41 protein-coding genes and 1 tRNA gene (1 of these 42 running past the window's edge) are annotated in these 45,607 nt (G+C 39.5%); 19 read left to right on the top strand and 23 right to left on the bottom strand.

What is annotated here, in order from left to right:
- The 4 genes from DPG01_RS06190 to DPG01_RS06205 form a co-directional block, all read left to right on the top strand.
- Positions 1-859, top strand: the 3' portion of a protein-coding gene (locus tag DPG01_RS06190; RefSeq protein ID WP_086207985.1) for an FAD-binding protein. Its footprint begins 77 nt before the window's first position; only the last 859 of its 936 coding nucleotides appear in the window; its start codon lies off the left edge, out of view; its stop codon occupies positions 857-859.
- 305 nt (positions 860-1,164) lie between these two features.
- Positions 1,165-1,770 (top strand): hypothetical protein, encoded by a 606-nt coding sequence (locus DPG01_RS06195; protein WP_086208246.1) that lies wholly within the window; start codon positions 1,165-1,167, stop codon positions 1,768-1,770.
- Positions 1,771-2,075: 305 nt separating this feature from the next.
- On the top strand, positions 2,076-5,048 hold the full coding sequence (gyrA, locus tag DPG01_RS06200; protein ID WP_110974508.1) for a DNA gyrase subunit A: 2,973 nt from the start codon (positions 2,076-2,078) through the stop codon (positions 5,046-5,048).
- A 72-nt stretch (positions 5,049-5,120) separates the two neighbouring features.
- A complete protein-coding gene (locus tag DPG01_RS06205; RefSeq protein WP_086207983.1) occupies positions 5,121-5,564 on the top strand; it encodes a DUF3887 domain-containing protein in 444 nt (147 codons plus the stop codon).
- Positions 5,565-5,597: 33 nt separating this feature from the next.
- Here DPG01_RS06205 and DPG01_RS06210 read toward each other — a convergent pair whose 3' ends face one another.
- From DPG01_RS06210 to DPG01_RS06225, 4 genes are read right to left on the bottom strand one after another with little or no spacing between them, the layout of a single operon-like run.
- On the bottom strand, positions 5,598-6,686 hold the full coding sequence (locus tag DPG01_RS06210) for an ABC transporter permease (RefSeq protein WP_110974509.1): 1,089 nt from the start codon (positions 6,684-6,686) through the stop codon (positions 5,598-5,600).
- Positions 6,683-7,813, bottom strand: a complete 1,131-nt coding sequence (locus tag DPG01_RS06215) for an ABC transporter permease (RefSeq protein WP_110974510.1) — start codon at positions 7,811-7,813, stop codon at positions 6,683-6,685. The genes DPG01_RS06210 and DPG01_RS06215 overlap by 4 nt, the downstream gene beginning before the upstream one ends.
- The gene (locus tag DPG01_RS06220) at positions 7,813-8,964 is read right to left on the bottom strand and encodes an HlyD family secretion protein (RefSeq protein WP_110974511.1); all 1,152 of its coding nucleotides are present in this window, start codon (positions 8,962-8,964) and stop codon (positions 7,813-7,815) included. Before DPG01_RS06220 ends, DPG01_RS06215 begins: the two co-directional genes overlap by 1 nt.
- A gap of 21 nt (positions 8,965-8,985) precedes the next feature.
- Positions 8,986-10,416 (bottom strand): TolC family protein, encoded by a 1,431-nt coding sequence (locus DPG01_RS06225; protein WP_228156970.1) that lies wholly within the window; start codon positions 10,414-10,416, stop codon positions 8,986-8,988.
- Positions 10,417-10,844: 428 nt separating this feature from the next.
- On the opposite strand from DPG01_RS06225, the gene serC reads away from it, so the two are divergent.
- Complete coding sequence (gene serC / locus DPG01_RS06230; protein WP_110974513.1) at positions 10,845-11,924, top strand: 3-phosphoserine/phosphohydroxythreonine transaminase; 1,080 nt, start codon at positions 10,845-10,847, stop codon at positions 11,922-11,924.
- Between the two features lie 424 nt (positions 11,925-12,348).
- Here the strand turns inward: serC and DPG01_RS06235 are convergent, their stop codons facing one another.
- From DPG01_RS06235 to map, 7 genes are all read right to left on the bottom strand, one after another.
- A complete protein-coding gene (locus tag DPG01_RS06235) occupies positions 12,349-13,305 on the bottom strand; it encodes a TauD/TfdA dioxygenase family protein (protein ID WP_110974514.1) in 957 nt (318 codons plus the stop codon).
- Positions 13,306-13,464: 159 nt separating this feature from the next.
- Positions 13,465-13,599 carry a hypothetical protein gene (locus DPG01_RS19010; RefSeq protein WP_265735888.1) on the bottom strand — a complete coding sequence of 45 codons (135 nt, stop codon included), beginning with the start codon at positions 13,597-13,599 and terminating at the stop codon, positions 13,465-13,467.
- Positions 13,592-14,800 (bottom strand): MFS transporter, encoded by a 1,209-nt coding sequence (locus tag DPG01_RS06240; RefSeq protein ID WP_086207976.1) that lies wholly within the window; start codon positions 14,798-14,800, stop codon positions 13,592-13,594. Before DPG01_RS06240 ends, DPG01_RS19010 begins: the two co-directional genes overlap by 8 nt.
- A 330-nt stretch (positions 14,801-15,130) precedes the next feature.
- Positions 15,131-16,345: an alginate export family protein gene (locus DPG01_RS06245; protein ID WP_110974515.1), complete on the bottom strand. Its 1,215-nt coding sequence runs from the start codon at positions 16,343-16,345 to the stop codon at positions 15,131-15,133.
- Between the two features lie 87 nt (positions 16,346-16,432).
- Positions 16,433-17,782, bottom strand: a complete 1,350-nt coding sequence (locus DPG01_RS06250) for an MFS transporter (RefSeq protein ID WP_110974516.1) — start codon at positions 17,780-17,782, stop codon at positions 16,433-16,435.
- Between the two features lie 414 nt (positions 17,783-18,196).
- On the bottom strand, positions 18,197-19,255 hold the full coding sequence (locus DPG01_RS06255; RefSeq protein ID WP_110974517.1) for an OmpW/AlkL family protein: 1,059 nt from the start codon (positions 19,253-19,255) through the stop codon (positions 18,197-18,199).
- Positions 19,256-19,582: 327 nt separating this feature from the next.
- Complete coding sequence (gene map, locus DPG01_RS06260) at positions 19,583-20,410, bottom strand: type I methionyl aminopeptidase (protein WP_110974518.1); 828 nt, start codon at positions 20,408-20,410, stop codon at positions 19,583-19,585.
- Positions 20,411-20,617: 207 nt separating this feature from the next.
- Here map and rpsB point away from each other — a divergent pair, with 207 nt between their 5' ends.
- From rpsB to DPG01_RS06290, 6 genes are all read left to right on the top strand, one after another.
- Positions 20,618-21,364 (top strand): 30S ribosomal protein S2, encoded by a 747-nt coding sequence (gene rpsB, locus DPG01_RS06265; protein WP_086207971.1) that lies wholly within the window; start codon positions 20,618-20,620, stop codon positions 21,362-21,364.
- 142 nt (positions 21,365-21,506) lie between these two features.
- The gene (tsf, locus tag DPG01_RS06270) at positions 21,507-22,382 is read left to right on the top strand and encodes a translation elongation factor Ts (RefSeq protein ID WP_086207970.1); all 876 of its coding nucleotides are present in this window, start codon (positions 21,507-21,509) and stop codon (positions 22,380-22,382) included.
- Between the two features lie 77 nt (positions 22,383-22,459).
- Positions 22,460-22,954, top strand: coding sequence for a DUF3465 domain-containing protein (locus tag DPG01_RS06275; RefSeq protein WP_110974519.1), 495 nt, complete (start codon positions 22,460-22,462; stop codon positions 22,952-22,954).
- Between the two features lie 68 nt (positions 22,955-23,022).
- Positions 23,023-23,856 carry an AraC family transcriptional regulator gene (locus DPG01_RS06280; RefSeq protein ID WP_110974520.1) on the top strand — a complete coding sequence of 278 codons (834 nt, stop codon included), beginning with the start codon at positions 23,023-23,025 and terminating at the stop codon, positions 23,854-23,856.
- A gap of 81 nt (positions 23,857-23,937) precedes the next feature.
- Complete coding sequence (locus DPG01_RS06285) at positions 23,938-24,627, top strand: AzlC family ABC transporter permease (RefSeq protein ID WP_171327364.1); 690 nt, start codon at positions 23,938-23,940, stop codon at positions 24,625-24,627.
- 2 nt (positions 24,628-24,629) lie between these two features.
- Positions 24,630-24,947 (top strand): AzlD domain-containing protein, encoded by a 318-nt coding sequence (locus DPG01_RS06290; RefSeq protein ID WP_110974522.1) that lies wholly within the window; start codon positions 24,630-24,632, stop codon positions 24,945-24,947.
- A 644-nt stretch (positions 24,948-25,591) separates the two neighbouring features.
- On the opposite strand, the gene DPG01_RS06295 is transcribed toward DPG01_RS06290, so the two are convergent.
- The 6 genes from DPG01_RS06295 to DPG01_RS06320 form a co-directional block, all read right to left on the bottom strand.
- Positions 25,592-26,200, bottom strand: coding sequence for a septal ring lytic transglycosylase RlpA family protein (locus DPG01_RS06295; RefSeq protein WP_086207964.1), 609 nt, complete (start codon positions 26,198-26,200; stop codon positions 25,592-25,594).
- Between the two features lie 287 nt (positions 26,201-26,487).
- A complete protein-coding gene (mltB, locus tag DPG01_RS06300) occupies positions 26,488-27,489 on the bottom strand; it encodes a lytic murein transglycosylase B (RefSeq protein ID WP_086207963.1) in 1,002 nt (333 codons plus the stop codon).
- A 428-nt stretch (positions 27,490-27,917) separates the two neighbouring features.
- Entirely contained in the window at positions 27,918-28,568 is a 651-nt protein-coding gene (locus DPG01_RS06305) for a hypothetical protein (RefSeq protein ID WP_004695843.1), read from the bottom strand.
- 27 nt (positions 28,569-28,595) lie between these two features.
- Positions 28,596-29,408: an NADPH-dependent 7-cyano-7-deazaguanine reductase QueF gene (queF, locus tag DPG01_RS06310; protein ID WP_110974523.1), complete on the bottom strand. Its 813-nt coding sequence runs from the start codon at positions 29,406-29,408 to the stop codon at positions 28,596-28,598.
- Positions 29,408-30,181: an ABC transporter permease gene (locus tag DPG01_RS06315; protein WP_004982514.1), complete on the bottom strand. Its 774-nt coding sequence runs from the start codon at positions 30,179-30,181 to the stop codon at positions 29,408-29,410. Before DPG01_RS06315 ends, queF begins: the two co-directional genes overlap by 1 nt.
- Positions 30,178-31,113, bottom strand: coding sequence for an ABC transporter ATP-binding protein (locus DPG01_RS06320; protein WP_086207960.1), 936 nt, complete (start codon positions 31,111-31,113; stop codon positions 30,178-30,180). Before DPG01_RS06320 ends, DPG01_RS06315 begins: the two co-directional genes overlap by 4 nt.
- 178 nt (positions 31,114-31,291) lie before the next feature.
- Here DPG01_RS06320 and DPG01_RS06325 point away from each other — a divergent pair.
- A tRNA-Arg gene (locus DPG01_RS06325) sits at positions 31,292-31,367 on the top strand.
- 987 nt (positions 31,368-32,354) lie between these two features.
- Here the strand turns inward: DPG01_RS06325 and DPG01_RS06335 are convergent.
- Complete coding sequence (locus DPG01_RS06335) at positions 32,355-33,929, bottom strand: sensor domain-containing diguanylate cyclase (RefSeq protein ID WP_086207916.1); 1,575 nt, start codon at positions 33,927-33,929, stop codon at positions 32,355-32,357.
- A gap of 786 nt (positions 33,930-34,715) precedes the next feature.
- On the bottom strand, positions 34,716-35,267 hold the full coding sequence (locus tag DPG01_RS06345; protein ID WP_086207914.1) for a serine O-acetyltransferase: 552 nt from the start codon (positions 35,265-35,267) through the stop codon (positions 34,716-34,718).
- Positions 35,268-35,777: 510 nt separating this feature from the next.
- Here DPG01_RS06345 and DPG01_RS06350 point away from each other — a divergent pair.
- Positions 35,778-35,996, top strand: a complete 219-nt coding sequence (locus DPG01_RS06350) for a hypothetical protein (protein WP_086207913.1) — start codon at positions 35,778-35,780, stop codon at positions 35,994-35,996.
- A gap of 93 nt (positions 35,997-36,089) precedes the next feature.
- On the opposite strand, the gene DPG01_RS06355 is transcribed toward DPG01_RS06350, so the two are convergent.
- The 3 genes from DPG01_RS06355 to DPG01_RS06365 form a co-directional block, all read right to left on the bottom strand.
- Entirely contained in the window at positions 36,090-36,467 is a 378-nt protein-coding gene (locus DPG01_RS06355; protein WP_228146953.1) for a hypothetical protein, read from the bottom strand.
- A 198-nt stretch (positions 36,468-36,665) separates the two neighbouring features.
- Positions 36,666-37,298, bottom strand: coding sequence for a hypothetical protein (locus tag DPG01_RS06360; protein ID WP_110974524.1), 633 nt, complete (start codon positions 37,296-37,298; stop codon positions 36,666-36,668).
- A gap of 89 nt (positions 37,299-37,387) precedes the next feature.
- The gene (locus DPG01_RS06365) at positions 37,388-38,086 is read right to left on the bottom strand and encodes an exonuclease domain-containing protein (RefSeq protein ID WP_110974532.1); all 699 of its coding nucleotides are present in this window, start codon (positions 38,084-38,086) and stop codon (positions 37,388-37,390) included.
- A 461-nt stretch (positions 38,087-38,547) separates the two neighbouring features.
- Between DPG01_RS06365 and DPG01_RS06370 the strand changes: the two genes are divergently transcribed.
- From DPG01_RS06370 to rnk, 3 genes are all read left to right on the top strand, one after another.
- A complete protein-coding gene (locus DPG01_RS06370) occupies positions 38,548-39,807 on the top strand; it encodes an alpha/beta fold hydrolase (RefSeq protein ID WP_110974525.1) in 1,260 nt (419 codons plus the stop codon).
- A gap of 155 nt (positions 39,808-39,962) precedes the next feature.
- Entirely contained in the window at positions 39,963-41,216 is a 1,254-nt protein-coding gene (glyA, locus tag DPG01_RS06380) for a serine hydroxymethyltransferase (RefSeq protein WP_086207910.1), read from the top strand.
- 169 nt (positions 41,217-41,385) lie between these two features.
- The gene (rnk, locus tag DPG01_RS06385; protein ID WP_087526224.1) at positions 41,386-41,790 is read left to right on the top strand and encodes a nucleoside diphosphate kinase regulator; all 405 of its coding nucleotides are present in this window, start codon (positions 41,386-41,388) and stop codon (positions 41,788-41,790) included.
- Positions 41,791-41,797: 7 nt separating this feature from the next.
- Here rnk and DPG01_RS06390 read toward each other — a convergent pair whose 3' ends face one another.
- The gene (locus DPG01_RS06390; protein WP_110974526.1) at positions 41,798-42,487 is read right to left on the bottom strand and encodes a hypothetical protein; all 690 of its coding nucleotides are present in this window, start codon (positions 42,485-42,487) and stop codon (positions 41,798-41,800) included.
- 162 nt (positions 42,488-42,649) lie between these two features.
- Here DPG01_RS06390 and DPG01_RS06395 point away from each other — a divergent pair, with 162 nt between their 5' ends.
- Genes DPG01_RS06395 through DPG01_RS06405 form a run of 3 tightly spaced genes read left to right on the top strand, consistent with a single transcriptional unit; the run spans position 42,650 to position 45,551 of the window.
- The gene (locus DPG01_RS06395) at positions 42,650-43,438 is read left to right on the top strand and encodes a tellurium resistance protein (protein ID WP_086207907.1); all 789 of its coding nucleotides are present in this window, start codon (positions 42,650-42,652) and stop codon (positions 43,436-43,438) included.
- Positions 43,439-43,457: 19 nt separating this feature from the next.
- A complete protein-coding gene (locus DPG01_RS06400; protein WP_086207906.1) occupies positions 43,458-44,591 on the top strand; it encodes a toxic anion resistance protein in 1,134 nt (377 codons plus the stop codon).
- 33 nt (positions 44,592-44,624) lie between these two features.
- On the top strand, positions 44,625-45,551 hold the full coding sequence (locus DPG01_RS06405) for a hypothetical protein (protein WP_110974527.1): 927 nt from the start codon (positions 44,625-44,627) through the stop codon (positions 45,549-45,551).
- The last annotated feature ends 56 nt before the right edge of the window (positions 45,552-45,607 follow it).

The following is a 45,607-nucleotide window of genomic DNA, read 5'->3' on the forward strand; positions in this document are numbered from 1 at the left end:
AAAAATCGGTGGTGATATCACTGTATTAGTTGCAGGTTCTGGCGCACAAGCAGTTGCTGATGCTGCTGCAAAAGTTGCGGGTGTAAGTAAGGTATTACTTGCTGACAACGCAGTTTATGCAAACCAATTGGCTGAAAACGTTGCTGCTTTGGTTGCAGACATCGCGAAAGGCGGTTACAAACACGTATTGGCTGCATCAACTACAACAGGTAAGAATATTCTTCCACGTGTAGCTGCACTTCTTGACGTGAGCATGATCACAGACATCATCGCTGTTGAATCTGCAAACACGTTCAAACGTCCAATCTACGCAGGTAATGCGATTGCAACAGTTCAGTCTGATGAAGCAATCATTGTTGGTACTGTACGTGGTACAGCATTTGACCCTGTCGCTGCTGAAGGTGGTTCTGCTGCGGTTGAAGCTGTAAGTGATGCAAAAGATGCAGCTATCTCTAAGTTTGTTGCTGAAGAGATCGTGAAATCTGAACGCCCAGAATTAACTGCTGCGCGTATCGTGGTTTCAGGTGGTCGTGGTGTGGGTTCAGGTGAGAACTACCATACTGTTCTTGATCCATTGGCTGACAAATTGGGCGCTGCTCAAGGTGCGTCACGTGCTGCGGTTGACGCTGGTTTCGTTCCAAACGACATGCAAGTGGGTCAAACAGGTAAAATTGTTGCACCTGATCTGTATATCGCTGTAGGTATCTCTGGTGCGATTCAGCACTTGGCAGGTATGAAAGATTCTAAAGTGATCGTTGCGATCAACAAAGATGAAGAAGCACCAATCAATGCAGTAGCAGATTACTGGTTGGTAGGTGATTTGAATACCGTTGTTCCTGAGTTGGTTTCTAAAATCTAATCACGAATAACCGTTTCAAAAAAGTGCCCCTGTGTAGGCAGTTAAACTAAAATTTAACTGCATTCACAGGGGCATTTTCTATTTGTCATTTTATGGATTGAGTTGTATTTTTTCAGGTGAAAAGATCTGATGTCCCTCATTTAAGTTTGTCGTTTTAAACCATTGTATTTTGTAAAATGTGATCAAAATTAAGAATTCTTTAAGATTGGTGTGTTAGCTCATTTTTGTATTTGTGATATTATTTGCCATCTATTTTTAAGCTTAACTTATACAAAAACTCTTTTGTTAAGTTTGGGGTCACTGTTTTGCTCATTGATACTCGGGTGTCTTGGTCTGTTCTGATCATCACTCTTTTGTGTTTACTTTTTCCCTTTCTCGCAGACTTTCAGTTTCCACTCATTGGTGGTGCCGTTGTTCGTGCTGTAGAAAATATTCAGGCTATACTCTTGTTGACGTTTGCAGCAATTAGTTATTTCTATATGCAACCGATGAAACTGCCTGAGACTAAAAAATACTTTTGGCTATGGTCTGTGCTGTGGTGGTTACTTTTATTCGGTCGTAGTATTAGTTGGGGGCGTGATTACTTTCCAGACGTGCCTAAAATGTATTTTCGAGGTATCTCGATTATTCTAATCGGCTCTGTTGTGTTTATGTTGTTTGCAAAGCCGTTACGAAAAGAGATTGCGTTTAAAATGAAGCATGTGGCTATTCCAGCATGGGCTATGTTAATGACTCTAATGGGGCTAATTATTTCAGATGGGATTGAGCATAGTCGTATTTATGGTGGGATCTTCTTACATTATGTTGCTTATAAAGACCTCATGGAAGAGCTGTATGAGTTTCCTTTGATTATTGGTCTATTTATGATGGCTTTCAATATTATGCAGCAAGATAAGCAAGTATTAAAATAATAGCTTTTATCAACATGTATGATCTAAAGCCCTCAAAAATGAGGGCTTTTTTACTTTTTATATGATGCCAAAAGACAATAGAGGTAAGCGTGAAAATGAGATCCTATACATGTGTAAAAAATAACCCCTAAATTAAAGAAAATTAACGAGATTAACGACGACTAAGCGACACAAAAATCAGAGTATTTATGCTATAATTTACGGCTATATTTTAGTTTTTAGTTCAGTCTTTTGAATTAATAATTTTGCAAGTTTTACGACATATAAATGCAAGCGGCTTTACGTTTGTAGAATAAGGAGTATGCATGAGCGTATCGGAAATCAGACCGATTGCGATTGAGGATGAACTCAAGAACTCGTATCTTGACTATGCAATGAGCGTGATTGTTTCTCGTGCTTTGCCCGATGTTCGAGATGGTCTAAAGCCTGTTCATCGTCGTGTGCTTTATGCAATGCACGAATTGGGCAATGACTACAACAAAGCTTATAAAAAGTCTGCCCGTGTGGTTGGTGATGTAATCGGTAAATATCACCCGCATGGTGATTCTGCTGTGTATGAAACCATCGTTCGTATGGCTCAAGACTTTAGCTTGCGTTATCAATTAGTTGATGGTCAGGGGAACTTTGGTTCGGTCGATGGTGATAGCGCAGCTGCGATGCGTTATACCGAAGTGCGTATGCGGAAGTTGACTCATGAAATCTTGGCCGATCTTGAAAAAGATACGGTGGATTGGGAAGACAACTACGACGGTTCTGAGCGTATTCCTCAAGTCATGCCGACGCGTATTCCAAATTTATTAATTAATGGGACGACAGGTATTGCTGTGGGTATGGCGACCAATATGGCGCCACACAACATGACTGAAGTGGTGAACGCTTGTTTGGCTTATGCTGAAAACCCAAATATTTCAATCGAAGGGTTGATGGAATATATTTCGGGCCCAGATTTTCCTACAGGTGGCATTATTTACGGTAAAGCGGGTATTGTAGATGCTTACCGTACGGGTAAAGGTCGTTTGCACATTCGTGGTAAATACCATTTTGAGGAAGACCCAAAAACAGGTCGTACCACGATCGTGTTTACCGAGATTCCGTATCAAGTCAACAAAGCGAAAACCATTGAGCGTATTGCTGAACTGGTAAAAGAGAAAAAACTTGAAGGTATTTCAGAGCTACGTGACGAATCTGATAAAGAGGGTATGCGTATTGCCATTGACTTGAAGCGTGGTGAAAACGCTGAAGTTGTGGTGAATAATCTGTTCCAAAATACACAGCTTGAAAACTCATTCAGCATTAACATGGTCTGCCTAGATAATGGTCAGCCAAAGTTAATGAATTTGAAAGACATTGTTGCGGCATTTATTCGTCATCGCCAAGAAGTGGTGACACGTCGTACGATGTATGAGTTACGCAAAGCACGTGAACGTGGTCATATCTTAGAAGGTTTGACTGTTGCACTTGCAAATATTGATGCAATCATCGAAACCATCAAGACATCAGCAAATCCATCTGAAGCACGTGAGCGTTTGCAAGCAGGTGAATGGGCAGCAGGCAATGTAATTGCATTGCTTGAAAAAGCAGGTTCAGTTTCTGTACGTCCAGATGAAATTGAAGGTGAGGATCCAAGTCGTCCGTTTGGTTTGGACGGCCAGATTTATCGTTTGTCACCTGCACAAGTGGGTGCGATTCTTGAACTTCGTTTACACCGTTTAACTGGTTTAGAACAAGACAAGTTACAAGCTGAATATACTGAAATTTTAGGTCAGATTGCTGAACTTACAGCGATTCTCAATGACTTTAATTTATTGATGGGCGTGATTAAAGAAGAGTTAGCTTTAATTTTGCAACAATATGGCGATGCGCGTCGTACCGCAATTGTTGAGTCGCGTATTGACTTCTCTCGTGAAGATTTAATCCCTGAGGAACAAGTCGTATTGACTGTTTCTAAAACAGGTTATGCAAAAACTCAACCGCTGTCAGATTATGCTGCGCAGCGTCGTGGTGGTCGTGGTAAGTCTGCGACATCAATGAAGGAAGATGATTACATTCAACACCTGATTGTGACATCGAACCACGCAACTGTGCTGTGTTTCACCGATGTAGGTAAAGTTTACCGTCTGAAAGTGTTTGAGGTGCCACAAGCGTCACGTGGTTCAAAAGGTCGCCCAATGGTGAACTTACTTCCATTGGATGCAGATGAAACGATTACAGCGATTCTTCCTGTGATTGATGCACCGAAGAAATTTAAAGAGCGCTTAGCTGACTTTAAAAACTTTGTTCGTAGCAATGTGGCGACATTACGTGAAAACAGTGTTTTTGAAGCGCACTATGAAGCACTGAAAGCGTCATTTGATGAATTGGCAGAAGATGCGGATGAACTATCTGATGCACTGCGTAAGCAATTGAAAGAGTTAGGTGTTGAGCTTTCAACATCGGATTTGGACAATGAAACGTTGGTGGAATTTGCTGATCTAGCAGAGAAAATGCGTAAGAATTTCTTTGTATTTATGGCAACGGCATCTGGTACAGTAAAACGTGTTGAACTTGAACAGTTTAGTAATGTTCGTTCAAATGGTTTACGCGCAATTGAGCTCAATGAAGAAGATACTTTAATTGGTGTAGCTATTACCGATGGCGAGCAACAAATCATGTTGTTCTCGAACGAAGGTAAAGCTATCCGTTTTGCTGAAACTGATGTTCGTGCAATGGGGCGTTCTGCTAAAGGTGTCCGTGGTATGCGAGTGACCATTGGTTCTGCTCAAGCGGATGAAGTGGAAGAGTCTGATTCGGAAGAAGATGATTCAGATGCAAACTTTATTAGTCGTATTGTTTCATTAGTGGTTGTGCCTGAAACTGGAGAAGTTTTATGTGCTTCTGCCAATGGCTATGGTAAACGTACACCAGTAGATGATTTCCCAACCAAGAAACGTGGTGGTAAGGGCGTAATCGCCATTAAGACCTCTGAGCGTAATGGCGAGCTTGTGGGTGCAGTAGCGATTGATGAAACCAAAGAATTGATGCTGATTTCTGATGGTGGCACTTTAGTACGTACCCGTGCTTCTGAAGTTGCGCAGACTGGTCGTAACGCTCAAGGTGTTCGTCTCATTCGTTTAGGTGAAAATGAAACCTTGGTGGGTGTTGAGGCGATTGAAGCAGTTGAAGATGAAGAGGAAATTTTAGACGAGTCTTTAGATACTGTTGAAGAAACGGTGGCTGATGACACAAATCTAGAAGTACCTGAGAATTCAAGTGATTTGAATACACCAAATGAAGAATAAGTGAATGAAAATGAAAAGGGCGCTTCGGCGTCCTTTTTTATACAAACAATACAGCGATTGTTGGGAAAGATTATGAAGCTAAAATTATTGATACTAGGCTGTGCATTGGCTTTAACAGCTTGTGATAAATTGGGACAAAAAGCATTAGACTCAATTCCAAATCCGAGTCCTGTACAGGAAAAAGTGGCTCAAGACGCCTATCAAGCTTTTACTCGAGGTGATTTTCCACAGCTCTATACTTATTTTGAGCCAGAGTTACAGCGTGAATTTAAAACTCATGAAAAAGACATGCGTAAGTTCGCAAAAACCATTCCTAAACAAGCTATTACGACTCAAAAAATTGTATCGAAACACATTGAGAAATCCACAGCAAAACCGAGCTTATATGCTGTAACGTATGAATATGCTTATAGCAATAAAAACCTAGTTCAGTATGATGTTGGTTTTGACAAAGCAGGCGGAAGTACAAAAATTCGTAGTTTTGACGTGAAACTTTATGGGGCTTCAACGGATTAACAACTGAGACTAGAGTATTTGAGGCATCGGTGTTTAGCGGTGTCTTAGACGCCAATAGGCAAGACCTGAACATACCAGACCAAACACAAATAGGTATAGGAGTTTGGGGAGAACAAGAGCAGTTGGTACACCCATTTGGTTGAGTTGGATAAACATTTGAATCCCTTGGGTGGAAGGTAAAATGTGACCTAAATATTGTATCCATGTTGGCATTGCAGCATGTGGCCATGCTGTACCTGAGAGTAGAAATAGCGGAATAGACGTAAATACAATGACATGTCCTGCACGCTCAGGCATATCGAAAAATGTTGAAATCAACATGCCTAAAGCCACGATACAGCCTATAAAAATCGGTACAGCCAGTAGCATGCCGCTAAAATTCCCTCCATGTGGGTAGTCATTGATCCAGTAAACAAAACCGAATAGATATAAACAACCGAGCATACCAATGGTCAAAATGGCTGAAAAAATAGCAAAAAACTCAGTTGTCGTTGGTCGCCATTTTTGTTCGCGATATCCAGCCAATAACATGCCTAAACCAAGCACGATGGTTTGATGAATAATCAACGGGGCTATCGCTGGAAAAATATAGCTGCCGTAGCCCGACATGGTGTTAAACAGCGGTGTTTGATGAATAGAAATAGAGGGTGAGAAGTGCGCGATATTACCAAATTTTTCCACATGCTCGCGTACAGCATTTTCAATTGAGGTCGCGAGCCCTAATCCAATTTGCTTGGTTTTTAAAAAATTTGCTGCACTGAGATATAGTCCAATTCCACCGACTTCTCCATGCCGAAGACTATTGGAAAGATTCTCAGGTAAAAGCAAAATGCCATCGGCTTGCTGCTGTTTAATCATGTTCTCAGCTTCAAGGAAATTGCCTGTGACAGCTTTAACTTCAACATTTGGACTGAGCGAAACCTGTTGAATAATGTTATTCGTCACAATACTTTGCTCTTCATCCACAATTATAATGGGCAAAGCTTCTGCTTGTTGTGCTTTGTAGGCAGTCGGATAGAAAACACTATAAAAAATCACTGAGAGGATGAGTGTGGTTAGAATCGACTGATTGGCAATGATGTCTTTAAATGTCTTGAGGTAATAGTGCAAAAATAACTTCATGACGCTACTCCTTTGATCCGTTTTTTGAGCAGTAGGACAGAGGTCACAGCGTAAAAGACCACATAAAGGATCAGAATGAATAAAGGCAACAGTGATGAGCTGATTGGGCTACCAATGACCCATTGTTCGGTTTGTAGTTTGGCATAGGGTGTATAAGGGATAATATTGGCCCAGAATTTGGTAAACAGTGGCGCGTTATTTAAGGGGAGGGTCACTCCTGCAAAACTGAGTGATGAGCCTCCATAGACCGCAATTAAACCAAAGGTTTTAGATAAATTATTGGTGGCTAAAACAATGCTGCTACTGATTAAGGCATAGGCACTATAAAATAAAAGCTGTGCCAGCATGATCAACCAAAGTTGACCTGCAACAAACCAACCACGAATTTCGATTAACCAAAACATCCAAGCCCATGTCCAAAGACTAAAAATGAGTACATAGGTCAGGTTTTTAGAAAGAATAGCTGTAAAAGCCGATTGTTTGTTTAGCCAATTTTGTGCTGTCTGGAACTTAAATTCCTGACCAACTGAGAATGCGACACAGCAACAGAGTAGTAAATGCAAAATCGCAGGAATCATAAAGGGTTCTAAATAGAACTCATAACTCAAGTTTGGGTTATATAAGGTCGAAACTTTAACGTGGGGTGTCGGTATATCTAAGTAAGGAGTGATATTTTCTAAATAACTTTCACCAGCATAGTCTGCCATGGCTTCAACTGTGCTGACTAACATGGCTGATGAAATGGTGTTACCCACACTAAAGTAACTTTGGTTATAGGCAATGCTGATTTCAGCATCTTTAGCTTGCACAAAACGTTGTTCGGCACCATTGGGGATACTGACATAGCCCCAAATTTTGGTTTGGTTCAGTAACTTTTCGACTTCTGTGTTTTGATCGCTGATGATGGCGACATCTAAAGTATGGTTGAGTCTTAAGTAGCGCTGTATATTTTGGCTCAGTTCACTTTGGTCTTGGTCAATAATTGCAATAGGTAAATGTTCAGGCTTGCCTTGGGCAAACATGCTGGAAAACAACACGATAATAAACAGTGGGGCAAGCGTAACTAAACATAAATCCCACTTATGTTTAAGTAAATAATTCAGTTCCCGCAGTAGCCCAATTAGCATTATTTGCTCTCTTTGACTTTAAACAGCACACTCATGCCGACTTTTAAGTCAGGAATGTCTTGGGTAGGGGTTAAATGAAGTTTAAAACTGCGAATGTCGTAGCCCCCTGTTTGACGGGTGGTTTTAATGGTTGCAAATTCACCTTCGGCATCAATACTTTTAATATCAAAGTTGGCGTTTAGGTTTAAGGCTGGAATAAAGCCTTGAATTTGTTTTGCTTGGTAAATGTTGGCATATTGGTCTTCACGAACGTTGAGTGACACCCAAAGCTCGCGATCTTGAATAATACTCACAATCGGCACACCCATTGCTACTAGCTCGGAGGGCTTACCATAAGTTTTAGATACGGTGCCATTAATTGGCGAGAGTAGTTTGGTTTCGGCTTCAAGCGCATTCGCTTCTGCAACTGCTGCTTTTGCAATTTGAACTTGTGCATCGGCTGAGCTTTTCTGTTGTGGTGTACTGCCACGCTGTGCACGTTCATATTGTTGATATGCCGCTTCTGTCATTTGAGTCGCAGACTGAGCAGCAGCATGCATTTCATCACGACGTTGGCGTGAAATAACACCTTGTTGGTATAAGTTAGCCCCACGTTGATAGGTGGTTTGCGCTAAGTTTTGCTGTGCTTTGAGCGCTTGCCAGTTGGCATACAAACTGGCAATATTTTCTTCCTGAGAACCACGGTCAGCGGTGGATTGTAGTGCTAAAGCGGCTTGTAAACTGGCAAGAGCTTGTTGTTTTTTTGCATCAACTTCTGGGCTGTACAGTCGAACGAGTTCTTGGTTTTTAGTGACTTTTTGTCCATCATGCACATAAATTTCTTCGATTCGGCTTGGTACTTTGGTGCTTATATGAAGCGTTTCAGCTTCAACACGGCCTTGAATATCAACAGTTTTAGGTTGTTGATAGGCTTTCCAAAGACCAAAAGCAATTACGCCCAAAACTAGGATGAGTGCTACTGTGCCGAGGACTTTAATTCTTTTTGACTTTTGATGTGTGTCGGTCGTATCTGATGATGAATTATCCTGATTTATTTTAGTCTGGGCTTGGTCTTCTCGTTGCTCTGTTGTTAACTCATCTTGTGAGGGCGCTATTTGATCTTCTACTGTTTCAGATTTTTGTGGATCGGGCTGATTTTGATCTTGATTCATTAAATGGCTCTCATCAAAGAATTAACGAATAAATCGTGTATTGGGTTGTAGAAGATAGGTTTGAAATTGATCAATCGAACCGTGGCTCTGTAATAATGTTGCCAGTGACATGACATATTTATAGGCATTGAGTGCAGTTTCTGCTTTTAGAGCACTCAGCATGTTTTGTGCATCAATCACCTGAGTGGCGGTACCCATATCTTCTTTAAAGGACAGTTCTTGTATACGTAAATTTTCTTGCGCTGCTTTTATATTTTGCTGCAATAGCTGATCACTTTGCTGCGCTGTGGTGGCTTCGCTATACGATTTATAAATTACATTTTCAATTTCTTGCTTGGTTCGTGCTGTCATCAATTCAGAAGCATAGCGTTGTAACTCTGCTGCTTGGACATTTTTATTTTTATCAATGCCTGAGAACAGATTGTACTGTGCGGCTAAACCAATAATCCAGTTGTTTTTATCATCTAAACTATATTCACCGAAGGCAAAAATATGCGGTTTTTTGGCGGCATTTTGTACCTTAACATTGGCTTGAGCCAGTTGCGTATCCATTTGCATTTTCTGTACTAAAGCAGAGTGATCTGTATACGATTTGAGTAGTGCATTCAAATCTTGATTTTGTGTACTGTTAATGAACAATGGTGTGGTTAATTCTGTAATTTGGCTGCTTTGTAAGAGATTATTCAGTTGAAATAAACTGGCTTTTAAATTGGATTGGCTCGCTTGTTCACTCCGCTGGGCATTGTTTTTTGCCACTTCAAACTGCATGCGTTGCCCTTTACTGATAAAACCTTGTTGTTCAAGCTTGAGTGCATTGTTGTAATGTTTTTGCATGGACAGCAAATTATATTGACTAGAGCTCAATAGTTGCTGTTGCAGTTGAACATTGAAATAGGCTTGAATCAATTCAAAGCGTTGTAGGTCTTGCTGTTGTTTTGTATTGAGTTCGCTACGTTTGGCTTTAATGTTGGCGATTTGTTTTGCACTTGAGGTTAATCCACCTGTATAAAGTGGCATCATTGCTGAAATGCTCGGGCGAATGACTTGATCTTCTAAAGTGACCTGTGAACTGTCTGGAATCAGTCCTACGCCTTGATGGATGGTCTGATCAATACCTTGTTGTAGACCGCTTAAATCGCCTAAATTAGGGTTTGAATTTTGCCATTGATCAATTTGTGTGGCTACACCATCAGACAGTGTTTGTTCTAAATTATTTTTGAGTGCTCCAAGCGGTATATCAAGCTCATTATGAAAGGCATAAGCACGTACGTTCAGATCGACACGAGGCAACCCCAAGCCTTTTACTGCTTCAGCTTCAAGTTTTGACGCTTGCTGCAAGGCTTGAGTGGCTTGTGTGCTATAAGAATCTTGTAACACATTTTGTTCAGCTTGCTGGTAGCTGATGGATGCTGCAAAAGCAGTAGAGTTAGTGCCAAAACTAAAAGCTAACATGCTGAATGATAAGATTGATGGCAGTGATATACGCAATGAGAATTTGTTGGTCGGTGTGTTAAGCATGTTGGATAGTCTTTGTGGCATGGACACGACTCTTTTCTATGTTTTGCACATTATACGCATAATCTAGTTATGCTGAATGTTGACTCAGTTATTGAATTGTTTAATTTGCAAATGTATATCAATAGATTAGCGATATTTTTACACAAAATAAATGCATTTGCCTTGGCGTAGATAAATGGCTGATACCTTTCTGTAGGGGATGTGGCTTATGGTTCGTTAAAATTGGAGTGTTGATCTTGATTGAATTTTTGACTGTAAAGGTGAGACAACATTGAAATTTTTCCGTTGAATTTACTGCAAGCCCCGTCTATCTGTGGTTAAATGCCATCATTTTATTGTGTTTCACTTTGAAAGGAAAAATCATGCGCGCGTACAACTTCTGTGCTGGTCCTGCTGCATTACCTACTGCCGTTTTAGAAAAAGCTCAAGCTGAAATTCTTGATTGGCAAGGCAAGGGTCTTTCCATCATGGAAATGAGCCACCGTAGTAACGACTATGTTGCAGTTGCGGAAAAAGCAGAGGCAGACTTACGCAAACTCATGAACATTCCAGAAAATTACAAGGTATTGTTCCTTCAAGGGGGAGCATCACTTCAGTTTTCTGCGATTCCTTTAAACTTGTTGGGTAAAAACAGCAAAGCGGATTATATTCATACGGGAATTTGGTCTGAAAAAGCGTTAAAAGAAGCGCAGCGCTATGGTGATATCAATGTCGTTGAAGCGGGCACGCAGATTGATGGAAAACTAGCGATTGCAGACGCAAGCACTTGGAATTTGTCCCAAGATGCGGCTTATGTGCACTATGTAGACAATGAAACCATTGGTGGTCTTCAGTTTGCGAGTGTTCCAAAAGCTAATGCTCCACTGGTTTCAGATTTCTCTTCAAGTATTTTGTCTGCACCAGTTGATGTTACTCAATTTGGGATGATTTATGCAGGTGCGCAGAAGAACATTGGCCCTGCGGGTTTAACCTTAGTGATTGTTCGTGAAGATCTGCTAGATCAAGCTAAACCTGAAATTCCAAGTATTTTGAAATATTCTTCACAAGCGAAGAATGATTCAATGGTGAATACACCATCAACTTATGCATGGTATTTATCAGGTTTGGTGTTTGAGTGGTTGCTTGAACAAGGTGGTGTCGAAGCAATTCATAAAGTGAACCTTGCAAAAGCAAATCTGCTGTATGGTTATATTGACTCAAGCGATTTCTATGCAAATCCAATTGCTGTGCAAAACCGTTCGATTATGAACGTACCATTTACTTTGGCAAATCCTGATCTAGAGAAGTTATTCCTTAAAGAAGCTGAAGAAAACCATTTGTTGAATCTTGCAGGTCACCGCTCAGTTGGTGGGATGCGCGCAAGTATTTATAACGCGGTTCCATTAGAAGGCGTTCAAGCACTTGTGAACTTTATGGATGACTTTGCGAAACGCAATGCTTAAGCCATAGAGCCATTAAAGCCAACTTAAAAGTTGTAATGCCAGTCAGTTCAGAAACTGACTGGCATTTTCTTTTAGACTTTATCAGATACGCGGAAGCGTCATCCGCAACCTGTCTAACTTTTAGCTTGGGCTGTTTTTTTTTAACAAAAGTTGTTCAAACGACGCAAGTGAACAGGTTTTGCGGATGACAAATGTTTTCCTTGCGAAGCTTCGCCTCTCATTTGGCTAAACAAAAGAACAGAGCGAACTCCCAAAAATTGATTTAGAACAGTAAGACTCCGTTCAGAATAGCCCAACAGTAAATGCATTTACTGATCAGTCGTACATTGTTTGATGGGCTTTTTTATTGGTTTTTTCACACATTATCTAAAAGAATCGTGACATTTTAGTGTCATGCCAATGAATGATTCATTTTAGGTATTGTCTAGTACGGACGTCCACCAGCAAGACTAATCCGTTTCAGTAAGCGACGTTGATCGACGGGAAAGGGGCGGCGTGAGTGCAAAGTCACTTGATTATCCCAAAAAACAATATCACCTGTTTCCCAATGATGCTCATAACGAAACTCTGGTTTCAATATGTGCGCACGAAGTTCAGCAATCAATTCACTGCCTGTCGTATCATCGACATTGACCAATTCAACTTCCGAACGCGTATTTAACCAAAGTGCTTTTCGCCCAGATTCTGGATGTGTGCGGACTAAAGGATGTGGATAGGCATGCCCTAAAATCGGTTGATCTTTAAAACGATAATAAGGTGAGTCTGCATAACCCGAATTGCCTGTATTGCTCTGCGCACGGACGAATGGGTTATAGGTAATCAACTGTAGCTGGTCGATCTGCTTTTTGACATCATTTGATAGTGCATCATAGGCTTTGATGGTATTGAACCACGATGTTTGTCCGCCATCTTGAGGAAGCTCAAGAGCATAGAGCAGAGAGCCAAAAGAGGGAAGAGGCGTCCATTGATGATCGGCATGTGGGGTGAGTTCGCCGTGACCTGTGTAGTCGCCTTGCCCAACTGCATTAGAGACAGGAACCACATCGGGGGGGACGCCTGTGTCGGACTGGCTGGCGAGTACCGGATTGTCTGCACTTGGGCGAAAAATAGAGCCAAAATAACTGGCAAAGGCTAAATATTGTAGATCATCCAGAGTTTGATTTTTAAAAATTAAAATCAGGTGTTCAGCCAAAGCTTGTTTTAAGCGATAGATGGTTTCTCCTGCTTGGGCTTTACGGGCATCTAAACCCAAAACCACCGCTCCTAAGGCTTCTTTCGCAAGTGGGATAATGTGTATTTCTTCTGGGTTTTGAAATTGTTCAGGTTGATGCCAACGTGGGGCATCATGAATTGCTTGTGAAAGTTGGGTTAATGCGGTCATGTTGATTATTTTCTCTAGATATGGGGTCTAGAGAAAATGTAGTCAATATATGTACAAGCTTAAAATTAAAAGAAATTCTAAGCTTATGAGAAAAATGCTAAAGCAATGATTATTTTACTTTTTATTTAAAACGAAATATGTAGTTCAAAATGTGCAGATTTAATGTGCGCAAAATGCCTGATTAAAATACTCAAACAGGTCTGGCGTATTGAACCAAAGAGCAATGGATAAGCCGAATAGTGCAACCATTGCAAGACCAATACTACACTTCAGCCATAAAAATGAATTAGTCATGGACAACCGCCTTTTCATCGACAAAGAAATGTACCAGTACACCCAACACACTCAGGGCGATAGAGAACAACCAAATCAAGTCATAATTACCTGTAACGTCATGATTCACACCACCTAACCAGCCGCCGAAAAATGAACCGACTTGATGGGTAAAGAACACAATGCCACTCAACATGCTCAGGTACTTAATGCCAAACATATTGGCCACAATACCGTTAGTTAAAGGCACGGTAGATAACCATAATAAACCCATCACTACGCCAAAGCTATAGATGGTGAGTGTGCTCAGCGGTAGCAATAAGAAGGCAATAATCGCAATGCCACGGAGCCCATATAAACCCATGAGTAACTTCGGTTTGGAATATTTACCGCCTAGCCAACCTGCGGTATATGTGCCGACAATATTGAATAAACCGACCAATGCCAAAAACACTGTTCCTGTGGTGGCATTAAAACCATGATCAATCAAATACCCAGGTAAATGGATACCAATAAACACAACTTGGAAACCACATACTAAAAAACCGAGTGCTAAAAACCAAAACGGTTTATGGTTTTTAGCAATGATGAGGATATCTTTAAAGCTGAGTTGAACTTGGTTGGTTGGTGCATTGGCTACAACAAAAGCAGGGGCTTTGAGCATCCAGGCTAAGGGCACAATAAATGCGATCAAAATGGCACTCACGACCAATGCCGCCGACCAGCCATAGTTTTGTAGTAGAAGCAGAGTGGAGGGCAGCATAATGAACTGACCAAACGAACCTGCTGCACTGGCAACCCCCATAGCAAGGCTACGTTTTTCAGGTGGTGCAGCACGCCCCACCGCAGACAAGAGTACCGAAAAAGAGGTGGCAGATAATGCTAAACCTAAAATAAGGCCGACACTTAGGTTAAGTAGCCAACCTGTGGAGCTGATCGCCATCAGGAGTAATCCGATGGTATACAGAACACCGCCAATAGCTACGACAATTTTAGACCCGTACTTATCAGCTAAGGCCCCTGTAAAGGGTTGTGCAGCGCCCCAAATCAGGTTTTGCATGGCAATAGCCAAACTAAAAACATTATGTCCCCAACCAAATTCATTGCTCATAGGAACAAGGTAGAGTCCAAAACCATGCCGAACACCGAGTGAAAGTGCCAAAATCATGGCACTGCCAATGAGCATATAAATCAAAGGTTTGGAAAATTGACTCTGAGACATACGTTAGATGCGCAATGAAGATAAGAATAGTCGCTATTGTACGTAATATATCGAAGTAATTCGATATTTGAATGAATTATTTGAAAAGTGTTATAAAAAATTTGGGTCATTAGGCAGAAGTTGCCCTGACCTGAATGTATCAATTAGCCTGCTTCCAAAGGGAAAAGATGCTTACATATCTCATTTGTAAACTGAGCCAGACAGAACTGTGGTGCATCGAAAGGAAAATGAGATGTGTAGTGCATGTTTAAACAGAAACTTTGCCTACTTTGGGCTAAACAAAAGTAGGCAAAGGATTAAATTGAATGAGAACTCGATATTCAGATGAAATTAGTATTTATAATCGAGTTGTAACCAGAATTTATCGGTATTTACGCCATAGTCTTCAGCTTGATAGCTTGAAAATTTGCCGAGTGCGGACAAACCTTTGAGTGGAAGAGGGTGGGTAAATGACACAGCAAACTCTTGTCCATAATCCATATTTTTTTCATCGCTACGATAATGGTGATATTCCGTACCTAGCTTGCCTTGCTTTAAAATATTAAGGTTTGAGCTGAGGTACAAATCAGTTAGACCATTTGCAGGTGTATTGAGAAAAACATCTGTCCAACCATTAAATTTATGTTTCGTTGCTAAAGGGGTTTGAAAGCCAATTTTTCCGTCATCACTTCCGAGGACTTCGTAGCCAATTGCAATTTCACCTAATGGTTTAGCTGCACCTACGTTATAGCCAAGTTCGAAGGTATAATAGTCTGCATCATAAGATGTTGGTTGGTCAGCATATTCAGATTGTTTGGCATATTCAGCCACATAACGTAAATTTTTATTTTTGCCTGTTAAACGTAGACCATAGGTTTGATTTGACCACGCTGGTAAGTCTTCAAAATCCATGAAATAACCATAAGCTGTAGCATTCAATAGTGGATTGTAATTAAATTTGGCTTGAATTAAGTGAATTTCACTGTCTTGTTCGCCATCTTGAGCGGCTACATATTTGGGCTTTGGCTCTTCGCTTCCAAAAATGGTATTGACCTGATCTATGTATGCATAATACAAGCCCAACTGCTGTGTTGGCTTAATATTTAAACTGACTGCATCGAAAGTTTGGTCGTTTTGACGCCATGCAACAGAACCCACAAAACGTTGATTATCTAGATTAATTACTTGACGACCAACCGTTAAATCGGCCTTAGGACTATAAACATACTTTAAATAAAGCTGATTTAATTGTAGGTTTTCAGGGTCAGGTACACTGCTATAAGCTGTTTCAGCATTACGTGTACTGTTAAAATGATCATTAAGTTCAAGCGTTCCTTCACCTTGCACAAAGCCGCTTAATCCATGCCAACTGCCTGTTTGTAGTGCAGGACGAATGCGGAGAGTAAAAGCTTCTGCGTTATCAAGCTTATTATCTTGATCTACCATTTCATAGCGTAAGCGCGTGTCTAGTGAAAACTTGGTTTGTGATAAAAAGTTATCGGCTGCATAGGATGTCGTTGCTGAAATGCAGGCAAGTGAAAGCGCAGAGAGAGTACGTAATTTCATAGAAATTCCCCTGATTTTTTTAAGATAAGTTTAGAAAGTTAGGGGGATGGTGTGTCTTCGCCATCACCCTAGAAAAGGCATGAAAGTTTAAGAGGCGAGGCTGTTGCGTTCTAAGACGGCTTGTTCAAATAATTGTTTTTCTTTTGCTTTATGTTCAACTGAGAAGCGAATTAGAATTACGCTAAATGCAGCTATAGTGACCAAACCACCTAAAATAAACAGGCAAGTCTGAACATCTAATACACCTTTAAGTAAGAAGCCTGCAGCAACAGCACCCACGTTACCACCAGCACCAATAATGCCTGCTACACCACCTAGAGCATCACGATCAATGAAAGGAACCAGAGCGTAGGTTGCACCACATGCCATGTGGGTAAACAGGGCGAAAACGGTCATGCTAATAATGGCAAGCATTGCTGTATTCATCTGTGAGAATACGATTAAGAATAAGCCTTCAAGTAAAACCAATAAGAATAGTACTTTAGTGCGACCATCTAGACCTTTAGAGATAGCAACTTTGTCAGATACGATACCACCTAAAGCGCGTGCAAATAATGCAAGTAAACCAAAGATACCAGCAGCTAAGCCTGCTTCTTTTAAGCCCATGTTAAAGTGATCGGTATAGTACATTGCTGCAATATTGTGGATGAAAATTTCAATACCGAAACATGCTCCGTACGATACAAATAGGATCCATACACGGTAGTTACGAGCAGCTTGAAGTAAAATTGCTGTTCCACCTTTTTTACCGCTACCCACTTCGATTCCTTGAGCGCGAAGTTCTTTAAAGTTCCCTTGTGGACAGTCTTGAGTAAATTTCCAATACAGCATCCCAACGATCACCATCATAATCCCTGGTACAAGGAGAGCAATACGCCAGCCCATTGCTTGTTCAACACCAAACATTAGGATTGCACCCAGAATAAGTGGCATTAATGCTTGAGTTGCGCCTCCACCTGCATTGCCCCAGCCAGCAGCTGCAGCATTTGCAGTACCTACTACGTTGGGTGCAAACATCACACTAGTATGATACTGGGTAATAACAAAACTTGCTCCAATTGCACCAATCAGCAAGCGGAAGAATAAAAATGATTCATAGGTATTGGCAGAAGCAACACCAAACACAGGAATGCTGCCTAATATTAGAAGTGCTGTATACGTTTTTCTAGGGCCATATTTATCACATAATGGACCAACAATAAGACGGATTATAATGGTAATGGCAACCGCAGCAATATTAATATTCGCGATTTGGTCTTTGGTTAAATTAAATTCGCCTTTAATCACAGGCATCAGCGGTGCACAGGCAAACCATGCGAAGAAACAAACAAAGAATGCGAGCCAAGTCATATGGAAAGCGCGCATTGCTGGCGTGGAGAAACTAAAGAGTTTTATTTGTGTTGCTTTTTTTGCTTCGCGATTAATTGTTGAAGACATAAGCCATCCCCTGAACTGAACGTAAAAGTGATTGCAAATAAAAGATAATTTGCAAACCGATCAGAACGGACATCTTTGGCCGTCTATATAGTTGAGGAATCTACGTTGATTTCTCATGTTGTCTAAAAAGCAAACAGTATGCCAACACATAAAATAAATGAAAAAAATCGGCTTTATTGGCGATAGAACGCGTTTTTAGTGGGATGTTTAAACATTTTCGTTGGGGGAAGGGAGTGTCTTAATCACAGTTTGTGGATGTGATTTAATGATCAAAAATAATTCGTATGAAAAAATGGTCAATAAAAATGCATCATAAAAATGCATATTCTAAAATGATTTGATGATGTGCATCTTCATAACACTCCATGATTCATCATAATCCTCATGGAGCATTTGAGGTTCAAATATGTAAGCTTAGAAGCGATAACCTAGGCCTGCATAGGCAAGAATCGGGTTAATTTCGATATCTGCTTTTGATTTAATCAACTCGCCATGCGTGGCATCTTTTACTGTAATAGTCGTTTCATTTTTAAGATGGGCATAAGATACAGAACCCACTGCAAACCATTTATCATTAAAGTCATAAGTGAAACCAACGGTTGCAATGGGAGCAAAAGCATCGGTTGCTTCCAACTCCACTTTAGGGTCCGCTGAACTGGTTTTACCCTCAAGTGATGCGCCTGCATTACCTTCTTTAATATTGGCAATCATATGACCTGCTGCAATGAGATCTTTCTCTGTTTGCGGGTTAATTTCCAACTCATTAAAGTAAGCGTACATCAACCCAACACCAACATAGGGGCGGAATTTATTTACCCCCGTTTTACCAAAGTGATATTGGAACTCGAAAGCAGGTGTCCATGCACGTGCTGATGCTGCTGGACCATTTGCTTCTAAGTCAGTAATGAAAATATCATTTTCAAGTTCTAGGTTTCCAAACACTCCGCCTAAGGGTTTCGCTATCGCAGAAAAAGGCGCATAAATTTTCCCTTTACCTTGTAAGTCAACTTTAGGTGGAATCCCAGCTTTCATTTCAAAAGAAATATTATCGGTAAAGAAGTAGTTGGTCATGATGCCAAGCGTTGTAACATCATCAGCTTCTAAACCAGTACCCGGATTATCCCAGCTTTCTAGGCCGTGAATTTCGGCTGTGCCACTCAAGGCACTTGGAATGGTATCTAAAGTATTCAGAGCGACTTGTAAGACTGGTGAGGGGGTAAAGCCCTCTTTTAAATTGTCTTTTACCGTTTGGGATTGGACATCTCCGACTGTTGCTGTCTCACCTTCTTTAACGGCTGTATTGACACGGAAGGGTTGGGCTTTACCTTGTGGCATAACATGTAAAGCACCGACAGATACAGAGAAACGTTTAAATCCATCACCATCTTGTAGACTAAAATAAGGTGAATCTGCATGCGTGAGTATAGGTAAGGTAGCAATAGACGTTGCTACGCAAAGCAATGTTTTTTTCATTTTGGGACTCCATGTCCAATGAGCTATTCGTTTTTATAGAGCGTATTATTAAGCTTGCAATTAGAATAAAGCTGTTGTTTTTAAAGGATATGTGTTTTTGACATTTGTGAATGTCAAAATGAGATTTGTGTGATCGTGTTACTTAGTTGCACGCTTTGTTACAGAAAACTGATCCTGTTTGAACATGGATATTCAGGTGTTACAGCAACTAGTTAGCTGTAAATTAAGAAATAAATGTAAAGTAAAATGTTTAACCCGCCATAAAAAAGACCACCATGTGGTGGTCTTTTTGACAGTCGGCATTGTATTTCATGCCAATGACAGCATTTAAGCTTGAAAACGAGATAAATCTTCTTCAGGACGCGCTGTTAAGATTTCAGCGCCTGTTTTAGTCACTAAAATGGTATGCTCGTATTGTGCTGACAAACTATGATCTTTGGTGACGACTGTCCATTTATCGCCCAATAGTTTGGTTTTCCAGTCACCACCATTGACCATAGGTTCAATGGTAAAGGTCATGCCTTCTTCTAAAATCATGCCTGAGTTGGGTTGACCATAGTGTAAGACTTGAGGTTCGTCATGGAACACAGTCCCAATACCGTGACCACAGTATTCACGCACCACGCCAAAACGCTCTGATTCGACATATTGTTGAATGGCATGACCAATATCCCCAATGGTCGAACCTGGCTTCACTGTCGCTATTCCACGGTACATCGCTTCTTGTGCTACTTTACATAACCGATTCGCAAGAATAGAGGTTTCACCACCCACGATGTACATCATGTTGGTATCGCCGTGGAAACCATCTTTAATAACCGTCACATCAATATTTAAAATATCGCCTTTTTTCAACACTTTTGCATCTGACGGAATGCCGTGACAGACCACATGGTTTACTGAAGTACAAATCACATGTTGGAACGCAGGGCGACCCGGCGCTGCGCCGTAACCTAAACATGCTGGAATAGCGTCTTGTTTATTGACAATATAATCGTGACAAATCGTATCTAACTCAAGTGTAGTTACACCTGGTTTAATATGTGACTTGATCATATCCAAGACTTCAGCCGCCAGTCGTCCAGCGACACGCATCTTTTCGATGTCTTCAGCGCTTTTGATGAGTCGACGGGGTGCTTCGTAAGTACTGTTCATGATCTCTAAAAACTTTTGGAAATTTGTGTGTGACTATGGTATAAATAGCCGCCCATTTTATCAAATGCTTTTTCGTGAATATATTTATGTCAAAGTGATGAATGGGCTTTAAAAATCCGCACATATATCGACACATTTCTCTGGGTGCCCTTTGGGGTGGAGGATGCGGATATATGGAGGCCTAACCCAAACTTTAAGGTAAAGAAAATGGCAGATTACAACGTAAGCATGCGCGACCTTCTTCAAGCAGGCGCACACTTCGGTCACCAAACACGTTTCTGGAATCCAAAGATGCGTCAATACATCTTTGGTGCGCGTAACAAAATTCACATCATCAACCTTGAGCACACTGTTCCTGCGTTAAATGATGCTTTGAACTTTGTTAACAACCTTGCTAGCAAAAAGAATAAAGTATTGTTTGTTGGTACTAAACGTGCTGCTTCTAACATCATCCGTGAACAAGCACAACGTGCTGGTCAACCTTATGTTGATCACCGTTGGTTAGGTGGTATGTTGACGAACTGGAAAACACTTCGCCAATCTATCAACCGTCTTAAAGACCTTCAAACTCAATCTCAAGATGGTACTTTCGCTAAGCTTACTAAACGTGAAGCTTTAGAGCGTACTCGTGAGATGGAAAAACTTGAACGCGCTTTAGGCGGTGTTAAGAACATGGGTGGTTTACCTGACGCATTATTCGTAATCGACGTTGATCACGAAGCTATTGCAATCAAAGAAGCTAAAAACCTTGGTATTCCTGTAATCGGTATCGTTGATACAAACTCTAACCCAGACAACGTAGACTACGTTATTCCGGGTAACGACGATGCGATCCGTGCAGTTACTCTTTATGCTTCTGCTATGGCTGATGCGATTCTTGCTGGTAAAGAATATGCTCAATCACAAGCAAATGCACAAGCTAAAGGCGAAGAAGCACCTGCTTCTGAGGCTTAATGCGTTTGACGTAAGCTTGTCATTTTTGCGACATGTGATGGTGGCAAAGTAAGCGTCATGTATGCAGACGGCCCAAGAGATAGCTCTGGGCCGTTTCTGTTCTAAAAAGAATTCATTTTCTACCGTATTTTAGGAGATTGACATGACTGCAGTTACAGCAAGCATGGTTAAAGAATTGCGCGATCGTACTGGTCTTGCAATGATGGAATGTAAAAAAGCATTAACAGAAGCGAATGGTGACATCGAGCTAGCGATTGATAACCTTCGTAAATCTGGTCAAGCTAAAGCGGCTAAAAAAGCAGGTAACATTGCAGCTGACGGTGCAATCACAATTGCTCAAGAAGGCAATAAAGCAATCCTTTTAGAAGTAAACTGTCAAACTGACTTCGTTGCTAAAGACGAAAACTTTGCTGGTTTCTCTGCTCAAGTTGCTGCTGCTGCGTTAGCTGCTGGTGAAACTGATGCTGCTAAAATTGCTGAATTGAAACTTGCAGATGGCGTAACTGTAGAAGAAGCGCGTATCGCTCTTGTTCAAAAAATCGGTGAAAACATCCAAGTTCGTCGTGCAACAATCGTTGAAGGCGACAACCTTGCAGTATACAAACACGGTCTAAGAATCGGTGTTGTTGTATCTTACGCAGGTGATGCTGCAACTGGTAAAGGTATTGCAATGCACGTTGCTGCATTCAACCCAGTGGCTGTAACAGAAGCTGACGTATCTGCTGAGCTTATTGCTAAAGAAAAAGAAATTGCTGAAGCAAAAGCAATTGAATCTGGTAAGCCTGCAAACATCGTTGAGAAAATGGTAACTGGTTCAGTTCAAAAGTACTTAAATGAAGTTGTACTTGAGAACCAAATGTACGTTATCGACAACGACAAAAAAGTTTCTGATGTGCTTAAGTCAACTGGTACTACAGTTGCTCAATTCGTTCGCTTTGAAGTGGGTGAAGGTATTGAGAAGAAAGCTGAACTTTCTTTCGCTGAAGAAGTTGCTGCTGCTCAAGCTGCTGCAAAATAATTGAAAAATTATTTTGAGTAAAAAAAGCCCCATTGGGGCTTTTTTTATACAATAAAAACGAAATAAAGGAAAAATACATGGCAAATAAAACAAATTTAGGTATTGGTGCAGTGATCGTGGTTTTGGTTGCTGCATATTTTGGGATTGATCTTCAAGAAAAACAGCTTAATACTTCAACTTCATCATCCAATCTAGAAAGATCGGCTACACATCGGGAAGTGCAAAACTCTGGGTCTGATGATGCTGCAAAAATTGCTCAAGCCTTTCAAAACCAAAAAAGTAATGTTCAAGTTCAATCTCAAGGGCGAGTGGTGGCTGTACTGAAAGATGACAATGATGGCTCTCGTCATCAAAAGTTTATTTTAGCGTTGCCGAATAATATGACAGTTTTAGTTGCGCATAATATTGATCTAGCTCCAAGAATTGATCGTTTGCAAAAAGGGGATACGGTCAGTTTTAATGGGGAATATGAATATAGTGAAAAAGGTGGGGTCATTCACTGGACGCATCGTGATCCACAGCAACGTCATGTGGATGGCTGGTTAAAGCATCAAGGAAAAACCTATCAGTAATAGAGCAATTTTGTTCTATACGTTTTACTGAATCACAGTATGCTGAGTGGTTCAGGAGAAGCTAACTCATGCACAAAATCAGATCCAGTGAATTTGTAAATTATCATCATGTTCAAGAACTTGGTGGTCTTGAGATGTTAAAAGCCTCCTATCAACATACTCAGTTTTCAAAACACACGCACGAAGGCTACTGCATTGGTTTGATTGATGAAGGTGCGCAATCTTTTTTACGCACAGGAAATCAGCATATTGCACCGCAAGGCGATATTATTTTAGTCAATGCGGATGAGGTGCATACGGGTTCATCTGCTGTTGAAACAGGTTGGTGTTATCGAGCAATTTATCCGACCCCTGAAATGATTCAAGCTATTAGTCAGGATTTCTTTCATGAAACTGGTACTATGCCGTGGTTTCCACAAGCTGTGGTGCATGATGAGGGACTGGCAGAGCAGTTGAATTTACTGTTTGATTTGTTATTGCAGCCTAAAAATATACTGTTCAAGCAGAGTTTGTATATTTCAACTTTAGCATATTTATTAAGTCGTTATAGCCAGTCTAGGAAAACATTAAAAGATTTACCTGAAGCGCAGCGTAAGGTCGTGCTGATTCAGGAGTTACTCGAAGCCGAACCAGAAAAAGAGCACCAACTTACTGAGTTGGCGGCTGTGGTGGGGATGAGCCCTTGGCATTTACTACGTCAATTTAAAAAGTTTACTGGACTTCCACCTCACGCATGGTTGATACAGTTTCGTTTACGTAAATCATTATCTTTACTAAAACAAGGTTGTGAGATTGCGACAGTAGCACAACTGTGTGGCTTCTCCGATCAGAGTCATTACACACGTCATTTTAAAAAGGTATTGGGCTGTACACCAGCACAATATATGGCACATAAAATCTAAAATAACAGCAATTTCATACAAGAAAGTCATTTCCTCAATCTTGCATATTAATTCCTATGGATAGAAATCATAGGGTTTTTCATGCAACAACAAGCGATACAACCACAAAGTCTAAGTTTTTTTCGGGGCGTACAGGACATGCTACCTCTGTCTGTTGCTGTGATTCCATGGGGAATATTGGCTGGCTCAGCTGCGATTAATGCGGGATTGAGTGTGATGCAAGCTGTGGGAATGTCAGCTTTGGTATTTGCTGGTGCTGCTCAATTGGTCAGCTTGAGTATGCTGATGACAGGTGCATCTTTGCTGAGCATTATTTTGACGGTATTTTTTCTGACTAGTCAGCATTTTATTTATGCTTTGAGTTTAAGAGAAGAGGTGAAGCCATGGTCATTAGGCCGGAGACTCAGTATTGGTTTTTTGCTGACCGATGAACTCTACGCCACCGCAATGCTAAAACAAAAGCCATCTTATGCTTATATGTTGGGGGCAGGATTCAGTTTTTATGTCTGTTGGGTAGGGTTTAGTTTAGTCGGCATACTGCTTGCAAATACAGTGCCTGATCTTTCAAATCTACATTTGGAGTTTTCAATAGTGGTGGTGTTCTTGGTGATGGCGGTAATGCTGATCCGAAATAGAGCTGCAATTTACGGTGTTATTGCATCATCACTCACTGTTTTGCTGTTGAGTTGGTTGGGTGCGAAATCAGCCATCTTGTTAGCCGGTTTTACAGGTATGTGGGTTGCTGCGATGTTTGATCGTTCGGAGTGCTGAAGATGACTTGGTTATTTGTTTTTAGCTTAACTTGTGTGACTTTTTTTAATCGGTATTTATTTTTAGAGCCTAAAACTCAAATTCGACTTCCTAAATTTGCGACACGCATGCTGAAATATGCAGCGCCTTGTCTCATGGTTTCGATTTGTTTGCCACTGGTTTTTTTTGAGGGTTCACAGTGGAAAGGGATATTTCAAAATAGCTATTTTTATGGGGCAATTTTTACCTTGTTGATCACCCTTTTGACCAGAAAGTTATTGCTCAGTATTTTACTCAGTTTAGGATTTTTTTATGGTCTGAATCTGTTATTCGATTTTTAGCATTTCATGAGCAAATAGACCCATAAAAGACCGAAAAATGGATGAAAAAGTGCAAGAGTTTGATCTTTTTCATCGCTTTTAAATTTGTATTGCTATAAATGCGCACTGTTTGCGATTTTTACACTGTTTAGCAATTTGACGTAGCTTTGATTGGGAATATGAAAATATTGAAAATTGAGCAAATGAGGGGGTGTTTGAGAACTTTGAAGAAAGAACAGCATTTTCTTTAGCGTTTGTGAGCATAAAATGCTTCTATTTATACAAAAATCAGTAGAGCTATAACGCCTGCCATATCGTAAAAAAGAAGCTGAATTCACATGCGAATTTGTCAAATAGCTCTGAATTCGAGAATAGATAAAATCACGCTTCAAAGTGGATGAAAAATAGCTTTGAATATACAAAAAATGAATTAAGAACACATTAGCTCGGCTAAACCTACAAAGTTACCAAGATTGTGAGCACAGCCAACTCAAAAACTGGAGCGATTGGATTTTTTTATTCGATGTAAACATGGTTTTGAGCGATGTTAAAGCATCAAGCTAGAACAGCTAAGGATCATCTGCAGTTATTTGTATAAAGACTAGGTATTAAAAAAGCCACATTACTGTGGCTTTACTGTCAAATACGTGTTGTAGGTCTGAATCTTAAGAGTTTGGTCCATCAATACGTTCAATGCTAACTTTTGCAGTACCTGAATTAGTAATACCCAATTGTTTTGCTGCACCGTAAGATAAATCAAGTACACGGTTACCGTGGAAAGGACCGCGGTCGTTAACTTTAACCACAACGCTTTTACCATTGGTTTTATTCGTTACGCGGATATAGCAGTTTAGTGGCAGGCTACGGTGTGCAGCAGTTAATGCATTCATATCGAATGTCTCACCACTTGCAGTTTTACGACCGTGGAACTGACGACCATACCAAGAGGCCATACCGGTTTGGCTAAACTTACGTACTGTATTTGATGCAACAGTATTTAACTTTTCAATCACTGAAGGCTCTTCTTCAGGGATTTCAATTTTTGCAGCGATTGTTTCGCGGCGAATTTTATCGCCTGAACGTTCAGTGATTGAAAGGCTATTTAAATTTGAGAAGTGTGAGTTGAAGCCTTGAGCATCTTTATTTAAGACACGTGCAGCTAGACGAGAGTTATCATTATCATTGGTAAATGATGACTGAACCATCTCTGCTTGCGATTGGCTCAGCACGATGGTCGAGGCAATGGCCAGTATATATTTAAGTGATGACTGCATTTATAAACTCCAAAAGACAACGCTTTTTTCTTTAAACTAAGTGGCTGAAAGATAAAAAAACTTGCCTGTTAATTCACTTTTGCAACAGCATTTGACGAAATGGATAATATTCATGCAGTCATAAGCATGTCTAGTGTTTAATTAAAATAATGATAAAAACTACATAAACTGAACGCTTTTTGATTAAAAAATAATCAATATTGTAACATAATATTAAAAATGCCGAATTTTACATCATTTTTAAATATTTTTTTGTTGACATTTTAATCTTGAGTAAAAAGCTAGCCTTATCGGCTAGCAATTTCAGCCCCTAACTGCCACACCGCAGTCGCATACATACGACTCTTATTGTAGGTTGTGATCACCTGAAAATTAGGGTAGGTAATGTAATAACTTTGCCCATAGTTTTCCTGTAGTTGGATCACATTCACCATATCTAAATCATCAATTTTCACAATCGGATTGGTGGGTTGAATGCCCTGATTTTTCAGCACACCATAAGGCGTCGGTAAAGTTAAATCTTTGGCAATCACAGATTCAGGATTAGAACCACTATAGCGAGCTGCGAATCCAATTGGCTGATTACGTTGCCAGCCATGATTTGCTAAATAGTTGGCAATCGAGCCGATAGCATCCACTGCTGAATTTCGTAAATCGACATGACCGTTACCGTCATAATCCACCCCAAACTTTGGAATGTTGCTTGGCATAAATTGTGGGTAGCCCACCGCACCCGCGTATGAACCTACAACCGAGTTGGTTGGTACGCCATCTTTATAGCTCCACGCGATTAATGCACTGAGTTCATCTTGGAAATATTGCTTACGGCGTTCGTAACCAAAACCTAAAGTCGCTAAGGCATCACGAGTCACAAAATTACCTTTATTGCTCCCAAAACCTGTTTCTACCCCTAAAATGCCGAGAATGACGGACTGGGGTACACCAAATTGTTGTTCGGCACGGTTTAAGGTATCCGCATATTGTTCTTTAAAGCGGACACCACGTTGAATGGTGCTTTCAGCCATAAAGTTGGTTTTATATTCGTACCACGGTTTGCTTTCACCTGGACGATTCATAATGTTAATAATATTGGGCAAGTTTTTAGAGCCATTCATGGCCCAATCGACTTGTTCAGCAGACAGTCCATAGTTTTGCATGGTTTTTTGCTTGAAGCTGATATAGTCAGGATGAGAAGCGAAATCGTTGGCTTGGCAAAAGCTGGTGATTGACAAAGCGCCAATCAATAAAGGTAAACGTTTAACTTTGTTATAAAAGTTTAAATTTAACATAGAAGTCTAATTTCCAGAGTCATGATGGGCCGTGGACCAAAGCGAATAGAGCGAAGCTCTAAACTACGCATTTATATTATGTCGAAATTTTTGTGAACAGAGTCTAGTTTGGACAGGCTTTAAGATAACACTGTCTGTACTAAAGCGGGCAAATAGGGATACAAAAAAAGACAAACTCAGCCTATATATAAGGCAGATCAAGGAAAACAGGATAGAGCTTCATAGATTTTTTAGTGTGACGGTATAAGTCAAGTTTTACTCATTGATATAAAAAGCTCGGTATCTACATGTAAGCCCATTTTTTATTGAAGACTTTATGGCAAAAGTATGCATTTATACAAAACGTAAGGAATTACAGCTTAGAAACAAAAATGACCCTATATAAATAGAGTCATTTGATCTGAAAAGTCGCGAAAGGCTTTTAGTCTTTAAGCATGAAATAAAGTGTCGTGATACTCAGCTAAAGCTAAAAGTTCATCTTTGGTTAAATTTGGGATGATTTTATTCGCTGCAATATGAACCGCTTTAATGACAGCCGCAGAACCGATATCTGCTGCTTTACGCTTGATCATGCCTAAATCGAGGGTTTTATTAAAGTCATTCATGAAGTGGCGTACAGTCGCTTCAGCAAACTGTTTATACAGTTCGGTTAACGCGGCTTTATCTACTTCATTGCCTGCTTTAATTTCAGCATAGTTATATTTGAGGCTGGTCACTAAGCTTGCATCTAATGCTTCACCCACACGGAACTGACCTTCAGCATCTTTAAACAAGCTTTTTTCAGAAAACTGAATTGATGCTTGAACCACATCATTCGATGATTTTCCTAAAAGTTGCTTCAACAAAACCGCAACCGTTGACTTAATATAGCCAGCCAGCTTTTCAGCTGTGTCACGTTTATCACTTGGTGGAAAACGGCGTACTAACTCAGTCAAAATGGCATCAATAATTTCATCATTGATCAGTAGCGCTGTTTTGTCTCGAAGTGGATATAAAGGTTCACTTGAGTCTTTCTTCTGCTGAGCAGTTTGAATAGTCTGTAAAAGTTCAGTCGATGGAATAAAACCAAAAAATGGCATCGTGTATTAACCTCAATGTTCTTTATTTTATTGTCGCGCCAATCGAATTGGGCGGGGCATCCATGACACATCAGACACACGACACGGGTTAATATCTAAACCACCACGGCGCGTATAAGCTGCGTACACCATCAGCTTTTCAGGTTTCAAATTTTGCCAAATATCGGCAAACATTTGTTCCACACATTGTTCGTGGAAGCCGTTGTGCTGACGGTAAGAGATAATATAAGCCAGTATGCTGTTATAACAAGGCTTTTTACCTTTATATCTGATAAATACCGTACCCCAATCTGGTTGTCCAGTGACTGGGCAGTTACTTCTGAGTAAATGCGAGTAAATCTGTACTTCAACATCTTCAGCAGCGCTATCCAATGCCAACAGATTTGCATTGGGATGATTTTCCAGTTGGGTTGGAATCAGTTCATCAATACAGATCCCTTCAGGCTGACTAACTTGTACATCATCAACATGAAACAACTCAATACTCACATCTGCACCAGCAGCCACCGATAAATCCTGTTCAACTGTTGCTTTAAATGCAGCTTTAGACTCAAACTGAGTAAAGTTCATGCTATTAAAGTAGAGTTTTAATGACTTTGACTCAATGAGATTGGGCGAGGTGGCAGGTAGACTGATGCGACCAATAGCAACTTGCGGAACACCGTGGTGATTTAGCCAAGAAATTTCAAAAACATGCCACCAGTCTTTACCTTGTTGAATACCTTCAACATGCGCATAGTGCTCGCGTGCTGTGGCACGGGCAATAGGAAAAAGAATGTCGGGTTGATAAGTTGTTGGGTAATTGGTGTCTTTACCCAAAAGAGAATGTTCTACACTCATTATTCACGCATTCCTGAACCACGAGAAAGTAAATAGTAAGCAATGCCATAAAGCACTGCACAACATATAGTCATAACAGATAGGGAGACGACGACGTTAACATCGCTATGACCTAAAATACCGAAACGAAAAGCATTGACCATATATACAATCGGATTGATCAACGATAAATTTTGCCAAAAAGGGCTGAGTGCTGAAATGGCATAAAATACGCCGCCTAAATAAGTTAAAGGCGTCAGCACAAAGGTTGGGATGATGGAGATGTCATCAAAAGATTTAGCATACACAGCATTGATAAAACCACCCAGTGAAAATAAGAACGAGGTGACCAAGACGGTGTAAATGGTAACAAACCAATTGGTAATATACAGGTCAGTAAAAAATAAACTCATAGCTGTTACTATAATACCGACCAAGACTCCGCGACACACACCACCTAAGACAAAGCCCCATAAAATGGCATGCAAAGGTACAGGACTCATGATCAGCTCTTCAATACTTTTTTGAAATTTCGCACTAAAAAAGCTCGAAGAAACGTTAGCATAACTGTTGGTAATCACCGCCATCATAATCAGTCCAGGCACGATGAACTGCATATAGCTAAAACCGCCCATCTCACCAATACGAGAACCGACCAAATTACCAAAAATTACGAAATACAAACTCATGGTAATGGCAGGTGGAAGCAAGGTTTGCGGCCAGATGCGCATAAAGCGACGAATTTCTTTATGCACCAGAGTATATAAAGCTACGCTAAGTTGATTTAAGTTCATGGCGTAGTTCCTTCGAGATTTTTTTCGACCATCTTCACAAACAGTTCTTCTAAACGGTTGGATTTGTTCCGCATACTACGAACTTGGATCCCTTGCGATTCGAGCAATTGAAATAAGTCATTGAGGGTATGTGCTCTATCCATAGTCACTTCTAAAGTCACGGCGTCGACTAAGTGGAAACGAACCCCAATAATGTCGATATGAATCGGTTCAATCGGTGTGGCCAAATCAAAAATAAAGGTTTCCTCATTGAGCTGATTGAGGAAATTTTTCATGCTGGTGTCTTCTTTAATCACACCACGGTCAATAATGGCAATTCGACGACATAGCATTTCCGCTTCTTCTAAATAGTGCGTCGTTAAAATGATCGAGGTACCTTTACTGTTCATTTCTGTGAGGAAGTCCCACATCGAACGACGCAGTTCAATGTCAACCCCTGCGGTAGGTTCATCTAAAATAAGGAGTTTTGGTTCATGCATCATGGCACGGGCAATCATCAGGCGACGCTTCATACCACCTGAAAGCATGCGAGCTTGAACACCACGTTTTTCCCATAAGCCGAGTTTTTCTAAATATTCTTCGGCACGAACTTCTGCAATTTTTTTAGGAATACCATAATAGCCCGCTTGTGTGACTAAGATATCGAAGGTTTTTTCAAACTGACCGAAGTTAAACTCTTGAGGTACAACCCCTAAGCACTGTTTGGCTTGAGAAGGGTGCGTGTCGAGATTATGTCCAAAAATTTCGACAGTACCTGCGGTTTTCTTGGTCAATGAGCTGATAATACCAATCGTTGTAGATTTGCCTGCACCATTTGGTCCAAGAAGGGCATAGAACTCACCTTCAGGAACAGTTAGATTGATGCCTTTTAAGGCCTGAAACCCATTTTTATAGGTTTTGGACAAATCTCTTAACGTCAATGCATCAGTCATGAAATTCTCGAATGATTAATAATGGCACTATTGTGAGCGATTATGCCTAATAAACCAAGTAATCTACTCGCAATTCTGTGTTGCAGATATGGAACATTGTATAAAGCATAAGCAGGAAAATCACTCTAAGCTATATAGATGCTTTACCTTGTGATTTTTTTTGATATGATGTGCTCGCGCGCTCATAGCTCAACTGGATAGAGTACAGGTCTCCGAAGCCTGTGGCGTGGGTTCGAGTCCCGCTGAGCGCACCAATTTATTGTTATTTATCAATAGTTTGCATTTTTTCACACGTGTATTTAAATGGGTTTTCGAGGGTAATCATTCCCTTAAAAATTAAAAGCAGTATGAAAAAAACACAAAAGTCTAAATTTGAAAATATCAGTGACTAACTTTTGCGCTTTCTAAAAGCATAAAACACATTTTTAATAGATTTTATCTTAGAGTCATGTTTTAAAGACAATAGTCTATTTTTAAAACCATTCTCAATATCTGGCTAACTCAGCTTAACGAATACTTTGATTTAACATCTCATTATATAAATGAACCCTTGATACGACTAAAACTGGAACATGAATAGATATTTACCGTGCTCCTGAGCAGTTGGACATGGAATTTTCTTGCAAGCATCCATATACATCATAAAAATGATTTCAATACCTTCCAAGGTTTCAGTTAATGCTTTATCCAAAAAATACCTACGCTATTTAATTTTGCCGGATCACGAGCACTTGCAATAAATGCATCACTTTCTTGCATAATTTTCACTGCATATTTCATAGTTATATACATGAGACTAATATGACGAGTTCACTAAGCTGCTAAAAAGGTTAGGGCTATAGCTTCAGATCCTTTTATCTGCAATTTTTTGGCTATTTCGTTTTTGGATAGTTTGGTAAAACAATTTTTTACTGATTAACTCAATAATCATGTATGAATCCTTTCCTTAAGCAACAGAACAACCCTTTATGCTAGACGTGTCATTTTATGTTGTTGTAATTTATAGCGGTTATTTGTAAAACGATAACTGATAATAAGATATTTCTTCTTGGAGCTCGGCTCTCAAGTCTTCTAAAAGAGCTGCGAGAATGTTAGCTCTAAGTTTGTCTGCCTGTGTTAATCATTACTTCAGTTTGCTTGTATGCTAAACAATTTGTACTGTTGAGAGGATTGAGTACAGCTTCAAATGTCTAATCATGATATTCCATAGACGTAGAAGAATGTATTTATTCATTGGCGCTTTAAATAGAGGAGATACGAGTACAATTACGTCCATCATTTTTTGCTTCATATAGTTTTTGGTCTGCAAGCTTAATCACGTCATCGACACTTTCTGCATCTCGTGGCCAAGATGCAATGCCAATTGAAACGGTAATATGTCCCACTGGATCAAGATAGCTTTGTGCAACAGCCTCTCGAAGTCGTTCAGCTGCTGTATATGCAACTTTGGGATCTTCATGCACGACAAATACAGTAAACTCTTCTCCGCCAACACGACAGCAAATATCATGCTTACGGAAATTGTTCATCATGTGAGATGCTAGTTTCTTTAATACATGATCTCCTTGATCATGGCCATAGCTATCATTAATTGCTTTGAAGTGATCAATATCTATGTTGAGTACTGAAAAAGGAGTGTTTGTTGCTTTTAATTCATTTAAAAATAATTTCATGCCTCGGCGGTTATATAGTTCTGTAAGCGGGTCTGTATTTACATGCTGTTTAAGTTCTGCAATTTCATCTTTAAAGTGTTTAGAGCTCAAAAGCAATGAAGTGCGAAAACGCAATGCTTCAAAATACCAAGGATCTATTTTCTTGATATCTTGATCAATATTGGGGCGTGTGAGCATGCTTGCCATTTGAGCAAGTTTATTGAGCGGAGAAGAGATTAAGTAGGATAGTTTCCAAACAAAAATAAAGAGTACAAGATAAAAAATCAGCATACCCAAGGTCACTTTTACAATAATAGCGTTCGCTTGGCTGAGCAATTCTAATGTGGGCTGCTGCGACACAATAATCCAATTCACGCTTGGTATCGCTGCAAAACCAGCTAAGTTCTCGATTCCTTTACTATTGACTAAAGCAATGTTGCCTGATGAGCGAGAAGTAATATATTTCAACCCCGTATTATTTTTTAACGAATCTCCAATCCGGCTTTGATCAGGGTGGAAAATAATCTTATTTTTATTATCAATAACATAGGTGTAGCTTTTCTTGTGAGAATACGATGTGGCAAGGAGTTCACTGACCAAGTTCTCTTGATTTAAATAAATTGAACCCGTCACAATACCTAAAAATTCATTTTTATGATTAAAAATAGGTTGAGCAATCAGAACAATAAGGTTATTAGAAAGTCCTTTGTAGGGAGAAGATATATAAGTTTGTTTTAGTTTTAAGGCTTCAATGATTCCAGCAGTTTTATATTGTTTTTTGTGGTCTATACGAAAGTTATGTGGTGCATATTCCCGAATGTATGCATTTTTATCGACAATGGTGATCGAGTTAAATTTGTGGGATTGATTCTTGAGCCTTGAAACTTCTGCTTTTAAAACATCTTGATTGGAAAAGTTTTGACCTAAGATGTGAGCGCTAAATTTGAGTTCACTTAACATGCTTTCAAAATATTTATCTGTGCTAAATGCAATTTTGGCAGCATAGCGTTGATTTGCAGCTAAAGAATTCTCTGTGAGTTGCTCTTTGATGACATAATTCAGCACAAAAATTGAAATTAAAAACAAGCTTGATACGCTGCTAATAATTAAGATCAAAATAAGTTTTTGTAAATCTAAACTATGAAAGACAGACTTTTTGATCACTCATTACCTCGAAATAAACAGCGATGTTGTACATTTGCTTGTAGCGCGTAGGCATCCAATTTTAAACAGATTTATGAGAAAAATCTTTAAAAAAAGTATTTGATTGTTTTGGTGTTCGTTTTTGAGATATAGATCAATTTACTGATAATATATATGTAATAGTTCTAGTAAATTTACACAAATTACTATTATGATCATACTGATTGAACATAATGGAGCAAAACTAATCACAAATTATAATAAAATTTAATGTAAATAACATTAAATTGACATGCTGAAAACGTAATAATCGAAGTCCATAATATTTTACCTTTGGAGAACATATATGTATGTCATCGGGATCGCATTCATCATTTTACTGTTGCTGATAGGGATAGGTGCAGTGATTACAGGCTTTGCTATGGGGGAGATGTTTTTCATTGTAATCGGAATTTTGTTATTTATTATGGCATTTTTAATTTGGTTAAGTTTTAAAGATAAAGTTTCAAACCCTTTTAAAGATTGATAGTTATAAATTTAATAATATATTTTTTTAATTAATATTTGTCATTTTTCTTGATTGTTTTGTGATTGAATAATTATAAGATTGAAATATGAACTTATTTGTGTGCTAACTGATTTTTACGTCATAACTTTAGAACTTTTAATGTTTTTCATTTAGCTAAGTAGGCTTTTCATAATGATATCGCTCTTGTCCTGACTTTGAATAAGCTCAGTTTTATTGCACATGAAGTGTTTGAAATATGATTGATTGAGCAAGAATGCACTTAAAAATATGTTGAAGAACTAGTCGCTTTTATTGATTTTTGGCCAGCGTCTATTCACTGACTGGCCTGGATGGTTATAGTTTATTACTTTTGCATAATTCCCTACGGCTGTTGCATTTTCCGGGATATCTTTTGTGACTACGCTCCCCGCACCAATGGTTGCATTATGACCAATTTTAACTGCATCAATGATACAGACATTTGGACCAATATAAACATTGTCACCAATGATTGCTGCTTGGCGACCACCATTAGCACCAATTGTTGTAAATTGCGATAAGTTGACATTATTTCCAATCACTGTAGTTGGATTGACAACCAAAGGCCCACCATGCCCAATATATAAGCCATAACCAATTTGTGTAGTACAGTGAATGTCTATACCATATTTCTTTTTCTTATAATAAAACACAGGATAGGCCAGTTTAGCGACCCAAGATTTTGAGCTTGCAAGACGCAACCAAAAACTAAAGTTAAAGCCCCGATTGAACAAATAATTTTTAACAAATGAGCTCATTTTAGTATTGCCACAATAGCGATATAAGTCACTTAAAATTAATTGAACTAACATGGAGATACACTCTTCGGTCGAGTTCGGGAGTTTACTTTATTTGCGGATGAGTTGTTATCTCTATTTTGCCATGAAAATGATCGCTCATTTTAATAAAATATCAATTGGGTTTTATTTGTACAGTTGTTTAGAAATGTCATACGTACTTGTCGAAGTGCAGAATTACTTTTATATTGTACCTACAGTAGGTCGATAACTAAGACGCTACGATGTAGTTGGACGGATCAATGACAGCTCGTTGAGTTTGAAACGAAATGTTCAAACAATAAATCAGCACTAGCCTTCCAACATAGAAAAGCTCGCAGAAATGCGAGCTTTTTTTATGTGAGTAATTATGACGATGTATCTCGGATGTTACCTTGATTCAGTTTAAGTTTTTGATTTATGGTTATGATTTTTAAAATATTCATATAAATTAACATTGCGATAAATTCTAACATCTCCAAATCGGGACAATTAAAAATCTTATGTTATAAAAGTAAGCAGAGCAAAAAAGAAAAGGAAAGAAAAATGACTCAACTTGTAGATGTGAAGGTTAAGGATCAATACAGTCAAACCTATGAGGTAAAAGCACGACTTAGGCAAGCCCCTGAAGAATCTGAGGCTGCAAATTTAGATTTGTTTCAGCGTATTGAACATATTGTGGTTGAGGGTGAGGTGATTCTTCCGAGTATTGAACTGCTGTTCGAAAGTCAACAGACTGAGAATATATATCGTGTTATTGATTGATTTTATCTTGAACAAAAAGCTCATGTTTACATGGGCTTTTTTGCTTGATCACCAAGCTTAAATAAAAAACAACGCTTTGGTTCTATTGAATAATCAGATGCTTTTCTCGTTAGTTAGGTCAGCACATAATTGCACATCCACATCATACTTATTCAGTTCTTGGATCAAAGTATTCAGTATACATTGTGCTTCTGCGGTATGAGGTGCAAATGAAAGCGTACTTTGCTGCTGACTGTCATAGCATTCGACATAGTCAATTGCCCAAAGATGTGCATTTGCAGTGCGGTGTATAATAATGCGCTGTGGTTGTAGTCGTGGGCTGAGTTGGCGTGGAAGAATATAAGTCAAAGCCAAACAACTATTGTTTAGATCTTCTGGGGGAGATAAAAAAGTAATCAACCAATTTCCGACTTTACTGAATTGCATCGGGTTATCTACAGGATCAAACAGTAGATGATTTAACATTGCCATAGCATGGTTCCTATTTCATATTAGAATTTATGCCTTGAGCGCTTGACTGAGCCAATTGTGCCAAAGTTTAAAGAAATTCGGATGACCTCTAAATTTTAGTTTAGATTTTAAAATAAATTTATAAAAACAATAGCTTGATATTTTTTCTTAGAGTTTCCTCCTTTTGAACTATACAAAAAAAGACTGAATATACATGCCTCAAGCGGCTTGTAAACGTAAAAGTGAATGATTAATTTGCTGTAGATATTGGTTGAGCATGATGGGTTCTATTCGACTTTCTTGTAGGGCGGTAATCCATTGCATTTGGCAACGTTTCAAGCTTTGTAGGTCTGTTGCAGATTGAATTTGGAGAATGAGTTGTCTCGCCATTAATCCACAATAACGTTGTAATAAACTCATCATCAACTCACGAGTTTCTTCAAAATTGTACGCTTTGAATGCTGGTGCTGGTGCTGGTGCTGGTGCTGGTGCTGGTGCTGGTGCTGGTGCTGGTGCAGTAATTTCAGTGTTTAAAACTAGAGCAGCGTTGCTGTCTTTCAACTCAGGCGTTACAACGGGGGAGGAACTTGAAGCTATGTTGGTTATATTTGTTTCAAATTCAACAGGAGTTGGTTTTGGAGTATGAGCTGCTTGGGTGGAATGAATCAGACCCAATTCGACGAGTTGTTCGAGTATTTCTGGTGTTGCAATACGTTGTTTAAATTGATCTGCCAGTCGGTCAAAATCTTCTGTGCCAATTAAAACCAATAATCGTCTCTGGCGTGCATTGAGTGGGATATGACGTTGTTGTAACGCATCGAGACCTAATGCTGTCTTTTGATAATGATTCATACCTTAATTTACTCCCCCGAAAAAATAAATTAAGGCTGAACATACAGTGTAAAAATTACAGTAATATTAACAATTTATGACAAATGATTTTAAAGTGTTGTAATGCTGGCATTTTCCAAAGCCTTACGTAAGTAAGGATCAAGTTCATCTTGGCGCATTAACCACTGAATATAGTCGGCAGGGAGCTCTGCAATCGCAGTTCCACGATGTTTACCAAAGTTAATGACACGAGGAATACGGGCATCTTCAGAGGCTGTAAATAACTGCTCCATACTATTTATTTTTAAGTGATGAACCACATGCATTAAAATATTGGCTGTTAAAATAATATCCATATCCGCACGGTGCGCTTTTTTAATCATCTCACGGGCTTTTTCACTACCTTTGGAGATCATATAAATGAGTGCTGAAATATTATGGGCTTCAGCATCAGGCCAAACTAAGCGCGCAAGTGCCAAAGTACAAATTGCTTTAATATTTGAAACATTTACACCACACTTTTCTATGGCACGAATATCATAGTCAATATTATGACCAATAATGTATTGGGTCTCATCTGGTAGCCTGAATGTCGTGTAGTGGGGGTGGCCCACTAAATCTGACTCTAAAATATGGTGTACAGCCATAGCAGCAAAAGAAATCGGTTCATCGACCGTATAGAGCTGATCAAAGACTTGGCTTTTATCTAGGCTTAATTTGCCATTGATGATTTCAATTGGCGCGTATGCAATCTCAATAGGTTGACCGTTGAGGGTATGAGTTTCTGTATCGAGAATGATGGCTTGCATATGCATGTCCGAAAATTGAAAACTGTATAAATTTATCATTTTCAACAGGATCAAGACAGCCTGCGATGTCGGATTTGTAGCCTGATATTATTTTTGTTGGTGAACAAGTGTATGCACTGAAGCGCAAGTTTAAATGATTGAGCCATATTCATCCGTTCAAATCGATTAGATACAATAAGCCTAGCGAGTCGTAGTTCATTATCTTGAGAAAATTAAATAGCGTTAAAAACGTATTTTTGGACAGTCTCACCTATAAGTGCAATGACCTGTTATATGGTTTTTTATTTTATAAATTACAATGCTTTATGTTGTTTCAAGAAATAAAGATAGATTCAAAAGGGTCATTTGTTTGTTTTTTGTAAGTGATCTTGCTATAGGTCATTTTGAAGCGTAAATCATTAATGTATTCAAGTGATTTGAATCGTTACAACAAGAAAAAAACTTCATTAAGGAAATTGAAGATGAAAAAAAGATTATTGGCAGTGTTGGTCAGCAGTTCTGTACTTTTATTAACAGCCTGTGGTGGTGGGGAAGGGAACACAACTTCCGTCGTTGTAAATGATGGAGTCCCGAAAAATAATATTGTAAATCCAGTGGTGAAAACTGAAGCTTATACGGATGTTAATGCTAGTGCCAATATTGTTCTGGATAGTGTGAGTGCATCTAAAACCTTGATGACATATAAAATGCGCAGTGTAAATGGGAGTGAGACTCAAGCCACCGCACTAGTATTTACACCCAAAGGAACAATGCCCGCAGGTGGTTGGCCAATTGTTGCATGGGCACATGGGACAACTGGCGTTGCTGATCAGTGTGCGCCAAGCCAACAGGGCTTAGCTGGAAATGAATATTTGATAGCTAAACTTCTTGCCTCAGGTTATGCCGTGGTTGCACCAGATTATGAGGGTTTAGGTGAACCTAGTGGCCGTGAGTTACATCCATTTTTGAATCTAAAAAGTGAAGCCTATTCGATCACCGATGCAGTTGTTGCAGCGAGTCAAAATTTTGGTAATACAACTGAAAAACGTTGGGCTGCCATCGGACATTCTCAAGGTGGACATGCGGCATTAGGTGCAGCTGAAAATGCATCACGTGCACAACTTGATTATAAAGGTACGATTGCAATTGCTCCTGCATCATTTTTAAGCTTGATTCTGATTGGCGGTGAGCAACAGGCAGCTGCTGAAACAAACTTAACAAATAAAATTAAAACACTTGCAGGATTAGACACATTTACAGCCTTAATTACAGCAGGGTTAAGAAACCCTTATCCAAATTTACACTATAGCGAAGTGTTCCAAACGCCAACTGATAATATTGCAGCAGAAGCTGAATCACTATGTTACACAGCACTAGGTAATAAGTTTGGTGGAGCGATGGGTGTTTATGCTGCAACATATGGAACCATAGATGGTTATCCACGAACTCAAACAGGATTTATGTCGAATATTCCGGAAGTAAAAGATTTTCTAGCCAATGGTTCACAACCTTTGAAGAGCAAGATTAGTACCCCAGTGATTATTTATCAAGGAACATACGATACGACAGTACCAAGAACAATAACCAATAACTTAGTGAATACAGCACCAGCAGGTACGGTGATCACGTATGTTAATGATGATCAACTCGCAGCAGTTGATAAGTGGGATCACACTACTGTTTATACTAAAAATTTGGATAACTTTGTGGCAGATGTTAAAACTCTCATGCCAATTCAATAATTTGCTTTGACCTAAAGCGCTCATGTGGTTTTACTGCATGGGCGATTTTTATTTCAAACAGAGTAAAGTTCGTTCTCGAAATTTATAAACTTCATGCTACAATACGCGCCAATCTTAGCACGGCTTAAAAGCCCTAATTTCATAGGACCTCGCTAATGTTTGCCAATATCTCAATTGCTGAATTTGATCCAGAAATCGCGCAAGCAATCACACAGGAAGATGCTCGCCAAGAAGCGCACATCGAACTGATTGCTTCTGAAAACTATTGCTCTCCAGCAGTAATGGAAGCGCAAGGTTCAAAACTTACAAACAAATATGCTGAAGGCTACCCAGGCAAACGCTACTATGGCGGTTGTGAATATGTAGACGTGATTGAACAATTAGCGATTGACCGTGCTAAAGAGCTTTTCGGTGCAGATTACGCAAACGTTCAACCACATGCGGGTTCACAAGCAAACTCTGCTGTTTACTTAGCCCTTCTTAACCCAGGCGACACAGTTTTGGGTATGAGCTTGGCGCATGGTGGTCACTTGACTCACGGCGCAAAAGTGAGCTTCTCTGGCAAAACATATAACGCAATTCAGTACGGTTTAAACCCAGAAACTGGCGAGATCGACTACGAAGAAGTTGAACGTTTAGCAATTGAGCATAAGCCACGTATGATCGTTGCTGGCTTCTCTGCATATAGCCAAATTGTTGACTGGCAACGTTTCCGTGACATCGCGGACAAAGTTGGTGCTTACCTATTTGTAGATATGGCTCACGTTGCTGGTCTAGTTGCTGCTGGTGTTTACCCAAGCCCAGTTCAGATTGCTGACGTAACAACAACGACTACTCACAAAACACTTCGTGGCCCACGTTCAGGTTTAATCCTTGCGAAAGCAAACGAAGAAATCGAGAAAAAATTACAATCTGCTGTATTCCCTGGTAACCAAGGTGGTCCTTTGGTTCATGCTGTAGCGGCTAAAGCAATTTGCTTTAAAGAAGCAATGGCTCCTGAATATAAAGTTTACCAACAACAAGTGGTGAAGAACGCTCAAGCTATGGCTGAAGTTCTCATTGCTCGTGGTTATGACATCGTTTCTGGCGGTACAGAAAACCATTTGTTCTTGTTATCTCTTATTAAGCAAGATGTAACAGGTAAAGAAGCAGATGCATGGTTAGGTGCAGCTCACATTACTGTGAACAAAAACTCTGTACCAAATGACCCACGCTCACCATTTGTGACTTCTGGTATCCGTATCGGTACACCTGCTGTGACGACTCGTGGTTTTGGTGAAGCTGAAGTACGTGAACTTGCTGGTTGGATCGCAGACATCCTAGACAGCAAAGGTGACGAAGCTGTGATTAATGCTGTTAAAGCGAAAGTTGAAACTGTTTGCGCGAAATTCCCAGTTTACGCGAACTAAGTTTGACTTGAGAAAGCCCCCTCAAGGGGGCTTTTTTTATGGCATTAAAAAATCAAAATCAGTTGAAATGTAATTTAGACTGCATTTCTGATATAACAGAAGTTATAGGCTAATAAATTATTTTTAATAAGAATTTTATTCATATCGTATTCAAATAGGGATGCAGCACATGGCAAATCCAGCAATTATTATTTCTGAGCAGGATCTTCATCGTTTAGAAACGATGCTAGAGCATCAGCCTAAACTTACACCGACTATGCAGTTGCTTGAAGAAGAATTGGCCCGTGCCGATGTTGTTGCGCCACAAGATATGCCTGCCAATGTGGTAACGATGAATGCAAAAGTTTTACTGACCATTGCCCCATCTACAGAAGCATCTGAAATTACCTTGGTTTATCCGCATGATTTTAAAGGGGAGAAAGGGCAGGTCAATGTGGTTGCTCCAATTGGCGCAGCAATTCTGGGCTTAGCTGAAGGTCAAGAAATTGAATGGCCACAACCAGACGGTCAAATGATGAAGGTCAAAATTGAAAAAGTGCTTTATCAACCTGAGCGTGAAGGTGATTATTTATAATATCGAATCACTTAATTTTAAGGCCATGTTGCTCATGGCTTTTTATGACGTTGAATATGTGCTTTCTATAATGAAAGACAGTAATGCAAAAGAAAACAAAAAAGTAGAGTGCTGATTGATTTCGATTTTTTATTTCATCTAGATAGAGTTGGTTATATTGTTGATAGGCTTGTGCATAGCCGAAAATCATTTTCCCATTCACATGTAGTGCATACAAAATATCATGAGGGGTCTTTAGATAAGTGATGGATTGACCTCTCCAAGCAGGAATATCTAAAGTTAACCGCATTGCATCGAATAGCCATTGGCAAGTATGAAAATAGCGAATAGGCAAATTCATTTTTTTTATTGGATTTTTCGGGCCAGTGTAGGAGGTGGTCTTAAAAGGTGAGTCTAGCCAACGATCACACCAAACCGTTTGAATTCGGTTCTGATTCAGGCTAAAGAAACCGACCAAAAATTGCGTTTTCCCCAAGCTGTTTAAATTATAGGGTGCTAGATTTTTTTGATAAAGTTGAATAGCTGTTTCATTGCCTAACAGTGTGCCACTCACTTGTTGCAATTGGCTCGGATCATGCTCTAAAAATGTTTCGTGGATGTGTTTTGCTTTATAGTGCGCAGCAACACTGATAAGTAAGGTTAGTGCAATGCAGAAGCCTAAACTATAACGAATGACGTGCTGAAGACGAATGATCATAATTTTAAATAGATATCATTTTATTGGAAGCAGAAGTAATGGATTAGCCAGATCAAGATAAAAGGTTTTCACAGCATTTTTGCAAAAATCTACATGTTATTTAATACAAAAGCTGTAGTATAAAAATGATTTTATTCAATTTCTTTATTGGGTTAAAGCACTATGGCACAAATTGACGTTCTTGTTCCATTAAGGGATATACCAGTCAATTCAGACGAACTTTTAAGTATCCAGCGTAATGATTTGGTTCCGTTGCTGAACGACCAATATCGTCTCAATCATTATGCAGATAGTGTCATTCAGGCGCAGTCTGTGCTGCTTAATGGGATAGATCCACAGCTGACTTTACAGCTGAGTCAAACCATTGAGCAACTGATCCAGTCACTGGCTGACTCAAAAAAATACCTAAAAAAGCGAAAATTTAATGGGCTGCAAAAGTGGCTCGGGATTGATATTGAATATGGTTCAACCCAAGTTGAATACTATAAAAAACTGGATCAATTACTGGATCGAGCCAATCATCTCAGTCAAAAATTACAAATCGAAATTCAAAAATCGCAAGCACGTTATCAGCAGCTCACTGGTTTACGTGAGCAAATGGCTAAATATATATCTGCGGCTGAAGCATTTTTAATGGAATATCCTAAATTTGTGAAGAATGCACATCCTTTAGATAATTTTGCAGAACGTTTATCCAAGAAAATTAACAGCTTGCAAACTTTGCAAAGCAGTAATGATATTGCGATTACGCAAATGCAGTTGTCTCAGCAGCTTTCATTGAGTTTGTTAGACCGATATAAAGAGGCGCAGCAGGTTTTGATCCCAGCATGGCAATATCATGTCAAACAATCCCAGCAATCAAGCTCGACAATTGAACTGGAAAAGCTCGATAATAGCCGTGAAAAATTGATTCATACTTTAAAAAAATCACTACAGAAACCAACACTTTAAGAAATAGATTAGGTGAATTATGACCAACCCAGAACAAAACAGTCTTGTGGTAGAGCCAACCACTGAAGTGATTGAACACAAGTTTCAACAGTTAAATTTGCAAGAAATTGGCTTGCAACAAGATGACTTCAATGCAGTCTTGGCAGCGCGGAAAGAGTTGGCAGAAATCAACCATAACGCCGTGGCGGAGTATGGTAAAAATATTGCGACACAAACCTCAGGATATACTGATGAGTTGTTAAATTTGGTTCAAAATAAAGACTTGGATGAAACTGGGCAAAAGCTGAATCAGGTAGTACAAGTTGCACAACAGCTCAATACCTCAAGTATTTTAAATAAAAAGAAAAATTCAGGTTTCTTCGGTGGCTTGATGAGCAAAATTAAAGGCGCAAAGAATAATATTGATATGCACTTTAATACCACCAAAGAACAGATTGATACTTTGGTGAAAGAAATTGAAAAATCGCAGTCTGGTTTAAAAGCACGTGTTGATACGCTAGATCGGATGTTTCATGGTGTACAAAGTGAATATAAACAGCTCGGTGTGTATATCGCGGCGGGTAAGTTGAAACAGGATGAAATTCAGCAGGAAATCTCAACACTGACTGCACAGGCGCAAGACCAAACCACGACGCAGAGGGTTTACGACCTCAATCATTTAGCCAATAATTTGGAAAAACGTGTAAGTGATTTGCAGGTTTTACAACAATCAGCCATGCAAACATTACCGATGATTCGTATTATCCAGTCTAATAATTTGATGTTGGTCGATAAGTTTTATGCGATTAAAAACATCACATTGCCTGCATGGAAAAATCAAATTAGTTTGGCGATTTCTTTAAATGAGCAGAAGAACAGTGTGCAGTTGGCCAATACCATTGACGATGCGACCAATGATTTATTGAAGCGTAACGCTGATTTGTTACATCAAAACTCAGTAGATACAGCAAAAGCCAATCAACGTTCGGTGATTGATATTGAGACGCTTGAACATGTACAAAACACACTCATTAAAACAGTAAATGATGTGATTCAAATACAAAAAGAAGGGATGCAGAAACGTGCGGAAGCAACCACACGTTTGCGTAGTTTGCAGGACAATTTGAATCAATTGGTTTTAGACTCGAGTTCTAATCGTACGACACCATCTTAATGCTAAGTTGGGTGGTCGATAGAGGAGAAATGTTTGCCTTCTTTAGATGAGTATGTTGTTCAGCCTCAGCACCTTGAACAAGGTGTAGCTACACTCAAACAGCGTCAGCGTAAACTGAGCTTATGGTGTATGGTGAGTGTAATTCTGCTGGTCGTTTCTGGCGTGAGTTATTTCCTACAGCAGGATTTTGTCTATAGCTTTTTTGGGCTCACGACTGAAATACAGCAGCTACATATGCCCATGAGTGTCGATGAAAATCTCGCATCACTTGGACAACAGCCAGATTATTTTCTGAATTTGCTGTCATGGTTTGGTTGGCTTGTGCTCAAGATTATGGTGTCTTTTGTTGGGGCATTCGTATTGGTGCACTATGCACGGAAAATTCACTTTTTCTATGTGCGTTTTCAGTCTTTTATACTGAAGTTTGTGGCTTGGCTGATCGCATTTATTTTACTGTGGTCTGGACTGACCTATGTGCAATATGATTTAAAAGATGATGAGCATGAAGCTTTCCAGAAAATTGTATATTACGATAAAAATATTCAACAAAGCGAACTCGCGCATTATTTGCAAGAGTCAGACATTCAGCTTCCCGTAAAACATTATTTGCTTGCACAGACGGCATTGTTACACCAACCTGTCGATAAAAATGTAGCCATTCCGCATGTGCTTGCTCTTGTGCAAGCAGAAAAAAACGATTCACATTTTATTGAATATGGGTTTAAGCCTGAACAGCTATGGACGATGCAGCACCAACTCTATGGCAAAACACTCACACCGATGGCTGCAAGTGTAGAAAAACAAGCTCAGCAAGCTGCGCAGTTCACTACGGTCATGCAATTCTTCTCGCTTATCTTGATGCTAATGATGGCGCTGTTGAGTCTTGTATTGTTTGGTTTGACACGTCAGTTAAAGGCCAGAACGTTAAGAATTGAACAGCGGATGCAGAGTAAACACTAAGCTTTGACTTCATTTAAAGTCCTTTGTGGAGTGGGACTTTTTATGATGAATATCTC

Origin of the sequence: Acinetobacter sp. WCHAc060042 (genome assembly GCF_003231195.1) — a bacterium.
Classification (GTDB): Bacteria; Pseudomonadota; Gammaproteobacteria; order Pseudomonadales; family Moraxellaceae; genus Acinetobacter.

What these genes read in the sequence shown, in the direction of transcription:
- DPG01_RS06245 (WP_110974515.1), bottom strand. Translation starts at nt 16,345, where the DNA reads ATGAAATTACGTACTCTCTCTGCGCTTTCACTTGCCTGCATTTCAGCA.
- DPG01_RS06240 (WP_086207976.1), bottom strand. Translation starts at nt 14,800, where the DNA reads ATGTCTCAGAGTCAATTTTCCAAACCTTTGATTTATATGCTCATTGGC.
- DPG01_RS06205 (WP_086207983.1), top strand. Translation starts at nt 5,121, where the DNA reads ATGAAGCTAAAATTATTGATACTAGGCTGTGCATTGGCTTTAACAGCT.
- DPG01_RS06250 (WP_110974516.1), bottom strand. Translation starts at nt 17,782, where the DNA reads ATGTCTTCAACAATTAATCGCGAAGCAAAAAAAGCAACACAAATAAAA.
- DPG01_RS06365 (WP_110974532.1), bottom strand. Translation starts at nt 38,086, where the DNA reads ATGCAAGCCATCATTCTCGATACAGAAACTCATACCCTCAACGGTCAA.
- DPG01_RS06215 (WP_110974510.1), bottom strand. Translation starts at nt 7,813, where the DNA reads ATGCTAATTGGGCTACTGCGGGAACTGAATTATTTACTTAAACATAAG.
- DPG01_RS19010 (WP_265735888.1), bottom strand. Translation starts at nt 13,599, where the DNA reads ATGACTAATTCATTTTTATGGCTGAAGTGTAGTATTGGTCTTGCAATG.
- DPG01_RS06390 (WP_110974526.1), bottom strand. Translation starts at nt 42,487, where the DNA reads ATGATCATTCGTCTTCAGCACGTCATTCGTTATAGTTTAGGCTTCTGC.
- DPG01_RS06350 (WP_086207913.1), top strand. Translation starts at nt 35,778, where the DNA reads ATGACTCAACTTGTAGATGTGAAGGTTAAGGATCAATACAGTCAAACC.
- DPG01_RS06345 (WP_086207914.1), bottom strand. Translation starts at nt 35,267, where the DNA reads ATGTTAGTTCAATTAATTTTAAGTGACTTATATCGCTATTGTGGCAAT.
- DPG01_RS06225 (WP_228156970.1), bottom strand. Translation starts at nt 10,416, where the DNA reads ATGTTAGCTTTTAGTTTTGGCACTAACTCTACTGCTTTTGCAGCATCC.
- DPG01_RS06320 (WP_086207960.1), bottom strand. Translation starts at nt 31,113, where the DNA reads ATGACTGATGCATTGACGTTAAGAGATTTGTCCAAAACCTATAAAAAT.
- map (WP_110974518.1), bottom strand. Translation starts at nt 20,410, where the DNA reads ATGAACAGTACTTACGAAGCACCCCGTCGACTCATCAAAAGCGCTGAA.
- rnk (WP_087526224.1), top strand. Translation starts at nt 41,386, where the DNA reads ATGGCAAATCCAGCAATTATTATTTCTGAGCAGGATCTTCATCGTTTA.
- rpsB (WP_086207971.1), top strand. Translation starts at nt 20,618, where the DNA reads ATGGCAGATTACAACGTAAGCATGCGCGACCTTCTTCAAGCAGGCGCA.
- serC (WP_110974513.1), top strand. Translation starts at nt 10,845, where the DNA reads ATGCGCGCGTACAACTTCTGTGCTGGTCCTGCTGCATTACCTACTGCC.
- DPG01_RS06275 (WP_110974519.1), top strand. Translation starts at nt 22,460, where the DNA reads ATGGCAAATAAAACAAATTTAGGTATTGGTGCAGTGATCGTGGTTTTG.
- DPG01_RS06400 (WP_086207906.1), top strand. Translation starts at nt 43,458, where the DNA reads ATGACCAACCCAGAACAAAACAGTCTTGTGGTAGAGCCAACCACTGAA.
- DPG01_RS06285 (WP_171327364.1), top strand. Translation starts at nt 23,938, where the DNA reads ATGCAACAACAAGCGATACAACCACAAAGTCTAAGTTTTTTTCGGGGC.
- DPG01_RS06255 (WP_110974517.1), bottom strand. Translation starts at nt 19,255, where the DNA reads ATGAAAAAAACATTGCTTTGCGTAGCAACGTCTATTGCTACCTTACCT.
- mltB (WP_086207963.1), bottom strand. Translation starts at nt 27,489, where the DNA reads ATGTTAAATTTAAACTTTTATAACAAAGTTAAACGTTTACCTTTATTG.
- DPG01_RS06305 (WP_004695843.1), bottom strand. Translation starts at nt 28,568, where the DNA reads ATGCCATTTTTTGGTTTTATTCCATCGACTGAACTTTTACAGACTATT.
- DPG01_RS06360 (WP_110974524.1), bottom strand. Translation starts at nt 37,298, where the DNA reads ATGAATCATTATCAAAAGACAGCATTAGGTCTCGATGCGTTACAACAA.
- DPG01_RS06210 (WP_110974509.1), bottom strand. Translation starts at nt 6,686, where the DNA reads ATGAAGTTATTTTTGCACTATTACCTCAAGACATTTAAAGACATCATT.
- glyA (WP_086207910.1), top strand. Translation starts at nt 39,963, where the DNA reads ATGTTTGCCAATATCTCAATTGCTGAATTTGATCCAGAAATCGCGCAA.
- queF (WP_110974523.1), bottom strand. Translation starts at nt 29,408, where the DNA reads ATGAGTGTAGAACATTCTCTTTTGGGTAAAGACACCAATTACCCAACA.
- DPG01_RS06280 (WP_110974520.1), top strand. Translation starts at nt 23,023, where the DNA reads ATGCACAAAATCAGATCCAGTGAATTTGTAAATTATCATCATGTTCAA.
- DPG01_RS06355 (WP_228146953.1), bottom strand. Translation starts at nt 36,467, where the DNA reads ATGGCAATGTTAAATCATCTACTGTTTGATCCTGTAGATAACCCGATG.
- gyrA (WP_110974508.1), top strand. Translation starts at nt 2,076, where the DNA reads ATGAGCGTATCGGAAATCAGACCGATTGCGATTGAGGATGAACTCAAG.
- DPG01_RS06395 (WP_086207907.1), top strand. Translation starts at nt 42,650, where the DNA reads ATGGCACAAATTGACGTTCTTGTTCCATTAAGGGATATACCAGTCAAT.
- DPG01_RS06295 (WP_086207964.1), bottom strand. Translation starts at nt 26,200, where the DNA reads ATGCAGTCATCACTTAAATATATACTGGCCATTGCCTCGACCATCGTG.
- DPG01_RS06235 (WP_110974514.1), bottom strand. Translation starts at nt 13,305, where the DNA reads ATGACCGCATTAACCCAACTTTCACAAGCAATTCATGATGCCCCACGT.
- tsf (WP_086207970.1), top strand. Translation starts at nt 21,507, where the DNA reads ATGACTGCAGTTACAGCAAGCATGGTTAAAGAATTGCGCGATCGTACT.
- DPG01_RS06315 (WP_004982514.1), bottom strand. Translation starts at nt 30,181, where the DNA reads ATGAACTTAAATCAACTTAGCGTAGCTTTATATACTCTGGTGCATAAA.
- DPG01_RS06290 (WP_110974522.1), top strand. Translation starts at nt 24,630, where the DNA reads ATGACTTGGTTATTTGTTTTTAGCTTAACTTGTGTGACTTTTTTTAAT.
- DPG01_RS06370 (WP_110974525.1), top strand. Translation starts at nt 38,548, where the DNA reads ATGAAAAAAAGATTATTGGCAGTGTTGGTCAGCAGTTCTGTACTTTTA.
- DPG01_RS06220 (WP_110974511.1), bottom strand. Translation starts at nt 8,964, where the DNA reads ATGAATCAAGATCAAAATCAGCCCGATCCACAAAAATCTGAAACAGTA.